The following is a 57671-nucleotide window of genomic DNA, read 5'->3' as shown; positions in this document are numbered from 1 at the left end:
CGCGCATCTGCCCGCCGCGATCGTCGCGACCATCGACGCCGACCCCGCCGGGAAGGCTCGCATCCGCTCCGTGGTCGACCAGCTCATCGCATCAGGCGCTAGCAGCACAGTTATCGGCGCGCGACTCAATGCCGTGCATGACGGGCTGGAGACCGCACGGAACCTGCCCGCTTTCATCGCCTACAAGATCAACCCACCCGCCAGCGCAGTCGCCGCACAAGAGCACCGTGCGGCGCGTGAGCTGTTCGTCCGGGATTACACCGACCACCTCCTCGCCACCCACCTGCCCGCCGCGGTCGTGGCGACCATCGACGCCGACCCCGATAGCCGACGATCCATCGAAAATGCGGTGGACCGGCTGCACGCTGCCGGAGCCACCGACATCCCGGCCCGCTTCGCCGACGCCGACACCCGGCTCGAGAACCTCTCTCCCGGCGCCAGCTACACCGCACACCTGCTGCGCAGTCTCCGACGTCCCACCCACGCAAACGAACAGGCCGATCCGAGCCCCGCACAGATCGCCGCCCACCTACACGCCGACCCCGCCGGCAACGCGCAACTGAACGCCGCCCTGACCGCACTCGCACCCCTACCCGACCTCACCCCCGAGCCGGATCCGGCGGATCTGCCTGCACTGCCCCCGGCGCATCCCGGCGCCGACCGCAGCCTGCGCGAACACGCCCACCACGCCGTCGACAGCCACGACCGCGCCACCGCCGACCAGCTCGCTATCGACAGACCTGCCGACACCGAGCCCGAGGCGGCGCAACCAGTCGCCGCAGCGCTCACCACCGAGCAGCTGCTCGCTGCCGAAACCACCCCGGCTCTCGCTCCGGGGCTGGACCCGGCCACCCTCGCCGCGGCCGCCCGCGCCGTCGATGAGGCGACCCGCGGCCCCGATACCGAGCCGGCCACAGAACCTGCCGAGACCGCCCCCGACACCGAGGCACCCGCCGACCCGGCCGCTGCCGAACGCAAGGCCCTCGCCGCGCGCACCGTGGCCGAGTTCAAGCAGCACTCCATCCGCCGGCTCCCCGCCAGCGAACTCGACTACATCGCTCGCACCGGCGGCCGCAAACACGCCGACCGTCTCCGCGAACTGCGCCACCACACACCCCGCGAAGTCGCCGAACACGAAGCCTCCGCGCAAAGGCTCGCCCTCTACGAGCGCAGCTACGCCCGTGAGCAGCCCTACCGCGACGCCATCACCGCCCACCGCAAAGCGATCGATGCCCTCGACACCGCCCGAACAAAGCGCGACGCCGTGGCCCGCGAGCTCGCCGACACCGGACGGCTCTCACCGCGCCGCCGCGAACTCGCCCGCGAACTCGACACCCGCACAGCCGCGGTCACCGCCGCCGAGAAGGCAGCCGAAGACGCACGCCGCACCCGTTCCCAAGAACAGGCCCGCGCCGGCAAGCACCCCGTCACCGACGGCGCTCTGCAAGCCGCGCGCGAGCACACCGAAAACGCTCGCGCCGAAGCCGAGAAGGCCCAAGCCCGCCAGCAGGCCAAGATTGCCGAACTCACCGCCACCATCACCGCCCGCCAGCAAGCCGCCCTCACCGAACAAGAGCGCCGCAGCCAACTCGACCCGACCCAGCTCAAAATTGAACAGAAGCTACGCGGGGCCGCGCTCGAACACGCTCAGCAGCAGGCGCAACAGCGCAAGGACGCTGCGCGTGCCCGCGCCGGTCGGTTCGCCAACGACCCCGCCCGCCCCGTCAGTAGGGGCGTAGACGGCCCGACACGCGGTCGATAGAGGCATGGGGAACCTGCCGGTGCACCAGCCGAAGAAGTGACGCTTCCGCGGGCTCGTCCACAGCCCAAGGCCCGTCATCGTCGCGGTCTTTGAACTGGAACCGTTGCGGTTCGAGAACGCGATGCCCTACAGGCGGCTCGGCGGACCGCAGGGCGGTAGGAGTACTGCGCGCCTTCAGGCGCAGCCGAGTGAGGTCATGCCAGCTCATCCACCACCGCGTGACATCGCCGTCGGCCCGCCGGATCCGCTGGTAGTCCGCCGCCAACGCAGCCCACCGTCGACCATGCTCATCGCCCTCGCCACTGTCCCGCACCCTGTGACGCTAGCGCGTCCGCGAGGGCAGCTCCGCGCGAGACGACACGCCGAACAGCAGACACGCTGACAGAAACGCCGCGTACTTCCATCGAACGGCGGCGCGAGGACAATAAGACCCGACCTCCTACCGAGGGGCGCCGGAGACCACCTACTGGTCCAACTCTCCACGGCGCGCCCAGAATCTCAATGACGTTGTCAACCCGGGCAGGACGATCCACTTGACCTCAAGCGGCCATGACGGCGCCCTCCGGCGCGGCCCCGGTGTAAGGGCGCTCGTCGCGTAGTACCGCCCACAGGACATCAACTTGACGGCGCGCGAGCGCCAGTGTCGCCTGCGTATGCGTGCGATTCTCCGATCGTTTTCGGTCGTAATACTGGCGCGACCTACTATCGGGGTCTTTCAGGCTGGTCATGGCCGCGAGGTAGAAGACACGACGCAATCTTCGATTGTAGCGGCGCGGCCGACGCATGTTCCCCGATATTCGGCCTGAATCGCGCGGGACCGGCACCAAACCAGCGTAAGAGGCGAGTTTGCCGGCGTTGGCAAAGTTCCGGATATCACCGTTGAGACAGACCAATAGCTCGGCGCCGAGTTGCGGTCCGAGTCCTGGAATCGACTCAATCAGGGCAGCATGGCGATGCTGTCGGAACAACTCAGCGATCTGCTTGTCGAGCAGCTTCCGTTCATCGAGAAGCAACAGCAGCCGGGAGGCCAATCGCATTGTAAGAGCTGCGATATCACTCTCTCCAGCTCCACGAACGGATTGATGCCTGGCCGACTCCATCGCGGCCGCGGCTAGGCGTGCAGCGGAGTTCCGGTAGACCCCGGCGGTCAGCAAAGCCTCGTGGACGCCCTTTTCGCCGGCCTCGATCACGGCGGTGGGCGTGCAGAACATCGAGACGAGGATCAGCGGGAATTTGGTCGACAGGTCAAGCTGCTGTTCCAGACCAGGAAAGATACTGGTCAGGATTGCGCGGAGCCTGTTGATGTTGGCGACCCACTCTGCGGCTAGGTCAGATCGATAGGAAGTCAGCGTTGTCAATGCCGCTGTCGCATCATCACGCAGAGACACTGTCCTCAGAGATCGTCGTAGGCGACCGAGCTCCGCGATAACCTTCGCGTCTCTGGCGTCGGTTTTACCCTCACCGACAAAGGATTTCGACATCGCCGATACGGCCGCGCCCGGTACATACCGCACCACATGGGCAACCTCACGTGCGGCGAGGATCGCCAGCAACAGCGCCGAGATCTCCGAGACAACGTCGATCACCCAAACCGCTGCACCTTCAGCTTGCCGTTCGACTTCGGCGGCGATCGCGTTCAAGTCGCTCTCGCTGTTGAGCACCTGCCTGCTCAGCAGAACGCTTCCCGTAGCGTCGATGACGCACGCGTGGTGAAACCGCTTTCCGATGTCGACGCCGACGTAAATCGGTTGCACTATTCGCTCTCCGCTCATTGGTCGAGGGCGGCCCGAGGTTCACCGGGCCTTACCCCCTGTTCTTGGACACGTGTAATCCAGCACATGGCTGGGGGAAGTGAGAATCCAAGGATGGCCAGGAAGAGTTACACCGATGAGTTCCGGTGCCGGGCGGTGGACTTGTATGAGTCGACGCCGGGTGCGACGTTGCAGGGGATCGCGGCGGATTTGGGTGTGTCCCGGGGATCGTTGAAGGGGTGGGTCGACAAGCTCGGCTCCGGGACGAGGACCGCGTCGGCTGCGGCGGGGGTGTCAGTGGGGCGGCGGGAGTCGCAGGCGGCGAGGATCACGAGGCTGGAGGCCGAGAATGGGGTGTTGCGGGTCGAGCAGGCAAAGCTTGCTGAGGAACGCGACATTCTCCGTCAGGCGGCGAAGTATTTCGCCGGGGAGACGAGTTGGTGAACCGCTTCCAGTTCGTTGAGGACCACAAGGACGCCTACGGCGTGAAGCGGTTGTGCCAGGTGATTGGGATCGCGCGGTCGTCGTTCTACGCGTGGCTCGCTGCAGCGCAGGGGCGGGCCGCGCGGACGGCGGCTGACTCGGTGCTGGCGGGCCGGATCCGGGTGCTGCAAGACCCGAAACAGGGCGGGGATCGTGCTTACGGAGCGCCTCGGATCACCGCTGACCTCAACGCCGGCGCAGCCGAGAGTGAGCGGGTCAACCACAAGCGCGTGGCGCGCGTGATGCGTGAGCACGGCCTGGCCGGAATCCGGCTCCGCAAGCGTGTGAAGACAACCGTCCCGGATCAGTCCGGTCGACGCTTCCCAGATCTGATCGGCAGGAACTTCAGCACCGGCGGTCCTGGTCGCCGCTACGTCGGCGACATCACCTACCTGCCCATCGCCGACGGCAGCAACCTCTACCTCGCGTCGGTCATCGACCTGGGCTCACGCAAGCTGGCAGGCTGGTCGATGGCCACTCACATGCGCACCGAGCTCGTCGAAAACGCACTACGGGCCGCGCAGCGCGAACGCGGCACCCTGGCTGGGGCGATCTTTCACTCCGACCACGGGTCGGTCTACACCTCGAAGGCCTACACCGCCCTCTGCGAGCACTTCGGCGTGACCCAGTCGATGGGAGCGATCGGCTCGTCCGCGGACAACGCCCTCGCTGAGAGCTTCAACGCGACCCTCAAACGCGAACTCCTCCAAGGCCGACCAGCGTTCGGCGACCAGGCCACGGCCTACCGGGCCGTGTTCCGGTGGGCCAACCGCTACAACACCCGCCGCCGGCACTCCGCGATCGGCAACATCACACCAAACACCTACGAAACCGCCTACCGCGCTACGCTCACGCAAGCGGCATAACCGAAATGACATCGTGTCCAAGATCCAGGGGCAAGGCCCACCCAGCCGCAGCATTTCCCTAAGCAGCGGATCATCTTCGCAGCGGATCTCAATTAGCGGTCAAGGTGACCACAGGCGGGTGGGCGAACCGTTCTGGGCAAGCCGTAACTGTGGCAGAAGGAGGTAAGTCAATCCCACCCACCTGGGCCGTCCGGGAGTAGATCCCGGACAAGACCAACTTAGGGGAAGGAGGTGATGTGGATGTCCGAACAGGACAATGGGCCGCAGAAACGACAAAGCCCGACCACCTGGACAGTGATCTCACTCCTCGTCCAGGCGGCCAGGCTCGTCGTTGACCTGGTCCGACTGATTCGCGACTCGGTGATCTAACGATCACCGATCCACATCGGCCGGGCGTCCTGTAAACGGCAGGGCGTCCGGCCCTCAGCCTCGCGTCAATTCGCGTACCACCAGTGTACGCACATCTTCGCGCCGGGCGGAAGCGCCCGTGCGGGCCTCATTTCTGCGCTCGAAACCGGACAACCCGCAGATCAGGGCGGCCCTGCTGGGCCTTCACGCATGCGGCTCCACCAGTCCTGGCTCTCTCTGCACTGCTCGGCCGTCACCTGCTCGACCGGAATCAGCACGTCGTTCCACCACAGGTCCACCAGTGGAGAATCCGGCAGCTCGTTGACCTCAACAGCTGTCGATTCATGATCGAAGAGCGTCCCTTGCTCGACTGAGACCCGCCACAGGTCCTCCGATCTGCCGGCACGGTGCCAGATGAGTATGCAAGTCGGCTCGTCGCATTCGCGATGATGCGCCACAGCCCAGTTCTCGACTCCGAGAGTGAGTCCCGATGGGAACCGGACCCACATCAGCTGCGAGGGGAAGATCCCGAGCCGTGGGCCTACCTTGCGGCGAAACCCTGTGACGAGGTCGACTCTGCGCATCTGCGGCGAGATGCCCGGCACACACAAAGGCCCAGGTGAAGAATGTAGGTGGTCATCATGGCGATCCCACAGTGCGATGATCTTCGTCCACGGCTCTTCCGGTGATACGGCGCAGTGGTCAAACGGGGTATGGCCGATCGCTTCTGCCACCCACCGCTCCACACTGGCCCCATCGGTGAACCCCGATCCAGGCGAGAATGCCTTCACCGCTTACCCCTCCCGTCGACGGTCCTATACATGTCAAATGGCCGAGCAGAATTCGTCGGTTCTTCGCGCACTACGAGACCGGGGCCGAGGGTGCGGTTCGAGGGACCCTGTTTTCGTCGGCGATTTTCAGTTCGGTCGCTGAACGTAAGGCAGGTAGGAGGGCCCACAGTTCGTCGCCGGGGCACTCTGTGGGGCCGGCGATCTTGCTCCAGTCGCGGTGGCCGCTGACCGCCCACTGAGTGGCTCGAACGGCGTTGTTAGGATTTGCGTATTGCACCGCGGCTTGCGGGTTTAGTTGAAGCTGTTGACAGAGTGCGCTGAGGACCTGTGTGAGCGCGGCGCGGGCGGCCGGGGTCGGTTGTGAGCCGGTGAAGTCTCCGATGACGCAAATACCGATGTTGCCGCTGTTGGCTTGGTATACGTGTCCGGCAGTGACGACGGATGTTCGCGGTTTCAGGGACGTCGTGCCGGGGGTGAAGATGGGTGCTTCGGTACCGGTGTCGCGTCCGGCGTAGATGACTCCGTTGGGGTCGATGATGAGGTGGTAGCCGATGTCGCCCCAGCCTCGGCCGCCCTCTGCCTCCGGAAGGGCATGGAATCGGTAGATCGAGCGGATCGCATCGCGGTAGTCGATGAATTCATCGCCGCGAGGCTGTGCTGTGTGATGCACCGTGATCAATTGGGCGGGGGTGTATTCCGGTTCCCCCCATGTTTGCAGGGCTGGGTCTGCTCCCCAACCTGATCTGGTCACCACGGGAAATCCCCAGCCGTAGTGCGTAGCGACCGGTGCCTGGAAGTTGGGTGCGGTTGCGATCCGGTAGCGGGTCGGCGAGATCGATATGCCGGCGTCGGTGATGACTTCCAGGTCGATTGTGTCCGGAGGAAGCGCGATCAGTTCCGACGTGTTCGGTAGTGGCCTGTCATCTCGTCCGTGTGTGGTTCGACGGACAGCGATCTCGACGCTTTTGCCTCCGGGAAGACCGATCCTGAGGGCTACTCGTTGCCCTTGTGTTCCGGTGAGGTCAACCGACACGTATCCGGCCGGGCCTAGCTGCGTCGGCACTGGTGCCCCGACAGCACGTTGCCCGCCACCGGCGATCGCAGCGGTAAAGGTAGCTCCCGCTATCAACGCAGTTCGTCGCGAAACACTCCGCGAAATACCCATTGCGTGGACTCTCCGTTCTCTATGGTGAACCATCAGGTCTCGATCTGAGCAAATCCTCCCGCAGAGCGTTGTAAACCTCGCGGGCGATGAACCGCTTCAAGCAGCGCAGCACGTCCTTCTTCGAGAGCCCCTGGGCCTGTCTGCGCTCCATGTAGGCAATGGTTCTCGAGTCGTAGCGTAGGCGGACGACGGCGATCATGTACAGCGCCCGGTTTGCCTGACGGTCGCCGCCACGGTGCAGCCGCATGCGGTGGGTCTTGCCCGACGCCACGGGAATCGGAGCTGCGCCACAGAGTCGGGCGAACGCTGCATCGGTGTGCAGGCGGCCGATGTTCTCGCCTGGGCCTTGCCCCTGGATCTTGGACACGATGTCATTTCGGTTATGCCGCTTGCGTGAGCGTAGCGCGGTAGGCGGTTTCGTAGGTGTTTGGTGTGATGTTGCCGATCGCGGAGTGCCGGCGGCGGGTGTTGTAGCGGTTGGCCCACCGGAACACGGCCCGGTAGGCCGTGGCCTGGTCGCCGAACGCTGGTCGGCCTTGGAGGAGTTCGCGTTTGAGGGTCGCGTTGAAGCTCTCAGCGAGGGCGTTGTCCGCGGACGAGCCGATCGCTCCCATCGACTGGGTCACGCCGAAGTGCTCGCAGAGGGCGGTGTAGGCCTTCGAGGTGTAGACCGACCCGTGGTCGGAGTGAAAGATCGCCCCAGCCAGGGTGCCGCGTTCGCGCTGCGCGGCCCGTAGTGCGTTTTCGACGAGCTCGGTGCGCATGTGAGTGGCCATCGACCAGCCTGCCAGCTTGCGTGAGCCCAGGTCGATGACCGACGCGAGGTAGAGGTTGCTGCCGTCGGCGATGGGCAGGTAGGTGATGTCGCCGACGTAGCGGCGACCAGGACCGCCGGTGCTGAAGTTCCTGCCGATCAGATCTGGGAAGCGTCGACCGGACTGATCCGGGACGGTTGTCTTCACACGCTTGCGGAGCCGGATTCCGGCCAGGCCGTGCTCACGCATCACGCGCGCCACGCGCTTGTGGTTGACCCGCTCACTCTCGGCTGCGCCGGCGTTGAGGTCAGCGGTGATCCGAGGCGCTCCGTAAGCACGATCCCCGCCCTGTTTCGGGTCTTGCAGCACCCGGATCCGGCCCGCCAGCACCGAGTCAGCCGCCGTCCGCGCGGCCCGCCCCTGCGCTGCAGCGAGCCACGCGTAGAACGACGACCGCGCGATCCCAATCACCTGGCACAACCGCTTCACGCCGTAGGCGTCCTTGTGGTCCTCAACGAACTGGAAGCGGTTCACCAACTCGTCTCCCCGGCGAAATACTTCGCCGCCTGACGGAGAATGTCGCGTTCCTCAGCAAGCTTTGCCTGCTCGACCCGCAACACCCCATTCTCGGCCTCCAGCCTCGTGATCCTCGCCGCCTGCGACTCCCGCCGCCCCACTGACACCCCCGCCGCAGCCGACGCGGTCCTCGTCCCGGAGCCGAGCTTGTCGACCCACCCCTTCAACGATCCCCGGGACACACCCAAATCCGCCGCGATCCCCTGCAACGTCGCACCCGGCGTCGACTCATACAAGTCCACCGCCCGGCACCGGAACTCATCGGTGTAACTCTTCCTGGCCATCCTTGGATTCTCACTTCCCCCAGCCATGTGCTGGATTACACGTGTCCAAGAACAGGGGGTAAGGCCCCCTGCACTGATGAGGAACTGTGCCGCGTGCCCGGTGCCGATTCCGAGCTTGGAGACCAGCGTGGGAGTGGTCGCGGCGACGAGCTGCCCAAGTTCGCGGTCAAGAGTAGCGATCTCGTCGTCCAGGCTCTCCACACGCTGCGCGAGGCTGCGCAAGGTCAGTTTCGCGGCCTGAGCCGGCTCGTTGAGCCTCGAAATATTAGGACGCAGACGACTACATGCCGCGACGCGAGCCTTCGGTCCGGAGACATCGCTGTTGATCTGCTCGCGCAGCGTGTGCGGAGCGGTGATGAGCACGTTCTGCAACTGGGTCTGCGCAGTCGATCGGGCCTTAACCGCGGAATTTCTGGCCAAGGTGAGCATCCGGATCGACTCCACCGCACCTGTGGTGTCCTTCGGCACCACAGGCGCCTCACCGGCTAGAACCTTACGCGCCGCGGCCTCGGCGTCGATCGCATCAGTCTTACCGCGCCGAGCAGCGGTATGCGCGTGCGGGCGGTTGACCTCACGCACATCGTGGCCCTCCGCCAGAAGGTGACGAAGGAGGCCGGCGCCGTAGGAGCCGGTGCACTCGATACCGAATGCAGCCACCGTGCCGACAGTCGCAGTCCAGGTCAGCAGCTGCGAGTATCCGAGAGCCGTGGCTGGAAACTTCCTGTCGGCGAGGAATTTTCCTCGCGCGCTCAGGATCGCAGCGTGGTGTGTCTCTTTGTGGGTGTCAATGCCGACAATGATCGGCTCTTGCCCGACGGCCGGTGCTGCTGTCATGGTGAAGAAGTCTCCTTCTCGCTTCTCACGGGAGCGGTGTTGGATGACCGACGCCGGCCGGGCGGACGGACAAATCAGTGACCGGGCACTTCCGAACGCAAGGTCCTATCAAGTCACATCCCGCCCGGCACGGCCATAACCACCGCCAGGTGGTGAGCTACCCGGCCAAGGCCGACACGTCGAAAGAAGGACACCCCCGCGAGGCAAGGGATCAGATTATTGGGAAGTCAGACCCCGGCCGAGCAGCTCGCCACTAGTCTTCACTGATTGTTGGGGTGCCGGGATTGACTTGTAGGCGGCGTTGTTCGCCCTGGTCCCGGTTGAGTCCGGGGATGCGGTCGCCCGGCGGGCAGGCTGCATCACGATACTGCACACGTGCGATTTCTACACTGTCCCAGCCGTTCTCGTACTTCCTGCGCAAGCCTCGGTTTCGCGCGACAGCGAGCGGCCGGTATTCGCCCGGGCCGATCCCGCCGGGCATCAACCCCGCGAGCCCGACCCGGATCGTGGTGGCCACGTCCCCGGGATAGCTGTCCAGCTCGGCGTGGGTCAACGGATCATCCACCGGTGTCACACGCAAGGCGAACGTCACCAGCAGCGCCGCTCCGATCCCCGCCGCCAGAGCCACAGTCCCGATCACTCCCACCAGGCCGAGCGCCGGGTCGAAGCCGCTCACGACTTGGGCGTACGTCACAGCCAGAAGGCCGAACAGGAGCAGGAACACCCCCGGGTACGCGACCGCAGCCCGCAACTGAGTATTCCGCGCATACCGTGTGGCATCGCGCGGTGACAGCAGAATCAGATCCGATCCCGTCTCGAGGTTCAGTCTCCTGTGGGACTCACGGCGGCGTCGTGCCACTCCCCTTACCTCCCTCCTGCGCATCGTCCGTCCAGCGTTAACGTCCACGGCTTTGGCTCCGTCCTCGTGCTGGCTCGTGCCCGGGCGGTGTGTTCGGTATCCACCGGCTGCTTGCCCGCACGGTGACTTGCCGCGGTGTCGCCGTCGCCGCCCGGTCCTGGGCGGCGACGGCCTGCGCGAGGTGATCGGCACGCCGGCCTTGTGCTGCTACGGCGCGGTTGCCGTCGTGGGCCTGTTCTGCCGCCAGGTCTGGTCGTCGCCGGTGTAGGCGTTGGTCGTCATCGCGTGGTCGAAGTTGACCTCGGCGCGCGCAGTCTGCTCTATCGCCCCATCGTGCTCTGCCGCAGAGCGCAGCCCGTCCGCCGAACGGGCGGCGGCCGCGTCGATGCTCTGCTCGGAGACCGATATCGTCCGCTCAGAGTCGCCGGCTCGCACACCGCGATCGGCCTCCGCGCCACGGCTTGGGCCCGTCGGGGGCTCGTTGGCCACCGGCACAGCCCTGGCGGCATTGCGGCCGCCGACACGTTCTTTGGTCGCATCCCATCCGGTGGTCGTTGTGCCCTGTGCTCGCCACCCTCCTACGGTCTCGTCGCCGCGCGTGAGATGTGCGAACTCCCAGGAGCCTTCACTGACCTGCACGCCCTGCTGCCGTAGGAACTCCGCAGCCGGGATCCCGGACGGCAGCAGGCCCGAGACTGCGTCGACGACGTTGCCCTGGGCATCGCGCACGCTCAGGGTGTACTCGTTGTCGGTCAGCTCCACCTCGACCACCTGCGGACGTTGCGGCTCGTGCTCGTGCTCGCGCGCCGGGTGCAGGTCGCGAGCCTCGCTCGCCTGCGGGTCAGTCATCGAGGTTCTCGAACTGCTCGCTGGCGACCGGTGCGCCACCGGTGCTGGGCTCCGGGGCTTCGGTGGCGAACTTCATCTCGATCACCAGGTGCACCCGATGCCCGTCGGGGGCGATCGCCGCGCGCAGTGGTTCGCGCGGCTCCCCGATCCCCATCGGCCCGAATCGCGAGGTCAGAACTGCCCAGGTCGGATCGAACCGGTAGAGCCACCACCCGGTCATCGACTCCTCCTGAGCACGGGCAAGCTCGTAATCGCGCCACAGATGCTCCAGCCGCTCGACCACCTCCGGGTAGTCGAACCATGTCGGTAGCCAGAAGTACTCGCCACTATCGCGGGTGATCAGCTTGATAATGACCCCATCGACGAACTCGGCGATCGTGGTGAACTCCTGCTCAACCTTCTTCCCATCACCGCTGTTGTGCCCTGCTGTGGTGCCGTACTCGTCCTCGTCGTCGAGGGCGAAGTCGAAACTGTCCAGGTCGCTCATGCTGCTTTCCTCTCGCCTTCGGTGTTGTCTTCGAGGTCGTTGGCGCGCACTCGGTGGGAGGCGTCGTATTCCTTCTTCGCGGCGTCGATTTCGCCGGCACGCTTGGATTGGTAGGCCATGGACGGGGCGATGACGACCGGCCGGCAGCCGGAGGCGAGGAGGATCCCGCGGCCCTTGGGTAGCTCGCCCACCAGCTCGGGCGGCATGATCGGCTCGCGGCTGGTGTTCTCGCTGTAGTTGGTGCTCCCGGAGCTGTAGGACTTGTTCTCCCGGGTCTTGTCCTGGTCGCCGATGCGGGCGGAGATTTCCCGTTCGAGCTCGTCGTCACGGTTACCGCCCAGGTAGGCGACCGCGTTCGCCGAGTTCCATGCCGCGGTGAACTCATCGCCCCAGATGTTCTCCCCTTGGGTCTTGCTCTGCAGGATCGGCGCGAGGACCACGCCGATCGATCCGCAGTAGCTCATCATGTTCGGCAGGCCTTTGAGCCGGCAGATGTTGGCGACCTCGTCGAGGATCGCGATGATCGGCCGCTTGAGGCGACCGCCCTGCTCCCGGTTTGCCACGGTGCGGGCGGTCTCGATCACGATGCCGACCAGTGCGGTTACCAGTGGTGCGGGTGAGCCTTCGCCGTGCTGCGACAGCGCGTACAGCGTGTCCGTGGAGCGCACGAACTCTGCGGCCTTGAACACTGGCCGCGAATCCTTCACGTCCTTGACGATGTGCTTGCCCGTCTCTGGATGCCGGGCGATGACCCCGCGCTCTTCGGGCACGACCCAGCGGGCGAACTTCGGGTTCACCACGGCCTCGATGAACATGCGAGCCGGGTCGAAGAAGCCTTCCTGCTGCCGTGGATCGAGCTGATTACGTGCCTTGACCTGCGAACCGAGATCGGAGAACCCGTACTCGATGAGGATCTCCGCAGCCAACGTTTCGCGCGGTTTGTCCAACCACCGCGCTACGTGCAGCAGATCCCCACCGATCAGCGATGCGGCGAGCATGTACGCGGCGAGAATCCGCACGCCCGCGTTGTCGAAGTAGCTGTGCGCCGTGGCGCCCTTCTTCTGCACCGACGACACGAAATGCCCCGCCGCCTGCATCGCCGTCTCCAAGTCGGTGATCATCTCAAACGGATCAAACCGGATCTCCGGTGCACCAGATCCGGTCAGATCCTGCAGATCGAACAGCCACTCCCGGTGCCCGGCACGCCGGCGCAACACACTCGTTTCCCGGTACACGTCGATCTTGTTCGAGGTCACGATCACCGCACCTGGCCCGTCCAACGTCCAGGGGATCGCGAACGCCTGGCTCTTGCCTCGCCGCATGCCGGCGACGACGAAGATGCACGATTCGAAGTCGAGCATCAGCGCATGCCGCGTAGGAACCAGCGTCCCCAAATCCAGGCCCCACGTCGCCGGATTCTTCGGATCGAACCCGTCGCGACTCAGCCGCAACGCGGTCTTTTTCACCGCTTTCGCGGTGAACTGCTCGACCTCACGGTGCGAGGGCATGTATTGCGCGCAGTCGTCGATCTTGCAGGTTACCGGCGATGACGCACCCCCGCCGGCGCTGCTGCGCTGCATCCGCACCACCGCCACCAGCCCGCCCACCAGGACGAGGACACCGCCGAGCAGCATCAGCACCGCCGGGCCCTTGCCGCTCGAGATGATCGAGGGCACCACCAGCACCGCGAACGCGGCCACCGCGAGCAGCCCGGAGACGATCACCGGTCCGCGTGTCGCCCTATCCATGAGCGCCCTCCGACCTGGCGCCGGCACGAGCAGCACTGAACCTCTCCATCGCCGCAAGCAGCGCCGGCCCCGGCGTCACCAAGCTTCCGGTGAGCCAGTCCTGCCACGTCCGTGCAGTCTCGCTCTCGTCGAACTCGATCCCGTCGACGTGATGCCAGTACGGCGAGCCGTGAGCCATCATCGTCGCCGCGACCGCGCCGGTCGGGATCGCATCACACCACGCGAGCGTGTCGTCAGCGGCGATCCATGCCCGGCCTACCGGCTCACCGTCGGCATCTGCGACCACGCCGACCCACGCCTGCTCGTCGAGCGTGAGCAGCCACCACCGCCGCTGCCCCGACGCATCGAAGCCGGTCTCCGACGTGGAAAACCCCTCGGCCAGAAGGTGCCCCACGACCTCCGGAATGACGTTCTCCTCCTGCATGTTCAGTTCCTCTCGGTCCGCTACCTCGGTCACTGGCCCTGCTCGCCTTCGATGACGAAGTCCCGCGGCGCCAGATCCTTCCAATGCCGCTCCCCCACCTCGGTCTCGCACACCTCGACCGCCGGGTTGTCGGCCTCCTCGTGGTGCTCGACCGTCAGCGACACCGAATCCTTGAGCGCCATCGACACCAGCCGGTCGGTGTCGATGTTCGGGTTCGAGATCACCAGCTGCGCGCGAATGACCCCGGCCTCGCCGCCCAGATACCCGACGGCATCGGCGAGCAGCGCGACCGCCTTGTACGCGGCGACCATGTCCGCACTGTTCGGATCCTCCGGGTCGTAGCTCTTCTGCTTATCCGGATTGATCTCGCCGTACGCGCGCGAGGACTGATCGGCCTGCGCGTTGCAGATCGCCCACGAAGCGACCGTCTCACCGTCTGGGGTCTCACCGACGAACCCGGCGGTGCACACCCGCAGTAGCGGCGCAACCCTGGCCGCCTCGGCTACCTGCGCTCGGTGCTCGGCCTGCTCCTTGGCCCACAGCTCGGCGGAGTTCACGCCCACGCCCTTGTTCAGCTCGCGCAGAAACAGCTTCCACACGAACTGCGGCTCGGTATCCACCGTCGCTACCCAGGCGTCGAACCACTCCCGGATCGCCGTCGTCGAATCCAGCCGGGCGAGCTCACCACGGTTGTCGACGATCGCCTTCCGCACCAGCTTCTCGTTGATCTCCGCGTACGACGGACCCTTCTTGGTGCTCTGCTTCGTTCCCATGGTTACTCTCACTCTCTTTCAGTTTGATATTCGTTGTCTACGAATCGGTTTGCCGCCTACGCGGTGCCGCCCATCCACACCGTCGCGAAACACTCCGTCCCGTGCACTGCCACTGGTGCGTTGGTTTCCTGCCGGCCATGACCGTCGTGCCCGTCGTCCAGGTGGGCCTGAATCTGCGCGGTCTGTTCCTCGGTCAGCTGCGGCCCGAAGCACACCAGGTCATTGGCCCACAGCACGCGCTTCATGCTCGTCGGGATCGGCGAATAGTCCCCGGGGCCAAGTACATCGAGTCCCCAGATCGCCTTGGCGCCTTCCCCGCACATTCGCGCCATGGCGGTGGCCTGCGTCAAAGCGCGGATCTCGTCCCGGCTTTGCTGCCCGAAGAGCGCGACTCCGTCTGCCGCCGCCGCGTCAAACCACGCCAACAGATCGCAGTCAGTCCACAGCCGGATACTGCCGATACCCGGCGTGCGGTCCCACCCCGGGCGGGGCGGCCACATCCGGACACTGCTGGCGAAGACCACCTGCTCCCGCACTAACGCTGGCGCGGCCAGCATGTCCAGAACCTCCCGCAGATGCGCCGCGACGGCCTCGCCGCCGTTATCCGGTGATCGCTCATTCAATCCCTGCATTGCTGCCATGTCCTCTCTCAACCGTCTCGTTCCGTTGACTTGTCTTGTGCCTGGCACGCCTACAGCACGCTCCGCATCGCAGCCGCAAGCCCGACAGCAATCAGCGCTCCCGCAGTGGCACATAGGCCGTCAAGGGTGAACCCGCGTAGCTGCCGGATGCGACTGGCAGCCACGCTCATCTCCCGAGGGCTCATACCGGTCCCGTCGCGCCCCAGGCGAGCCTGCGCCCGCCGCACCTGCACGAGGATCGCCACAGTCACCAGCAGGGCGACCGCCGCCGCGATCACACCGGCGATCATGAGCACCGTCAGATACCGCACGAGGCTGCCGTCCTGAACTGCATTGCAGATCGCCCACGACGCAGGCGTATACGTGCGTACACACTCCGCGGCCACCTCAGTCGGCGGGGTCATCGCACCACCCTCTGGGTGCGCGCATCGCCTGTCCTACCGACAGTCACCCCCTGCTCCCGCACCAGCCGCGGGGCAGCCAGCAGATCGAGCATTACCCGTACATGCTTCTCGACCGCCGCACTCTCTGTCATAGGCCGCCGCGTCGTGGCCTTCTGATCCGTTGCCATATGTTCTCCCATTGTCCTTTTCAATCGAATCGGTCACGTGCCGTTACACGCGCGTCCTACAGCAATGACCGCGCCAGCGCGCACGAACCGGCCACGGCCACGCAGAACCCGAAGCTCACCAGGGCGTGCGCCCTGATCACTCGAAGCTGTCGGATCGCGTTGACAGCGGTGCTGCGCTCCTGATCGGTCATCGCGACCCCGGCACCGACTAGGCGCCGCCTGGAGCGCCGAACCTGAACCATGCTCACCACAGCCACCAGCAGCGCGCCCGCCGCCGTCAACACGGAGGCAGCCAGCGCGTATGTCAGGCACTCGCCAAGTGATGGGGAAGGTGGGGGTGGGTAGTTAAGTGGCATCGTCATCGCACGCCTCCGCGGATACGGCTACCTGTAGTGCTCTGGATTGCCATCAGTTCCTCTTCTCTTCCGGCGGTGACCGTCACATCCACACGAGGCAGAGTGTGAGTAGCCCGCTGAGCAGGAGGGACCCCACCGCCGCATACGTGCAGTGCGTGGAGGTCAGGCGAAGCAGACGAATCCGCTCACTCGCCTGGTCCCGCTCGGCGCGGCTGAGCTGATGACGGCGCCGAACCAGCCGACCAGCCAGAACCGGCCTCAGCGTCGCGCTCGCCCATCCCACGACCACAGCCAGCGCCGCAGTCAAGGCCAGCAGTGCGCTCGCCGGTGCAAACAACCAGTCCGCGAGTACCCCCGACGGCACTCCCACATCTGGTAGTGGTGGCTCTGGCGGTGCGATTGGCGTTTTCATCGCAATACCCCGCGGATGTGTTGTGGCACCAGCAGCGATGACCCGGCGGCAGTGACCACGATGCCGGCGAGGGCGAGCACGATCACCTGGGCGATGTTGGTTGGCCACATCCGGGCCTGCTGCACGGGTAGGTGACATCTGATCTGTGGTGCCGAGGGGTGCCGCTGGAAGGATGTGCACTGTGCCTAAGCCGTATCCGAAGGAGTTCCGCGACGATGTGGTCCGTGTCGCGCGTAATCGTGAGCCGGGAGTCCGTCTCAAGCAGATCGCTGCCGACTTCGGCATTAGCGAGTCGTGCCTGATGAACTGGGTGAAGACCGCCGATGTCGAGGCCGGCTCCAAGTCCGGGAGCAGTGCGGCGCAGTCGGCGACCGAGAGGCAAATGCGTAAGCGGATTCGGCTCCTTGAGCAGGAGAATGAGGTCCTGCGTCGTGCGGCTGCGTATCTGTCGCAGGCGAACCTGCCGGGAAAATGATGTACCCGCTCGTGAAAGAGCTCGCCGACGACGGTGTTCCCGTCACGGTGTCGTGCCGGGTTTTGAAGCTCTCCCGTCAGCCTTACTACCGTTGGCTCGCCGCCCCGGTCCCCGCGACGGAGCTGGTCGAGGCGTATCGCGCGAACGCCCTGTTCGACGCCAGCGTTGATGATCCGGAGTTCGGTCACCGGTTACTCGCAGACGAGGCCCGCGCTGCCGGTGAGCCTATGGCGGACCGCACTGCGTGGCGGATCTGCCGCGACAACCGGTGGTGGAGCGTCTTCGGAAAGAAACGCTCGAGCAAGGGCGGCAAACCCGGGCCCGCGGTCCACGACGATCTATGCACCGTCACCGACGAGCACGGCAGGACTCGTCACCGGTTCACCGCAGATGCACCGAATCGGTTGTGGCTCACAGATATCACTGAACACAGGGCTCGGGAAGGGAAGCTGTATCTGTGTGCGATCAAAGATGCCTACTCCGGGCGGATCGTCGGCTACTCCGTCGACTCGAGGATGAAGGCCCGGCTCGCCGTCAACGCCCTCAACAACGCTGTCGCGATGCGCGGTGATGTCACCGGATGCATAGTTCATAGTGACAGAGGATCGCAATTCCGGAGCCGAAAATTCCGACGTGCCTTGGAATATCACGGACTACGCGGATCAATGGGCCGAGTCGCCTCCTGCGGCGACAATGCCGCGATGGAGTCGTTCTTCAGCCTGCTGCAGAACAACGTCCTCGACCGCCACTGCTGGGCCACCCGGCAGGAACTGCGGACCGCGATCATCACCTGGATCGAACGGACCTACCACCGCCGGCGCCGACAACGCCGCCTTGGACGATTGACACCCATCGCATTCGAGTCCACCATGAACCCGGCCGCGCCACACGCGGCCTGACCAACTTGTCACCTACCCGTGCAGCAGGCCCTCAGGTGTTCGCGGTGAGGTAGCTGGCGGGCAGGTGGATGCGGCCGCCGTCTTCGATGTGGCGGGCGGTCAGCGAGCCATCGGAGTGGATCTTCTCGACGTTCCATAGGTCACCGTTGAGAACGCGACTGTTGGCGCGTTTGCCGCCGATCTGGCGGTAGTCGGAGTCGTTGTCGCGGGTGACGATCCGGTCTCCGACACCGGCGGCGAGACCGTCGGAGAGGTCCACGGTTCGCCCGGCTTGGGCTCTGCCGCCGCTGCGGTGGTGGGCCTGGATTTGGGCGTTGATCGCCGCGACTTCCTCACGGGTGGACGCCAGGACGATGGAATTGCGCCCCGAGGCGGTGTCGGCGAGGTGCGCGGCGACCATCTCGTCGATCGCCTCACCGGCGGTGTTGTGGTGGTGGGTCCAGCCGCGCTGTTCGTAGAGGTCGAGTGCGGCCTCGTCACCGGCGCGCAGGGCGAGCGAATTCTCGGCTTGCTGCGTGTCTGTGCCGAACCGGACGACGTCGGTCAGTTCGGGGGCGTCGGTGGCTCTCGCGAGCATGGCGAACGCGCCGCCGGTGGTGACGGCGTCGAGCTGGTACGGGTCGCCCAGGAACCGGACGACGCCGCCGGTCTGCTCGGCGATATCGACCATGATCGCAAGGTTGCGGGTCGATGCCATACCGGCCTCGTCGACCAGGTACATCGCACCGGTCGGGCACCTTTTCAGGGCATCGCGAGCATCGCGGCGGGCGAGGAAGCCGGCGTCGGGGTCAGCGAGAACCTGGTGCGCGGTGAGGTAGGTTTCGCGGCCGCCCATGGCGGTCCACCAGTAGGTGAAAGAGTCGATGGTGTTGCCCGTCAGCTCGATCTCATCACCGAGCTTCGTGGCCGCAACCGCGGACGGTGCGAGGGGGATGACCTGACGGTTCACGGCGGCGCCGGGTAGCCGGTTGGCGTCGGCGGTCCAGGCAGCGACGGTGGCCTTCATCGACGTTGTTTTGCCAGTGCCGGCAGGGCCGACACCGGCGGCAACGAGGGCTCCGGAGCCGCAGAAGTGCCGCACCAGTTCGGCTTGGCCGGCATTGAGCGGGAACGGCTCGTTCTCCTCAACGGAGGCAATGCCGGCGTCGATGACCGCGTTGGTGGCGACGTGCGCGGTGGGGGTGGCGGCAGCGTCGAGGATCGTGTTTTCGGCGTCGACGATGCGGCTGCTCGTCAGCAGCGGGCCGCCGGGGTTGGTGAGGACGTGTTCACCGTTGTCACGGCGAAGACGTTCGGGGATCTCTCCGGTGGTGGTGTCGAGGAGTTCGTGGCCGGGGCCGACGATCATCGACTCAGCAAGAGCCCGTTCGACGACGGTGTCCACGAGCTCGCGGCGATCGGATCCTGAGGGGAGGAGCTTGGCGGCGATGATGGCCTCGGCGGCGGTGCGCAGGTGCGTTTCGCGCCAGACGGATCGCTGCTCGCAGACCTTGTGGAGAACCTCCTCGGCCGCGGCGGCGGGGCCGTGCCAGGCCCGATCGGGTGCGGCATCCGGATCGTTGGAAATCGCGGCGAGCGCTTCGCGCCCTGCAATGCGGCACTGGGCGAGCAGTTGCTCGCCTTGGGCCTGCTCGGGGGCAAGAGCGCGGGCCTTGGATTGCCATGCAGTGAGCTGTTTTCCGAGGCTCCCGGAACCTTCGGGGCCGACGTCTTTGCCCTCGCGGGTTTCGAGGGTGGCCTGCTGGAACAGGGCGTACTCGGCGTGCTTGCCGGGGGTGTGGCCGTGGTCGGCGATGTACTGCGCGAGCAGCTGTTCGTGCCGCGCGCGGACCTGTGCACGACGGGTGGAAAACCCGTCGAGCAGGGCCGTGTCGATGCCCGCGATCTCCATGATCGGCTGCTTACCCCGCCCGACCTGCCGCGCCACGAACTCCACCCCCAGCTCGGCACGGAGGGTCTCGGCCAGGACCGCGTTGTACCGCTGCGACGCGGCGACGGCGTTGTTGAAGAACGGCAGGCTGTTGATCGCGCCCCACCGGCCGTCGGAGCCTAAGACTTTGTTGGAGACGGCGCAGTGGGTGTGCAGGTTCGGATCCCCTGCGCGGGTGTCGTAGTGGTCGAACTGCGCCACCGTCAGACCGGCGGTGCTGAGCTGCTGTTCACCGCGCGCGCCACGCTTGGTGAACACCGCATTGTCTTCGAGCCACGACAGGGCATCGCCCACGGCGGCCTGGTGCGCGGTCTCGATCTTGGCCCTGGTTTCGGGGTCGGCGAGCGCCCACATCACCGACACACTCTTGACTGGGGTGAAGGTCAGGTCGTAGCCCGCGACGGGCTGGCGGACCTTGCCCTTCTCCTTCGCGGCCCAGGCCAGGACACGCTTGTCGTCTGCGCCTGGTTCGTTGGGGTTGGCACGCTCGAATTCGGTGCGGGCGACCTGCTTCCACAGCGCGTCGCGGACCTCCTTCGATGGCGCAGCGCCGTGCTCACGCTCGTGCTCCTTGACGGCGGTGTTGAACGCGACGAGCACCGGGATCTCATTGGCGAAGACCGGGAACTTGTTGCCTAGCTTGACGTCTTTGACGCTCGCGCCAGCCTTCATCATGGCGTCCGCGTCCGGGTGCAGGCCCTCGCCGAACAGTGCCTTCATCTGCGCCTCGGTGACCTGCCCAGCGACCGGCCCTGTGGCGTGTTCGGAGGCGGGGGAGTGGGCTGCCAGGGCGGCCAGGCCGCGGCCGTGCCAACGGCCCGGCGGGGTGCCGCCTTCGAGGTAATAGGCGGAGAGCTGATCGCGGCCTTCCCGGACCCGGTCACCGGAGGCGGTGTTGCGGGTGAGGTAGGTGTAGCCGTCGCCTGCGTGCAGGACGTGGATGGTCATCACAGGGCGTTCACCGCGCCCCAACATTCTCGCCGCCGATCGCGGCGGATTTGCGCACGTCAGCGCCACACGAGGGCGCTGAGGCGGCAAGAAGCATAGGTACAAAATACATCGAAACCCCAGAAGTCTGCAGAGCAGGGAGAGGTGTATGTCTTGAAGGGCGTAGATCCGAGTGTGCGAGGGTCGGAGCATGATGCGGCCGGAGGCGACATCAAACGAGGTAGCGAAGCGGTCGAGTGGTCGCAGCAGGGCGGTCGGGCCGTCAGAGCGCAGCGGTGGGCCAGGCAGGGGCGGTAGCGCCGCGCGGATGCCGTAGGGGTCGGGTCACCGGCCCCTACCGGTTCCAGGGGCGGCGAGTTCGGGGCGTGACGGTGGATGCGGAATCGGGGGAGTGATGGACCAGTGCACGGGTGAGGTGTTCGTGGACGAGCTGGGCGGCTGTGGCGGCCCGCCTGCCGGGGTGCCCTGCCCTTCCGCTCCGCCCTCCCGCCGCGCGAAGCGCGGTGGGAGGAAGCGGGGATGTGTCAGTGTCAGTGTCAGTGTCAGCGTTCGCGGAATGCGCTGGGGGAGACGGCCCGGCGGGGTGTGCGATACCCTCGGTAGTGAGCGATCTTCCGGCGGCGCCAGGTGGTGCGCCCAACCGGCACGGGGTTTGTGTCAGGTTCGAGGCCGGTTCGATTCCGTGCTCATGGCGCCGTGGTGAGGCCCTCCGATAACGATGCAGCAATGCGCGAAGGAGAATCACCGAAGATGTCCACCACCACAAGCCGGCTCACCGCCCGCCAGCGTGCCCGTGCACGCGTTGAAGCAAGTCGCGCGGATCAGGTTGCGCGCGAGCAGCGGCAGATCGCCGCAGTCGCGACGTACTTCGACGAGGAAGACAAGCTCGCTCGGCTGATCGAGCGCGGCGAGATTAAGCACCGCACCGCGCAGCGTGACGCGCTCGCGGTGCTCGTCGACACCGACGGCATGAGCGCGGCCGCGATCGCGAAGCTGATCGGGGTTAAGGCAGCTGAGGTTCGCGCTGTCCTGGACTACACGCCCAACACCGAGCACGAAGGTACCGGCGGCAGCGTGACGGAATCGGAGCAGGGCGACGGGCCGGACGCTGACGGGGCAGCCGATTCCGGCACAGGCGTGCAGGGGCTAGAGCAGTGAGGTCGGCAGCTGTTCCGGTGATCGAGGTCGGATCGCTGGGGCGGTGCTGCGCACCATCGCTGCCGGATTTTTTGGCGAGCGTGCTCCCGCCCGTGCAGAGCCCTGTCACGCTGGCGCTGGACTGATATGCGAGTGCGAGCGCGAGGGAAGTGGCTTAGGATGCGTCGAGGTATTCCAGGGCCTGTCTTGCGTGAAGTGCACAGCGTTTTCGACGCGCTACCGAAGGATGTCCGGCGGCTGTTCTGCGACGGCTTATATCGCCAGTGGCCAGACCGCCTGGCAGAGTTGCTGCAAACACGGCCACTATCGCCGGAGGAGCTGGGCGATCTACTGCCTCTGCTGTGGATGTACAAGATCGAGGGCACAGACCAGGCGCTGAGCCTGGACGCCTGGCGGACTGCGTTTCTGGACGCCCGGTTCCAGTTTCCCGCCCGCACGTGGCGATACGGGCGAGCGTTGCGACTGTTTCGAGGGGCGGCGGCCGCGAATCGAGACGGCCTGTCGTGGACACCGATCTATGGCTGCGCAGAGCACTTCGCGCAGACCCGACAAGGTCCGCGCCGAGCGCCAGGGCAGGTATGGGTGGCAACAGTTCCCCGGTCGCGAATTATTCTGGATCTGAGCCGGTGCCACGACCTCGAACGAGAGTATGTCGTTGATGCTCGCGGCCTCCACATCCGGGCAGCGCATCTCCGAGCACAGCGCACGTGATCACGGCGATGCGGTGCGGCTGCTAGTGACGAACCCGCGAATGGGAGAAGACGAGCACTCGCCATGGCTGAATGGGAAGAGCCCACGCTACCGGGAATGCCTGCGCCCCCGGCGAGGTCGTCAGGCCGCCCCGCAGCGGCGGGGCCTGCGCCGCGGCGCGCTTTCACCACCGCGCCGCCCCCGCGGGCGATCACCGCATTCACAGCCAAGCTGGTGCCGATCGAAACCGGATGCGTGATCTTCACCGGCGCGATCTCCACCCCCGACGGCTACGGCCGCGTCACCATCACCCTGCCCGGGACAAGCAAACCCGTCACCGTCTCCGCGCACCGGTTCGCGTTCTGGACACATCACGGCGCACTCCCCGACGAAGGCGTGCTCGAACACCACTGCAACGAACCGCTGTGCGTGCGGATCGCGACCGACCACGTCCACGCCTCAACCCAATCAGCGAACCTGATCCACGCGATCAACTCCGGCCGGCACCACAACAGCGAAACCGTCGTCGACTCCGCCCGCCGTGCAGATCACTCCCGCGCCGTCCGGGCACTCGTCATCGACGGATTCGACGCCGGCGAGTACCGCAAGATCCGCACCAACCACGCTACCGCCGCGGTCACGCTGCCGTTGTTTTAGAACGGGCGGCTTGCGCGCCGGCGCCGCGAGTAGGCGCCCAGCTCGCGCGAGGCCCAGAAGGTGTAGATGATGTTCGCCTGCAACCGCGGATTGTTCAGCGGCAGCAGGAACAGCACGAGCAGCACCGGAAACAGAACGATGAAGTACGCACGCTCGAAGACACGCGCCACCCGCAGCACCGCGACCGCCGGGCCACTGCCGCGGCGAGCGAGCGCGTAAAGGATCGGGCGCGGGAGGACCCACCACACCAGCATCACCACGCCACCGAAGATCAGGGCATAAAGCCAACACGTCAGCAGCGTCCCGAAGACGTTCAGGAAAGTGGCCATGCAATCAACCTTTCGCATAGTCGGTGGCAGCGCTTACTACGCTGCGAAGGAGCTGGCGCCCGCTCACCAGAGCCGCGTCATCGAAGCGATCGAGAACGTGTTGTATGCGGCGTGTAAGGCGGCCGCGGGCCAGATCGACCGGGTGACGACTGCGACGACTGCGCAGGCGAGTCCCATCACGCCGGCAGCGGCCACGTTGTACCAGCTGAACTCGACGTGTGCGAGCCCAAACAGAACAGACGTCACCGCCACCACGGCGGCGACCACAGCGACGCACACGCGCGGCACCTGACGCCAACGCAGAGGCCCGTCACCGAAAGCCCACACAGCCGCGGCGACGACCGGGCATCGAAATATCAGTTCCTCGCCCGCGGCGTGAGTCCAGACCATCCACGCCGGGGCGGCCAGCTGGAGATCTCGGAGATCATCGGCCGCCCTCTGCGCATCGCTCTGGATCTTGATGCTGGGCCACAGATCTCCAATGGCGGGAACGAGCTCCATGCGGATCACGATCCCCAGGCCGATAGCGACCAGGATCCATGCCCAGCGCCATCCCGCGCGGCCCCGCGGACGCGTGAACCCGAGCCGCCGCCGCACCTCGCGCACGGACGCGCCAAACATGATCGTGATGCCCACGACAAGGGCCACCACGATCAAGCCCAGGATGAGGAACCCTATGACCGCCGGGGCAGATGCCTGACCGACTTGGTAGTCGTCCTGAGGAGCCATCAGGTACGCCGAAAACGCGACCACCCAGAGCATGCCAGCGAAGGCAAGCCCGACCAGGCTGTTCGCCTCGTAAAGCTGCCACCAGGGCCGACGCCGTGGCCGTTCGTCTGCCGCGTTACCGCCCGCGGGACTGGTGCTGTCGTCGGTCACCGGTCTCAAGTCCTCCTGCGCTCGTTTGAATGCTGCCCGCCGCTACGCCGACAGTCGGCGATTGCCGAGTTCGACGGCCTGGGCGTAGGCGGCGTGGAAAGCGGCGCTGCTGTCATGCCAGGTGAGCAGGCCAGCCGACCATTCCTCGAGCTCGAGGATCTGCCTCCCCTCTCCGAGAGTGAAGAAGTACCTGTACGAACCAGATCCGCGCCAGTAGTCGCCCGACGGAACCGCAATAATCGAGGCGCCTGTATTGAGGTTGAGCCACTGTGCCGCGAACTCGCGGCCACGATCATCAGAGCGGGCCCACGCCTTGAGGAGTGTCTCGAAACCGCCGGCGACCTTGCCTTCCTCGATCAAGCTGCGCTGCGCATCTTCCGGGCTCCCGCCGCGATGCTTGTCGACGAAACCTGCGGGCGTGAGGGGCCATGGCAGGTAGTTCGAGGCGTTGCTGGTGACGAGCGTCCAAGGCCCGCCTGCGTCCGCCGGTGCAGGCGCGTCAGCAGGGACAATCCGGGCAGCGGGCCTGCCGTTGACGGTGATGGTCGTCGTCGAGCCCCGTTCGGCCGACTTCACCAAACCGGATAGGTCGGCCTTGGCTTGTGTGACTGTGAGCATGTCCATACCCTCAGGATAGCACCGAATTAAGTGCCGCACAGACCTACACGATACTGATCAGTACCGTATCCGGTACGTATCCGTTGCGACCGAGGGAGTCGCCCCCCATTGCCCTAAGCCGTCTAGTCGGAACCAGGCTCGTAGCCCACTACTGATCGTCTACTGATGTCGTAGCTGAGACAAGCAACAAGACCTAAGTGGTTGCGCCAACTGGCGTCGACAGGGGCCAGCAGGGCTATTAAGCCTGCATACCGATCAGCGGCTACGCCCACTACTTACAGAGCGCGAAAGTTGCTGTTGCGCTAGGGCAGCCAGCGTGAGAGCCTGGAGCGAGATCATTCGTTCTGCTCACTACATCACTGATTGGGGACTACCGTGAACCAGATCCGTCGACGAATTGCGGGAGTAGGGGCCGCGGCAGCGATCGTTCTCTCGGGCGGCTTCCTCGCCGCACCCATCGCGAGCGCTGACCACGTCTCCGACTGTTACGCCCTGTATGACAGCACAGTGGACTACTGCAACGGCATCGCGGCGTCCGGCAGGGATGCGGCGCCGTGCTTCTACGCTGCTCGTGAGAATCTGCGGCAGTGCCTGAGCTAGTGAACGACATATCTGAGCAGGGGGCTCCTCAGGGGAGTAGTCCGATTGCCGAGAAGTCGATTGAGACCTCTGGCGGTGTTGCCACTCTGAGGATTTGGGCTCCAGTGCTGGACTCAGCGACGTGGTCCTGCCGTTTCACGATAAGCAGGCCAGGCGAAGAAACCATCGCCGCGACCGCTCGTGGACGAGACTCGTTCGAAGCACTGATGTTTGCAGCCGCGGACGGTTCTGCCGGGATCAAGTCGGTCGACGGCGATGTGCCCGGATCGACGGGCTTGTTGGTGACACGTAAGTCAGCCAACGGCGATCTTGTCTCTTCGTTTGTCCACCGCGCTTCGTAGTCGACCAGCAGTTGGAGGGGGCTAGGTGGTGCTGTCAAGATCCATTGCACCGGAGGACTGTTGTATTGACTCCCGCGGCTACTTCTTCTACGAACTTCCTCTGTACTTGCGCGGTGGCCGTGATGGGGACGTGAGCGCGAATCGGTTTTCGATTCCATGCAGTGATGAATGGACATCGGTGCTGGTCAACGGCTGGATGAACTATGTTCCGCCGGATGCTCGTCTTCCTGATCAGGGGTGGAAGATTCACGTCAGTACGGTTCCGAGTCAGGCTGCTCAGGTGCTTGCACGGGTGGCCGATGTCTGTCTTCGCCGCGGCTTACCTTTCAAGCACCTTCCTGACATGGCCGCAGTCGTCCGGAGCAACGCCAAGTACGCGGATCGTGGCGGATCAGGGAAATTTATTACCATATACCCTCGCCAAGAAGATGTGGAGCTTGAATCGCTGCTGGTCGAACTTGAGGATCAGTTGGCGAGCTTTGTGGGGCCATACATACTATCCGATATTCGCTGGCGCGATAGTCCTGTGTTTCTGCGATATGGGGGATTCCGTTCGCGAACGGCCGTTATTGATGGGGAGTCGGTGGCGGTTATCCGCGATGACGAGTCGCGCGATGTGCCCGATCATCGTGTCCCGTATTTCATGCCACCGTCGCGCTCTAAAATCCCTGAATTTTTGCGGGATATTGTGGATTCCCGCGTTGGTGGTGTCTCTCTGATTACAGGGCATGACTTTCCGTACGAAGTCATCTCGGCGATGCATTTCGCAAACTCCGGCGGCGTTTACTTGGCGAGACACAGGGACGCGCCGGATACCAATGTTGTGCTGAAGGAAGGTCGTCCGCACGTTGCGGTTGATCCGGCGACTGGCAATGATGCCGCAGATCGTCTACTGGTGGAGTACAATGCACTTGTCGCGCTTCGGTCTGTGCCCGGAATCGTCGATGCGCAAAGGACGTTTCAGGCAGGTGGGCATCGGTTTGTTCAGATCGACTTCGTTGACGGGAACACTCTCTACGACTGGGTGGCACGGAATTTTCCGTATCCTACGACTGCCTCTGTCGACGATTACGTGTGCGAGGCATTGAGTATCGCCAACCAAGTCAGTGAGGCGGTTCGCGAAGCCCACCGTAGGGGGTATGCGCTTGTAGATGTACAGCCGCGCAATATTTTCGTTGACTATGATCCTGAGCTACCGAACGCCTCCTTGCGTGTCACGCTCATAGATCTTGAGCTCGCACATTCGATTTTCAACGATACTGGGTCGCCGCCGCCAGCTCGATTTATCGGCACGCCGGGTTTCGTATCTGGGATCGACGACGAGTTCAGCGCGCAGCAACGGGACGGGTATGCCGTTGTCAGGTCGATCGTTCATATGTTCCACCCCGTGACTCCGCTATCCTCAGTAAGCGATACGCTTTGGGACGGGCAGAAGAAATACATTCGTGACGTATTCGGCACACAGAGCGTTGAGGCGATCGAACGTATTGACGCTATTTTCGGCTCGCCACTCCAGCGATCTGTTGCGCGTGCGCGGGCGGCGGCTGTGCGTTCGGCGTGGCTGCCGTCGTGCTCCAACTCTAAGGAGGTTCGCGCAGACCTTGTCACGGGCATTCTTCGATCCCGCACCGCGAGTCGAGACGATTGTGTCTACCCGGGGTCGCCGGCGATGTACGGCACCGCACTCGGACTTGCGTCTGTTGGACATGGCGCTGCCGGTGTGATGCTTATGCTCAACCGACAGGCTCCGTGCGTGCGGCAGCGTCGCGTGTTCGTAGCGGAGCTCGATCAGTTCCAGGCGCTGTACCAGTCTTCGGAAGATTTTTCATTGCTGACGGGCCGAACCGGAATGGCCTGCGCGCTGTGGGAGCTCGGCGCACCACGGGAGTCTGTGAGCGCGCTCGTATCGGGGTGCGCCGGCGCGGCCCGACGCTCCGGACGCTACGGGCTGGCCGACGGTGCGGGCGGAATAGCGGCCGCAGTGGCCTCGATCTGCCAGAGCGGCGGCGACAGTTCCATCGCGTCCGAAATCGCGGAACTAGCGGATACTCTGACTGCCGGCCCTGCTGTGGAGCGAGCATTGAATGGCTCCCCAGGGTTGTTCGATGGGATGGCCGGGCTGGCGGTGGGCCTGTTGTTGCTGTCTCTGTGCCCTGGGGTGGATGCGGCCGCGCTGCGCTCGTCCGGCCGGACGCTTGTCGATGCGGCGGTCGATACTCTGGTTGAGGCTCCGGACGGCTCGCTGCACGTGCGGTCGCGTGGTGCCCTGTATCCGTATCTGGGCAGCGGGTCGGCGGGGGTGGGTGTTGCTGTCGCTGTCATGCATCAGTTGACGGGCGAACCGTTGACCGCGGACCATGTGCATGTTCTGCATCGGGTTCGGCGAGCCTGTCACGTTCGGTCTTGCCTGTACCCAGGCCTGCTCAAAGGCATGTCCGGCTTACTCGTCGCAGAACGGATGTTCACCGAGCTACTGGGCCCGCCGCGAACAGCTATGAATCCGCTTGAATTGCTGGCACCTTTCCTGTTTCACAGCCCCAGCGGTCTTTTGTCCTCCGGCGACGGAGGACGGCGTCTGGCGGTGGACTACGCACACGGTGCTGCTGGTCTGCTGCCCGCGCTAGCTGACTCGTCGCATCTATTGGATTGGCTTCCTGTAGCGAATCCACATCGTCTGTTGTCGCCTAGAACAAGCCAACCGATCACCATCAACTAGTTACACACAACCTGGAGGTTCATATGACGCACATCCTAGATCTGCAGAAGCTCGACTACGCCGAGAGCGACACCTCGCGCAGCAGTTGGTCAACGTGGAGTTCGGGGTGCCACCAAAGCTGGAGCACATCGAGCGCTGGCTGCTTCTGAAGTCCGTGACCTACCAAGTCTCCCCCAATGTGCAATCAAGTGGTGCTGCCGTATTGCAGATCTGCGGGTTGACCTACGCTGCCGGCCATCCGTCGTCAACGATCGTCAAGGACGTGAACCTTACTGTCAGGGCAGGGGAGTCAGTTGCGGTCATGGGCCGGTCTGGCTCCGGCAAGAGTTCGCTGCTCAAGCTTGGTGGTGGGCTCCTGCAGCCGACGGCGGGATCGGTTTCTGTGGCTGGCACCCGCATAGACGACCTAGGGGAGAAGGGGCGGGCACTGGTCCGCCGTGGACCCGTGGGTTTCATATTCCAGGGCTTGAACCTTATCGAGAATCTCAGTGTCGCCGACAATCTCGATGTTGCCGGGCGCATCCGCGGGCGGCGCTACACGTCCGCCGAGAAGACCGCTGCGCTAGAGACGGTAGGACTGGCGGCGATGGGGTCGCGTCTGGTCGAAGACCTTTCGGGCGGCGAGGCGCAGCGTGTCGCCATCGCCCGCTCCTTGATGAGCAAGCCCACGATAGTGTTCGCGGACGAGCCGACGGGTGCACTGGATTCGACGAACGCAGCGAATGTCACCTCACTGTTTAAGGACGTTGTTGCAGCCGGCAGTGCGATGGTTGTAGCTACCCACGATCCCATCGTTGCTGCGAACACCAGCCGGGTGGTCTTTCTCTCCGACGGCAGGATCGTTGGAGAGTTGTCCTCGCCCTCCGCGGAGGAGATCGCCCGGCGTGTTATCGCCCTGTAGCCGCAATTAGGAGGCATACGTGCTTTTTTGGATACGAGTTGCTTTCCGCGGCAACGCCTCCACCTACCGCTGGGTGTGCATAGCTAGCGGTGTGTGCGCCCTCGCAGGCGCGAATGCTGTGACCATCTTCTTGGCCGCGAGTGACACATCGTCGGTTCCCGAAGCCCCGGACATCAACAGGTACGCCAAGGATCTCGTCGCAGCGGACGGACTCACATCGTTCGCGGCTGTCATGGCGGTCGTGTCTTTGGTATCTGCGGCGATGGTGATTCACGCGTTGGTCGGGTCAGTGGCAAACGCGCGGCGCGATGCCCTGGCGGTGTACCGCATCCTCGGAGCGACCCCGCGGCGTGCAGGGATGATTTTTCTTCTCGAATGCGCAGTGTTCACCGCGATCGGCGCAGCGGTCGGCGCCGGCATTGGGACACTGCTCGCGCCGCCTACCCGCGTGATGCTGGCCTACTACGACCTCGCCCCGCAAACTATTGCCGTCGGGCCGAGGACCTCCGCTGTTGCGCTGGTCTTCGTGCTAGTGACGATTGCGGCCATGGTCGGTTCCCGGTCGGGGTACCGCGATGTGATGACGCACGCCGACGAGAAAACGCAGCAGCGGGCCCGGCGGCGTCGCAGCATACGGCCTGTGCCTTTCGCTTTGGCAGTAGTGTTTCTAGCAGGGGCAGCGGCGTTGGCGGCGCTTGTTCCGCCAACGGAAAGTGCGATCAACAGCGTCCCATTCGGGGGCGCCCTGCTCGGTGTGATCGGGGCGGCACTGCTGACGCCAGCTGTGACCTATACGTTCGCCGCGATCACAACCGCGATCTCCCATGGCGCGATGGTTCCCGACCGGCTCAGTAGCTACTTACGGATCGGTGGCCGTTGGTCGGCGACAGGAGCAAGCCGCTCGGCACGAATCGCCATCCCCATCACGCTCGCGATTACCGTGGTCGCAGTAATCTTTTCACTCGCTCAGACCGGTCGCAGCGCCAGCGAGTACGACAAGCTCAAATCTGTTGCAGCCGAGTCCGTGCTGGATACATCTGCACACCCGGACCGTGGCTGGAACGTCTCGGCCACCGCCGACCCCCACAGTGTCGGCGTGCGCGGAGACTCGCGCTGGACCGTGCCAGGACAGCGGCCGACCGTCATATCACTGTTTCGCATCACGCACCCCGAGAACCTGGCCACGATCTTCCCCGGCATCAGCCCTGCCGCTCCGCTAGCACTGATAACCGCAAGCGAGCAAGACCGAAGCTCCCTTCGCGTGCTATCAGGAGACCCCAACGACACTGTCGGCGACACACACCGTTGGGTCTCACCCGACAGGCAGGAAGTAACAGTTCGCGTAGTCGGCAAGGTCTCGGAAAACCGGTACCTCCGCTACCGGTACCTCGTTGTTGACGCCACCTTTCCTGATTCGCCCGACACTCCCGGTTTCGTCTTCTACCCCACCCCTGCTGATGGCCCGGCAGTAACTACTCGGCAATGGGTCGAGGACCAAATCAAGGAGAACCAGCGCAGCCAAGCAGCGGGCATCACCGCTATAGTTGCCGTACCGATATTACTGTGCGCGATCGCGCTTCTCGGTGTGGTCATGAATATTCGCCGAGAACTGCTACCAGGTCGCCTCACATTACAGCAGATCGGGCTCACCCGGTCCGACACAGCGGCCGTGTTCGCTGTCATCGCTGCGACTTCAATTGCAGGCGCGCTGATCACCGCCGCCGTCCCACTGATCCTGACCATCTACTCCGAACAGCGGATAGTGCACGGTATCGGATACGGCATACCGATAGCACTGCCCATCGCTCCAGTGGCGGCAACGGCACTTTCTATCTCACTAATAACGCTGGCAAGCATGGTAATCGGGTGGCGAGCACCCAAGGGGCGCACTCATCACACGCAAATCCCGATGTCTGTAGTCGCTGACTAAGCTCCCGAGCTGCCACCCCTCGGACAGCTAAGTAGAACCGGACATCTGTCCGAATCAGAGTACGCACGGTGACCGGTATCACCGCAGATCAGGACGTGTCTTAAGCAGTGCGTCCGTTTTGCCGATAATCCACGTGATGACATCGTCTCTGTGTTATCGCGCACCTATTCGGTCTGCCAACCGGACGAAACGCGCCACGATCTGGCACCCACAAATCCTCGCCACGGCATTCGTCTGCGACGGTCACAACTAACCGAGCCAGCGCCCATCAATGATATGCATATATACGCATGTGTCGGTAAGGTTGGGGTATGAGCATCACCGCACTCCTCGCTACCGCCAAAGACAAGCTCCAGGCCAACCCGCAGCTCATCGACAAAGCCGCCGCCGCAGTCAATGACCGCACCGGCGGCCGGTTCGCCAGCCAGATCAGCACCGCCACCACGGCCGCCAACCGGTGGGCCACCCGACGCCCACACCCTCAGCAGTAGTAGCCAGATCAACAGAGAGAACAGAGAGAGGCGTGTTATGGGACACCACAAAGGCCACCGACGCAGCGGATTCGGCGGAGGGCTCCTCGGCCTGCTCGCAGGTTTTCTTCTCGGCCGCCGACGCCGATAAACTCACCGCCCCCGCCCCCCGCCACCGCAGGCGGGGTGGGGCGGGGCGGTGGGGTAGGCGGGGCTCGAACCCGCGACCAGCGGATTATGAGTCCGCGGCTCTAACCAACTGAGCTACTACCCCTCGACACCAAAACCACATGTCCCGCAGGGTCTTTCGACGATCGTCTGGCTACCGTTCGTGCGTCGCGGCGATCGCACCCGCCAGCGTCCCCGGGAAATCATCCGGCGTGTACAACAGCGCCGTCCGCGGCTCGATCCCCATCAACTCCGCGACCCGCTCAATCTCGGCATTGAGAAGCTGATCGACCACCGCCGACTGGACCTCGATCCCACGGAACCGGGCCGCAGCCTGCACCTGCTCCGCCAGCTGCGCGAACCGCTCCGTATGCCGCGTAATCGCCATAGCGACCAGACTATCGAAGCGCCACCGCGCTTATGCTCACCGTAGAAGAAATAAGGGGATCGCGTCATGGGGCACCACAAAGTCCGGCGTCGAGGCGGACTCGGCGGAGGACTCCTCGGCCTGCTGGCAGGCTTTCTTCTCGGCCGCCGCCGATAAAACCAGCCGCCACATAGCGCGGATGCTCCTCAGCGGGTGGCTGCCGCTGCCTCTGTTGGTGTGGTTAAGGCGATGGTGTCCGTACTGGTGTGGGGATATCGCCCTACCTGAAATGCCGCGCCACCAGCTGTGGCGTCGTTTACGCCTTGCTGTTGTAGGCGTCGATGATCTCCTGCGGAATGCGCCCGCGGGAGCTGACTTCGTACCCGTTGGCGTTGGCCCACGCTCGGATCGCCTTACTCTGCTCCCGATCGATCGATGCCCGCGAACCCGGCTTAGCACCTCGTTTGGCGCGGCCACCCACCCGCCGGCCCGCTTCGATGTAGGTGCCTAGCGCTGCGCGGAGCTTGTCCGCGTTCACCGACGCGAGATCGATCTCGTATTCCACGCCATCGAGGGCGAACACTACCGTTTCGTCGGCTTCGTATTCGGGTTCGATATCGTCGGTCAAAGTTACTGTCACTGTGCGAGCCATGCAGCAACCTTATCAAGCCGCCGCTGAATATTGTGACAACTGGCTCCAGCGAATTTCCTTTCTAGGCTCACTGGCGTATCGGGCGTCTATGGGATTCTGTCGTGGGATCGTCGGGGTAGCCGCGCATGGCCGTGCCTGGAAGGTTGGCGGTGGCGTAGTCCGCTAGGTGCCTGTTAGCGGCAATAAGGATTCCGCGAACTGTGACGGCTCCTATCTGGCGTGTTCACACAGTATGTATGAATGCCTACCGAGGTCGGTAGATGTGTGCACGGTGATCGATGTCGATGATGAGCACCCTTCGAGTGCTGTTATCGACGCGTAGCAGGACGCGGTAGTCGCCGCGGCGGGCGCTGCGGTAGCCGTCGTATTCGTTGCGCAGCGGTTTGCTGAGCCGGTGCGGATTGTCCGCGAGTGGGCCGGTGATGAACTCTACGATCGCTGCGGCGACCTTGGTCGGTAGTCGGCGTAGGGCGCGACGGGCTGCCGGGCCGGCAGCTATCTCATAGAGATGCGCGCTAGCCGATTGGTCCTCGGTCACCGCGGCGTTAGGCCGAACTCGGCCCGCAGGTCGTTTCCGGAGCTGGCGGTGCCGGCAGCGGCGTCGTGTTCGGCTTCGGCGATCGCGGCGGCTGTGCCGGGGCGCGAGAGCCAGAAGATCGTCTCCTGCATCGACTCCAGATCATCGGCGGACATCAGCACCGCGGCCGCGCGGCCGTGTCGGGTGATGGTGATGATGTCATGGGTCGATTCCGCACTGTCGACCAGCGCGGACAGGCGGTCCTTGGCTTCGCCGAGCGGCACGGTCGTCATAGACTCATGATAGCCCAACAACCGGCCTCAAACTAGCCACACTATTAGCCGATAATAATTATTATGTCAATTAAACCATGTCAGGTCGCAGAAAGTGCGGAAGCCCCCTCCATGCCGACGCCACAGCCTTCATCACCGCCAGCAGCATGTCTCAACGACTACCGAGCACGCGACACCCATCCGGACACGGGTTCTAAGATACCTACCACCAGGGGAAACGGGTCAGCGTTCAGGGTGTCCTATAGACGATCCTTACCGAACCTTTTCTTACGAGCCGTAAGCATCCAAAAACCTAAGATTATGACGATCACCCCTACCGAAATTTCGAACGTCCGGTGTGGTCGATTGTTTATGAGGGCCATTAAGATAAACGTGACGCCCAATACGCAGGTCAACAATCCGCCACCCATGGAGCCGATCACAGCAACACGCGAGTTACGCGAGTACGTCGATCCCAGCCGATCACGCACTACAGCCCACACCAAAATCCAACATAGGGCAGAGACCGCTAAGACCAGGTTCAATAATTCCCAATTCACTGTTTCATCTCCGCACCACTCAAGAAAGAGTGGTTAATTAGCTAGACGTTGAGGTAGGCGATATCCCCGACGGTTATTTCCCGACTCAATCTTTGCGCCTACGTCGGCAGCGACGACTGCTGACACCCAAAAAATCGGAAGTACTGACTTTCACACTGTCTCCGTAGGTTCATGAACTAAATCCATAGCTTCGTGAGGGACTCGGAAGAAAAAGATGAAACGATTCGAAGTCGTAAACTGCTACTGGTCATCGAGTACTGGAGAACGCGAAAATATTCGGGCGCGAGCAGCTTCCAACCAGTTAGCTAAATCGGCTTCAGTCTTTTCCACTGCCGCGGCGCGCTCTTCTGGGGTCATTGCCATCCAATTCACAGCTCCAACTTGAAGAACGACTCCTGCTTCCCCTGGTGTCAGCGGCGTTCTTTCACGACTGCCCTCGTCGAGTTGGGGATGAATTTCTGACGCGTCCTGCCCCTGTTCACGGTCTACACAGCTTCGTTGATTGCGCGGATCAACCTCGTCCATTGCCATATTGACACCACTCCCATCCTGAAATAGAGACACCACTAGAATATCAGATATAAGCCGTCGGCCATTCGCCGACAGAGTCCTTAACTTCAGCGAGCCACGGGTGAATATCTGCTACCTCGGCAGTGCCGATATCGACGGAGTCCTCATCATGAATCACAGACGGGTTGAAGTGATATACCTGATCGAAATCAAGCTTCCCGCACTGCGCTAGGACCCGGGTGAACACACCGTCAGGAAACCCCAACGGTTTAAAGTCATATCTCGACGGACTGCCCATCGCGAATATCGACTGGAGGCTCAGATCATTCGGGCGGGATAGTCCTGTACAAACTGCCGTAGCATTAACCGGAGCAACGACTAGCGATTTCCCGAATCCGGGCGTCCAAAACCATACTTCGCCGAAGGCGGTGCGCAGGATGGGGATGTAGGTGGCGTCGGTGCCGAGGGGGCGGTGTGTGATGCCGGCGGTGATGAGGGTGGTGGTTGCTTGCCACTCGAGAGGATCGGTGAGCCAGACGATGCCGTCGCCGAAGCCGGAGAAGCCGTATTCCTGCCAGTAGGACAGCAAGGGGTTAGGCAGTACACCGCGGTAGGTGTCGAGATGCTGCTGCGTGCAGGCCGGCCCAGCAGTGGTGAGCGGAACATCACGGAGGAAAAGCTCGAAGTGCTCGTCAGTCATCAGTACCGCCAGGTGATGTAGTGGAGGGAGTCTCCGGATCGTCGGGTTCAACGAAGTCGAAACGGACAATCCGCCACTATCAGTATGGGAGAGTTAGATGTAGAAGGTCGACCAGTCGCCAACTTCTGTTTTCACTGCCGCGAGCCATTCGTGAATATTTGCAACTTGAGCAGTGCTGATGTCGACCGGATCATCATCACTGACTATCGACGGAGTGAAGTGATACACCTGATCAACGGTGAGCGGCCCGCACCGCGTCAACACCTGCTCGAACAACCCGCCAGGAAAACCTTTCGGATCAAAATCATACCTTTCACGATCTCCTGTCGCGAATGTTGCTTGAAGGCTAAGGTCGCGCGGGGCTGATTGAATGATGCAGCTCGCCGTTCCGACGGCTGGGGTAATTGTCAGGGATCGACCGAATCCGGGCGTCCAGAACCATATCTTACCGAAGGCGGTGCGGAGGATGGGGATGTAGGTGGCGTCGGTGCCGAGGGGGCGGTGTGTGATGCCGGCGGTGATGAGGGTGGTGGTTGCTTGCCACTCGAGAGGATCGGTGAGCCAGACGATGCCGTCGCCGAAGCCGGAGAAGCCGTATTCCTGCCAGTAGGACAGCAAGGGGTTAGGCAGTACACCGCGGTAGGTGTCGAGATGCTGCTGCGTGCAGGCCGGCCCAGCAGTGGTGAGCGGAACATCGCGGAGGAAAAGCTCGAAGTGGTCGTCAGTCATCAGTACCGCCGGGTGGTGTAGTTGAGGGAGTCTCCGGATCGTCGGGTTCAACGAAGTCGAATCGGACGATCGCGTCGGGATTTTTCTTCATTTGCACTTCCAGCCAGGCTAGATACGCCGCCGCCCCACGCTGGTTAGCGTTCCCGATCGAGCTGTTCGTCCGCGAATCACCGAACGTCACCATCTTATCAGACCGCCCGCCAACAATCCTATCCGGATTATGGGTAACCACCAACTTCTTCATCAACTGTTCAGCGATTGATTTCGATAGCGAATCTGCGGCATCTGGCCGATATCCCATCTCTAGGAGAGCTTCATATCCGCTCGTTCGCAGCTGATCACGGAAGTCCTTTCTTGCTTGCTCAGCTTCAGCACTGGAGTACGTTCGGTTCTTTGCTTGGTCGTATGCCTCTTGAACGGTTTGGCTGTTGTGCCATGTGATTTGGGTGAGGAGTTCTCGGATGCGTTCGTAGGGTGAGTGTGTGGGGTTGGTGGGCGCGGCTGACATGGGGAATAGGTACATGTCGTCGGTTTTGGGAAGGTTTGCGACGGGTACGCCGAGTTTTGCTGCGATGTCTTCGAGGTGCTGTTGAGCGGCGGCAAGTTCCTGCTTGTCCCGGGCGGCGAGCATGGAAGCGACAATGTTGACCATTGCATCTACAGCGGGCGCTTGATTCCCTTGTTCGATGAGGCGTTTCTGCGCAGCTTGAACATCGCTGACCGTTGGGCCTGTTGCTTCTTTTTGTAGCGCTGCGACTACGGCTTCGAGTTCCGGGCCGTACACCTCGGACGTGGCGAGCTTGGCGAGGGTGTCGACCGGGTATCCAGCCGTGGGGGTGCTGGCAGGGGGCTCGTGGGTGCTCGACGAGCCGTTGCTGCCTGGCCCCTCTCCGTTGCTTGTAGCAGGGGTGCTGGGGGTCGTAGCGCCGGTGTTGCCAGAGTTGGCGGCGCTGTCACCGCCACCATCACCGCTATCGCCGCCGTCACCCTTGCTGCTGTTGTTGTTGGTGCCGGTTCCGGTGGTGGTGCCGCCGGGATGCTCCGGGGTGGAGGGTTCGGGAATAGCAGGTTTGGGCTTGGGGAAGAAGAATCCGAGGATGTTTTCGGCGAGGCCGAGGATCGGGTTCTTCGGGGCGGTCGGCTCCGGTTTGATCTCGACTGGTGTGGCTTTGTCCGGCTTGTTCGGGTCGAGGTGATGGTCAGGGTCGAGCGGCGTCGTTGTTCCCGGGGTGCCGTTGTTGGGTTCGGGCGGGTTCGTTCCCGGGGTGGTGGGCAGGCCGGGGGTTTCGATGCTTGCTCCGCCGAGGCCGGCGCCGATGATGCCGCCAGCGGGGTAGCTCTGGTGGTCGGTGTCCTTGTCCGGGTTCTTGTCCGGACCGTCATCGTCGTCGTTGTTGGGGTCGTCCTGGCCACCGCCGGGGGCGGGTGTGCTGATACCAGGATTGCCGGCAGGCACGGCCGGTATCTGCGTGCCGGGGCGGGTGGGAGTGCCAACAGTGCCGGCCCCGGTGCCATTCCCACCGGGGGTGGTAAACGGGGCCGCAGGAAGGTCCGGGGTTACAGGCGAGACCGGGTTGCTCGGTACCGGATTCGGCGTTGTGTGCGGAGGCTCGGTGGCGCCCTGCGCGGGGGGCTTGACCTCGCCGCCGATGGTAGGGGTTTTCGCCTCAGGTTCCGCCGGATTCAGCAGGTCGTGGATACGGTCGCGCGCGTTGTTCCACCACTGGTTAAGAGGCTCGGTGCCACGACGGATCAAGTCCTGCCGCTGCTGCGGGGGAAGCGTTGCGAAGTAGATCGCCCCAAACAGCAAAATGAACGCGGCCGCACCAACAACAACCTGCGCAAATGGCTGCGGTGTCGTGCCGGGAATAGCAGGCTTTCCATCATCTTTCGGCTTCGGGCTCACAATCCCATCGATGGCCTTACCCACGCCGTCGATCGCTTTACCCACGCCACCTGCGATGTTCCCGACGGTATCCCACAGGTTGAACTTGATCCCGAGCACCGAAGTGTTACCGCTGAACGGGTTGATCGAGAAAAGCCCAAACAACGAAAACGCATACTCGCCCTTTGCCGGAGCAGGCACGGAGTAGTCGAACTTCGGCACATCCCAGTCATACGATCCGGGGGCTTGACGGGGACCGGACCCGTTGTCGATCTTCGCGCCACCAAACCCAGGCGTTGACGCTCCGCCGGGATTGTGGCTGAGGTCGTAGTCGCGGGAAAACCCTGGATCGGTCGACGTGCCATCATCCGGAGGCGCTGCCCCGCCGCCGCCGTTTCCGCTACCACCGCTGCCGCTGCCGCGACTTGAACCCGACGACCCCGACGACCCCGCCCCGGAGCCTGAACCTGAGCCCGTTCCGGACCAACCGCCACCTGTGCTCCCTCCACTGCTGGGTTGCGGAGAGGGCTGCAACGGCCCCGCCGGAGGAGCCTCCGGCAACGGCTCAGGATGCCCAGGCAAACTACTCGGATCAGCCAACAACGGGTACCGGGCATCGACGTCGGGGCGGATGTGCTGCGTCAGAGTCCCTGGACTGTTCTCATCAATGGTGTACCAGGTCGAGTGCTGACGGCCCTGCGCATCAACCGCCCACGGCACACCAATGGTTTGCACCACCGCACCAGAGAGATCAACCACATCCACCGACCCATCAGAACGGGCAACCAGCTTCTGCCCCACCCCGACATCAACCGGGAACTGATAATCCAACGGCGACGACGCCGACGGCACGAACACGAACGTATTCGACCCCGCCCCCACCCCTGGTGGCGACTGCACGCCGAGCCCGAGTTGTGCCGCAGCCGCAGAACCCGCTACCGCATCAGCAACCACCGAACCCGGCAACCGGAACACCAAGTACCCATCCGGACCCGGCCGAAAATCAAAACTCACACCCGCCGGCACCACCACCGGAACCACCGCCGACCGCCCCGCCGCACCAGACAACGACGCACCCACAGCAGACACCAAAGACGACGCCGCCGAAGACGTAGACGAAGAGAAAGAAGGCGTCGAAGAAGGTGATGCCGGCGACGAGGAAGACGACGCCCCCGCAGCCGGTGCCGGTGCCGGTGACTGGGAATCCTGCGTCCTCGGGCGATCTACGACAACACCCGGCGCAACCGCCGACGACGACGTGCCCCCCGACGACGAAGCCGCCGCAGAGCCGGTGGATGTGGAGCCGTGTGATGCAGAGGCGGTTGGTGCTGCCGAATCGCCCCCCGACTCCCCGGCATCCCCCGACTTCCCCGTCGAAGCCCCCGACGCCCCACCGCTAGTAGAACGATCAGGGTTCTCGCTCGGCGTCGAACCCGACGAAGAACCAACAGACGAAGATGAACCAGGTGAAGCCGAACCAGAAGAGGTACCCGACGAATCAGACCCCGACGAACCGGACTCGGAAGGCGCTGACGAAGACGCATCCGACCCAGAGCCCGGCGATGCCGACGACCGAGATTCCGACGGCTTGGATTCCGATGATGCCGAACCCGACGATCCAGACGATCCAGATGATGCGGATTCGGACGATGTGGACGAGGTGTCGCCATCAGGGACCGCCGCAGACGCCGACGGAGACGACGGCAACAACGCAGCCGCTACCAACGCCCCGCCGAAAACCACCACACCAACAACACCCCGCGCAACACCCACGACGAGCGGATGCACACCACGACCACTCCCCCGACCACCCACACCGTCAATACGAGCCCGTGGAGCTTGCCCCGGTTTAGCACCAGATGCAGTCCGGCGGCGGAGCAGGGAGCCGAACACAGCCCTATCGCGGAGCCAAACCCGCCCCACCACAACACAACACACCACAGCCAACACGACCGAATACACGGCAGGAACCGTCATCAGCTCTTATCCTCCGTCAGAGCCACCCACCAGCGAGCACCGGCAGTTCCATAGCTTCGCTCAGAAGTATCGCCCACCACTGCCGCCCCGTCCACAGCAAGCTTCAACCACTCCTCGCCGCAATCACCACCAAAAAAGGCGTCAGCGACCTAGCTGTTCTGGGAAAAGTTCAATATTATGACATGCGTTCTTTCTCACGTTGTATCTGCTGCTGCTCCGAACCTCGTCGGCTGCCGTGGATTCGCCGGTCGTCCCCGCTGATCGGCAGGTCTTTGATGCTGGCTTCGCGGCGGGACATGAGCCCTTGTTCGGTGAATTCCCACAGCTCGTTTCCGTAGCTGCGCCACCACTGCCCGCTCTCGTCGTGCCACTCGTACTCGAACCGCACCGCGATCCGGTTGCCGGTGTCGGACCAGAGGTTCTTGCGCAGGGCGTATCCCTGCTCGGGGCCTGCTGCACGGGTAGGTGACATCTGATCTGTGGTGCCGAGGGGTGCCGCTGGAAGGATGTGCACTGTGCCTAAGCCGTATCCGAAGGAGTTCCGCGACGATGTGGTCCGTGTCGCGCGTAATCGTGAGCCGGGAGTCCGTCTCAAGCAGATCGCTGCCGACTTCGGCATTAGCGAGTCGTGCCTGATGAACTGGGTGAAGACCGCCGATGTCGAGGCCGGCTCCAAGTCCGGGAGCAGTGCGGCGCAGTCGGCGACCGAGAGGCAAATGCGTAAGCGGATTCGGCTCCTTGAGCAGGAGAATGAGGTCCTGCGTCGTGCGGCTGCGTATCTGTCGCAGGCGAACCTGCCGGGAAAATGATGTACCCGCTCGTGAAAGAGCTCGCCGACGACGGTGTTCCCGTCACGGTGTCGTGCCGGGTTTTGAAGCTCTCCCGTCAGCCTTACTACCGTTGGCTCGCCGCCCCGGTCCCCGCGACGGAGCTGGTCTAGGCGTATCGCGCGAACGCCCTGTTCGACGCCAGCGTTGATGATCCGGAGTTCGGTCACCGGTTACTCGCAGACGAGGCCCGCGCTGCCGGTGAGCCTATGGCGGACCGCACTGCGTGGCGGATCTGCCGCGACAACCGGTGGTGGAGCGTCTTCGGAAAGAAACGCTCGAGCAAGGGCGGCAAACCCGGGCCCGCGGTCCACGACGATCTATGCACCGTCACCGACGAGCACGGCAGGACTCGTCACCGGTTCACCGCAGATGCACCGAATCGGTTGTGGCTCACAGATATCACTGAACACAGGGCTCGGGAAGGGAAGCTGTATCTGTGTGCGATCAAAGATGCCTACTCCGGGCGGATCGTCGGCTACTCCGTCGACTCGAGGATGAAGGCCCGGCTCGCCGTCAACGCCCTCAACAACGCTGTCGCGATGCGCGGTGATGTCACCGGATGCATAGTTCATAGTGACAGAGGATCGCAATTCCGGAGCCGAAAATTCCGACGTGCCTTGGAATATCACGGACTACGCGGATCAATGGGCCGAGTCGCCTCCTGCGGCGACAATGCCGCGATGGAGTCGTTCTTCAGCCTGCTGCAGAACAACGTCCTCGACCGCCACTGCTGGGCCACCCGGCAGGAACTGCGGACCGCGATCATCACCTGGATCGAACGGACCTACCACCGCCGGCGCCGACAACGCCGCCTTGGACGATTGACACCCATCGCATTCGAGTCCACCATGAACCCGGCCGCGCCACACGCGGCCTGACCAACTTGTCACCTACCCGTGCAGCAGGCCCGTGTGTATCAGAGCCTGGTACAGCAGCATTGGCAGCAGAGCGGCCGCCCAGGGTCGGCGCCACGGATCAATCCGATCTGTGTGCCCGCAAATATCCCGAAGGTCTAACCGAGTCTCGTCCTGCATCTGCACGCGCCGGGAAGACCGGGAAGAGAGGAACCAAAAGAAATGACCGACGAGCAGAAGTCCTCGTGCTGCGGAACCACTGCCAACGCCCCCCGCACGAGCGCTGGTGATGTGGGCGGTGGTCGGCACGCTGCTGCCCCGGACGAGACCGTAGCGGCCCAGGCACGCCGAAGTGTGGTGCCGACTCCGGCAGCGGCGCAGACCGCCCACGCGGTGCACGATAGTCGGCAGGTCAGTATCGGCCCTAAACCGTTTTTGATGGGCGATTTCACCGGGGCGGGAATCGCCGCGGACGAGGAGGGGCCCGCGCACCCGGTGGGTGTGAGCGCATACAGCATCGACGCGACAACGGTCACCAACGCGCAGTTCGCCCGGTTCGTCGATGCCACCGGATACCGCACCACCGCGCAGCAGCGAGGCTCGTCGACGGTCTTCTACTCACAGGTCGCCCCCTCCGCCACAGTGCTCGACGTGCCAGACCCGCAGGCGTGGTGGTGGCGAACCGTCGAAGACGCGTACTGGCGCAACCCCTTCGGTGCGGGAAGCACCGCCGAGAACCGCCCCGACCACCCCGTCGTACACATCTCCTACTTCGACGCCCTCGCCTACTGCGCCTGGGCCAACCGAACGTTGCCGACCGAAGCACAGTGGGAATGCGCTGCACGCGGAACAATTCTCGGCGAAACCTACCCGTGGGGCGGTCAACCCCCCATCGACGGCGAACCACTGAAAGTCAACATCTTCCGCGGCGCCTTCCCCGACCAGCCGACCACACCAGTAGGCACGATGCCCGTGACATCCCTACCGCCCAACGACATCGGCATCTACCACAGCGTAGGCAACGTCTGGGAATGGACCGCCGACGCCTACGTACCAGGCCTGTACGCCCAACGAGCCGCCACCACCCTCGGGCCCGCCGGGACCGCCGTCGACCCCCGCTCCCCCGGCGACACCGACCGCGACGACTTCATGCTCCGCGGCGGCAGCTACCTCTGCCACGACAGCTACTGCAACCGCTACCGCAACAGCGCCCGCACCCACGCCACCCCACATACCAGCACCAGCCACATCGGATTCCGCACCACAGCCCCCATGTAGAGAACCGTAAGGCACTCCGCCGCAGCACGTGACCGCATACAGCGGCGGGTAACTACTTCTATCTAGATTGTAGTTACCAATGAGTTGTTATGGTGCTATGCTGCTGGGCATGGACCGAGAGACGGTGACAGCGACGGAGTTCAATCGCCGCCCAAGTGAGATCCTCGCGCGGGCGGTAGACGGCGCTCTGGTTGAAGTCGTGCGGCAGGGACGGCCTGTTGCGTGGGTCGGTCCACTGGATCTGCTCGAAGGCTTACTGGCACGGGAAAGTGAGATTGAGATGACTGATGATCAGTTCGAAGCGTTGATGACAGGCGTCAATGGGGTACGTACTGCAATCCTCGAACTCGCAGAGGCCACGGATAAGGCGTCGAAGCGGCTCGCAACAGCGGCGGATCAGAGTGACTCCGTGCGTGCCGCCACGACCTCCCGTGCAACCAACGCGATCGAAGATCTGGTCGCTTCGTTGAACCGGCGCGCATAGAGCCAGCAGGTCTGCGACGCCGTATCTGGCGTTCATCGTTCGGGTTCCGGTCCCGGACGGCTGGCTATTCAACCCCCGACTGTCGACGGTTCCTGAACACTGACCCCCAGGGGTGCCGCGAAAGTTGATCCCCTCCCGGCAGGTTGGAGGGATGATCACTGCGGAGGATTGGGCGGAGATCCGCCGGTTGCATCAGGCCGAGGGCATGCCGATCAAGTTGATTGCCAGGCAGCTGGGGGTGGCCCGAAATACGGTGCGGCCTGGGAAGGGCTCGGTGGTCGATCCGTATGAGCCTCAGATTGGTGGACATAGCCAGTTGAACCGCTCGGCGGCATCCAGTAGCCGAATTTGTCAGCGCCATGAGAAAGGATTCCGTGCATGAACAGCGCCGCTACGACAATCATGCTGGCCGCCGGTAATCCGGCTGATGCGCCAATGCCGTTCTTCGAGATGTACATCCGGCCGCTGATCCTGATCGGCGTCGGCCTGTTCGTCGTGACCTGGCCGCTGTGGCTGGTGCTGGCGTTCGTCCTGGCCAAACCGCGCGGCATGGCGCGGTCGGCGATGCTGGCAGCGCGCACTCCCGAGCAGTACCGGATCGCGCGGCGGCGGCGCAATTGGCTGGTGTTCTGGCACACCCTGGCCTGCGTGCTCGGACTGGGCCCGTTCTTCGCGGTCGCGTTCGGCGCAATCAAGGGCCCGGTGATCGCCCCGCAGGCCCGCTCGTATCCGGTCCACTACCCGTACCAGTAGATGCTGCGCCAGCATGAACGCTGACCTTCTTGTGCGCGCTCGGGCCTTCTTCGCAAACCAACCGGCTGATGCTTCCTGTCTCCTCGTGCTCATCCGAGTGATCTGGGTTTCCGCTTCGATTGTCGCGCTGATGGCACCGGAAGAACTTTACGAACAAGACCTCTCGCGGGGAGTCGTGCTCGCGGCTGTCGCCGCGACCGTCGGCATAGTTGTCGTAGTTGGTGGGCATTGGCTTACTCAGTCATCGCTTCTCCCCTCCTCCCGCTGGCTAGGATTTGCTTTACCCCGCCGGTGGTGGCTGTGGCTCCCCGTAGGCGCAGCCGCTGGCTTCGGCCTCTCGCGAGGTCTAACTGCACTGCATCTTCCCCAGCTCTGGCCTGCACTGACCGATTCGACCGCGCAACAACTGGCGAACAACGAACAGCGAGAAGCTGAGGCGTTCACCTGGACTGACTGGACACACGCAGCAGGCGAGGAAGTGATCTTTCGCATGCCCGTGGTCGCCGCGGCGTGTTTCGCGCTCGGCTTTACTGGAGCCCGGATGCCCGATGCGTCTCGGGCCCGTCTCAGCATCCTGGCTGGCGTGGTGATTGCTACGGCGCTCTTGTTCGGTCTGATTCATCTTGACTACGGCTGGTACAACGTCGTTACCACCTGGGTGTTAGGCGCAGGGTGCGCAGCGATCGCGATCGCCTCCCGATCGGTCTGGCCAGCAGCGACGTTGCACGCGGCCTACAACACCGCCAACCACTTCCCAGACATCGTGTGGAGTCTTTGGTGACCAGGCCCCTCAGCCCGGCCGATAGAGTTGGCTATGTCAACTGGGAGTGGCCCCACTGGGACGGTTTGATTTGGCCCCGGGCGTAGTCTGGTTCGCGGTGGGGCGGGTTGTGTCGAGTCCTGGTTGACTGGGGGGCATGGTCGAGGATCTGTCTGCTGTGGCCCGCGAGTATGTGGAGGGGCTGAGCCCGCAGGAGAGACGGGTTGTGCTTGATGCGGTGGTGAACGCGCGGTTCGCTGCAGAGGTCGATGCTCTGACGCGGGTGCGGCAGCCGACGCTGCTACCTGTGCCTGACCGGGTGGTCGGGTTTCGTGTCCGGTTGGATCTGCATGGCGCGAAGCCTCCTGTGTGGCGGCGGCTGGAGTTGCCCGGCGATCTGACACTTTCTGCTGTGCACGAGGTGATCCAGGCGGCGATGGGCTGGTACGACTGTCACCTGCACAAGTTCAGGACAGGCAGCGATCATCGTTCTCCGGCCTTCCTGACGGCATTCGATGTCAGCGAGGGCGAGGAAGGGGTGCTGGAGCAGGATGTCCGGCTCGATCAGGTCATCGCGGGCGTGGGTGACGAGCTGTGGTACGAGTACGACTTTGGCGATGGCTGGGAGCACAAGCTCAAGGTTGAGCAGGTCCTCGACACCTGTCCGTCTGCGTCGCTGTGTGTGGCGGGGAAGAACGCGTGCCCGCCTGAGGACTGCGGTGGTCTGGGCGGGTTCCATGAAGTAGCACTGTGGGTTCGCAAGGGTAGGGACGCGGCGCACCTTCCTGACAGTTTCGGCAGCGCGGAGGAGGCGAACGACTGGCTCCCTGGGGGCTGGGACCCGGATGTCTTCGACGTCGATGACGCCAATGCCGCCATCACGCTCGCTCTTTTCGATCCTGCTTCGGTTCTGGCTCCAGGCCACGGTGAACTGGGGCAGATCGCCCATCGGCTGACGATGCAGGGCAGCTCGTTGTTGCAGGGGGTGCTCGCGCGGCCGCAGTCGCACGGCCAGGCCAGTGTGTCCGCCGCGGAAGCTGAACGGCTCACCGAGCCTTACCGTCTGCTGCTCGAAGAAGTCGGTGAGGGGGTCAAGCTCACCGCCGCGGGTTACCTCCCGCCTGTTGTGGTCGAGCGGTTCGCGCAGCGCAGTGGCATCGCGAACTGGTGGATGGGAAAGGCGAACCGGGAGGATCTCACGCCTCCGGTGGCGACGGTGCGTGAAGCGGCGCAGGCGGTGGGGCTACTCAGTGTCCGCAAGGGCAGGATCAGCCCAACCCGGGCTGCTCGTCGCATCGGCGGTGACCCCACAGCGTTGTGGGAACACATCGTGGGACGGCTTCCTTGCGGTACCAAGGATTTCGATCGTGAGGCCGGATGGCTCCTGCTTGCCGTGGTCGGGAGCGGAACACCGGTGGAGAACTGGCGAAAAGAGGTCAGTGACCTGCTCTACGCAGCAGGATGGAGAACCGGCGGCGCCAACCGCTACCCGATGATGCTGCCCGTGACGAGCCCGACCTACACGATCCTCGAGAGCATGACCGATACGCACCGCGATAGATGGCACGTGCGCGGAACAGACGACGGTATCGCTGCTACCGCCCGCGCAGTGCTCAACCAGCGATAACACCGCTGGTCAGTGCTGGCACCCGGTTACTGGTGGTGGGTGGCTGCGATCATCTCTGCCAACGTCAGCGGCAGATCCGCAGGCGTGTATAGCAGGGCTGTGCGAGGTTCGATTCCCATCAACTTGGCCACCCGCTCAATTTCGGCGTTGAGGATCTGATCGATCACCTCGTCGGTGACCGCAATCCCCCGTCGCCGGGCAGCGGCTTGCGTCTGCTCCGCCAGCAGCGCGAACCGCTCGGTGCCTCGCGTTATCGCCATACCCGCCACCGTATCGAGTGCCGTTGAAGTCAGCGAGTCATGCCCGTCTGTCAGAACTCTGCCGCCCCCTCGGTGTGTGCGAGTCGGTAGCTGTGGGTGCCGGTTTCGATGATGGTGCCGCGGTAGGTCAACCGGTCGACGATGGCGGCGCAGAGCCGGGGGTCGGTGAAGGTGTCGGTCCAGCCGGAGAAGGATTGGTTGGAGGCGATCGCGACGCTGTTCTTCTCCTCGCGTTCGGTGAGGACTTGGAAGAGCAGTTCGGCGCCGCGGCGGTCGAGTTCCATGTAGCCGAGCTCGTCAATGATGAGCAGGTCAACGCGGCCGTAGCGGTTGATGGTCTTGGCGAGCTGCTTGTCGTCAGCGGCTTCGACCAGCTCGTTCACCAGTTTCGTGGCGAGGGTGTAGCGGACTCTAAAGCCCTGCTCAGCGGCGGCGGTTCCCAATCCGATCAGCAGGTGGGATTTGCCGGTTCCGGAGTCGCCGATCAGGCAGAGCGGCAGGCCGTGGCGGATCCAGTCGCCGGTGGCGAGCTGGTGGATGGTGGCGGCCTCGATGTCGGGGTTGGCGTCGAAGTCGAAGTCCGCCAACCACTTATCCCTCGGGAACCCGGCGGCTTTCACGCGGCGAACAGTCGAGCGCCGGTCGCGGTCATCGACCTCCGCCAGGAGGAGTTCGGCGAGGAACCCCTGATACGAGAGCTGTTGCTTGGCCGCGGCGGCGAGGTGCTGGTCGATCATCGACCGCACCGTCGGTAGCCGCAGGCGTCGGCAGGCTTGGTCAACGGCAGCGATCGCGGCTTCTTCGGTGAGACCTCCGCGGCGCCGCAGTGATGGCGCCAGCGTGGTGGCCTGGGACTTCGAGGTGGTGGTGCTCATGGGTGCCTTTCCGGAGTCGGTGGTGGTGGAGCGTCTGAGGCGGTGCGCCGACGGAGGAGCCGGTCGTAGGCGGCGACCGTCGGTAGTGGCCGTCGGTCAGGTGGGAGGCCGGCGATCACCGCGGCCGGGTCTGCGAGGCGTCGTTGGGTGAGGCTGACAACTCGTTGCTCACGCCGATCAGCGTGGCGAACGCGATGACGACCCGAGCTGGCCCCACCCGTCATGTCGCTAGTGGTCAGCAGTGCTGCGTCTGCGCGGCGGGCCTCCACCGCGACCACCTCGACGGTCACCGCCCCGACCCGCAATGCAGCGTCGATGCCGGCAGTCACCGCGTCCGCGGGCAGGCTGCGGTGCAAGAGCAGCACGTCGATCAGCTCGCTGGTGCCGTCGACGTCACCGTTCACTCTTCGGGCTGCGGCCCAGAACGCGTCGTGGCTGGCGGTGAACACCCCCGCTGCGCGGGCTTGAGCCAACGCTGTTGATCCCGGCAGGGCGCCGGGTTTGAACTTGAGAACCTCGAGGTAGTGGTCGAGGTCGACCTTCGCGATACCGCGGCCGGCGACGCGCTGGTGCCGCGCGACTAGGGCGCGGCCGTCGTAGACCAGCAGCTGAGAGGCCTGCAGGGAGACGCGGACTCGGCGGCCGATCAGATGCGCCGGCACCGAGTAGCGGACCATCCGAACGGTGATCATCGCCGAGCGGTCCACCCGCGGTGTGAGGACCAGACCAGGGTCGAAATCCTCCACCGGCAACGGAGCCAGCGCAGCCCGGTCGTGCTGGTAGTCCTGGCCGACGGTCCGCAGTCGGCCGTCGATACGCCGGCCCTCATCGCGCGCTTCCCAAGTTTTGATCTGCTCGTTGAGCTCATCAAGGGACTCCACCTGCGGCATCGGGGTCAAACGGTTGCGGCGAAACCAACCGACCTCGCCCTCAACGCCACCCTTCTCATGCGCCCCGGCGATACCAGGCTGGCAGTAGAACGGATCGAACCCGTAGTGCGAGTGAAACAACGTCCAGCGCGGGTTCTCCTGCCGGCGCCGGTCCCCGCCCTGCAGCACCGCGACCACCGCCGAGGTCAGGTTGTCGTAGCGGATGTGCCGGGTCGGGACCCCACCGAGCTCGCGGAACGCCTCCACGTGTCCTTCGAGGAACGCTTCCTGCCCGCCGATCGGATAGACCCGGTGAATGGCCTTGCCCGAATGCGAGAGCCGGTAGACGAACATGTGGCACTTGGTCTTGACCCCGTTCAGGATCACCCAAACCTCGCCGAAGTCGACCTCCGCCTCCGCACCCGGCGCGTGATCCTGAGCGATGAACACCTCCGTGCGCCGTCCGGCCTCCACCTCGATCTGCGCCCGCCGAACCCGCACGTAGTCCCGCACCGTCGAATACGACAACTCGACCGCGCCGTGCTCGATCGCCAAACGTTCCCGGATCCGCGTCGCCGTATGCCGCTGCTTCCGAGGAGCCTGAAGATCCGACCGCAGCATCGCATCGATCGCCGCCTTGAACGGATCCAACCGCGGCGATGACCGCTCCGGCGTCTTCCGCGGCGGCGGCTCCGCCGACGACAACGCCTGCCGCACCGTCCGACGATGCACACCATGTTTCCGGGCTAACGCCCGGATACTCATGCCCTCGACCCGGGCATCCCGCCGAATCTGCGCGAACAGCTCCACCTTCGATCCCATCATCGACCACCACCTGCTTCAGCTCGGAAACGATGTTCACGAGCAACCATCAGATGGGGCCAGATCAAACCGCCGCAACACCACCGGCGAGTCGCAAACGGGTCCAAGTCAAGCCGTCGAACCGGGGCCTACCCAAGCTGTCACAACCATAGAGTGCTCGGAGCACGGTCCAAGTCAGACGTTGGGCTGGTAAACATGCAGGTAAACAGTTGTAATTGAGGTGTCATCACAGGTTGAGGGGACTGCGCTATGAGAGTTCAGCGTGATAGCACGGCGGTTGCTCGTGCGGCCGCGGTCATGTCTGGTATGCCACTGACTCCGACCGCTGAAGCTGCGTTGCGTCGCGTGGACACCGCGCAGAGCACCACCGAGCAGGAGGTGACCGCGGCCCGTCAGCGTGCGCTTGTCCGCGCGGGCTACGAGAAACGAGGAGATGGTTCATGACTGTCACTACGACGACAGATGTAGAGGTCCCTGCGTGGTTTGCGCACTGCGCTGACCTGGTCGACGGGCTCACCACTGATCAGCGGGACCGGGTGATCCGCACCGTCCATTCGAGCTACCTCGAGGGAATGGATCCCGAGCGTGACAACGTAGAGGCGTTGGTGCGCCTGGTCCGGGGCGAACGCACCACGAATCAGGCCATCGATGAGATCAAGGCAGCCTTCGGCTTCGGGTGAGCTGCTGACGTGACTGACGACGATTGGGCCGCGGAGCAACAGCGCATCGCGGCCCAATTCTATCCGGGCACCACAGTGCTGCGCAACCACGCAGGCATCACCGACCCTGACACGTTGCACCGCTACGAGTATCAGCTTGTCGAGCGCCGGGCCATCGAGCTCGGTGATCTCAGCCGCCCGCTACTGCCGGCCACTTTCGACGCGGATCACCTGGCCGCGATCCACCGGCACCTGTTCGGTGATATCTACCCGTTCGCCGGGCAGATCCGCGATTACCCGTTGAGCAAGGACGGCGACAACTTCGCTCACTACCGCAACATCCGGGACTACCTCGACGCTGCCGCGTACGACCTGCGTAACTCCCCGGATATTCGCTCGAAGGATCCCGATCGCTTCGCCCACGCGATCGCCGACGTGTTCGCTCACATCAACACCGCCCACCCGTTCCGGGAGGGCAACGGCCGCTCGACCCGCCTGTTGATCGAGCAGGCCGCCGCCGAGTTCGCGCACTTCCGGATCGACCTTCGCACAGTGACCCGCGAGCAGTGGAACGACGCCTCGAAGGCCGCACACCCGCAGCCAGGCCGGTTCTCCCCCGACCGACACCGCTGGTGCCGATCTTCCGCGCCGCACTCGTCGACCCACACACTCAGCGCGAGCAGCCCAGCACGACCGTCGAGACGGCCAAGGGTAAGGCTGCCGACGGACTGTGGGCTCACGGCTCTCCAGCTGCCCGTCTGGCCGGCGGCGCGTTCCCCCGCGGCGCCAGCGCCGACCCGCAGAGCTCCGCGCCGACCACGCAGCCCCGACCCCGGCCACCGCACGAGCGTGGCTACGACGCCGGCCGATAGCCCTGTCCGCACCAGCCTCAGCGCGCCTGGCTTGTCACCACAGCGGCAGGGTGGGCACCGTGGCGGTGATGTCGCGCAGGTGCCGGTAGCTGTACGCGAGCCCCGTTGCACACTGTGTGCAGCGGGGCTCGGCGTGCTCCAGTTCGGCGTCAGGCGGTGGCGCGGGCGATGGCGCCCAGTGGATCGGCGTATACGCCGTCGAGCGCAGCCGCACCGGCGGCCTGCTGCTGCACGCGACCCCCGGCACCACTGACCCGGACGGCGCGGCTGGGTTCAGCCGACGTCGCCTTCAGCGCAGCGGACACATGCGGCAGGATCGCCGGGTAGTCGGTGAACGCCTGTCCGCCGAGGATCAGCCGGTCGGGGTTGAAGATGTCGGCCACCAACGCGGCCGCCTCGCCCAGCACCCGGCCGCGCTCCGCGATGATCGCCTTCGCGGTCGCATTGCCACCCTCGGCCAACTTGTGCAGGTCGGCGACGGTGCGCACGGCCAGCTTCTGCACCTGCGCCGCCTCGACCACCGCAGTGTCCGTCACCGCGTCTTCGAGCCGCCCGGTGCCACGCGGGTCGAGCAGCGTGACATTGCGGGTGGGCAGATGACCGATGGTGTGCGGGCCCGACTTGGGTGAATGCACCGCACCGTGCAAGGCGAGCGCGACGCCGACGGTCTCCCGACCGTAGAAGTACAGGGTGGAGCCCTGCGACTCCAACGACTCCGACAGGTGCAGCTCGGCGGCGGCCATCGCCTCGACGTGCGGCGCCACCGTCACGGGCAGGCCGATCGCTCCGGACAGGCGCTCACCGAGAGCAACGTCCTTCCACCCGAGGCGTGGATGATCGGCGACCACACCCCGATCGTCCACGCGCCCACCGATCGCGATACCGGCCCCCAGGATGGTGCGGCCGTCCCAGCGGGCCAGGAACCGTCGCGCGCTGGTGGCGATCACGGAGAGCACCTCGCCCGGCTCGCCGCTCTCGGGTGTCGGGATCTGGATCGCGCCGACGATCTTGCCGGACACGTCGTGCATGGTCACCGTGCTCACTCGGAAGCCGATGTGAATGCCGAGCGCGAGCGGACCGGTCGGGTCCACCTCGAGCGGCAGACGGGGCCGACCGACGACACCGCTGGCCGCTCGATCGGCGCGCTCGCGAACGAGACCCGCCTCAATGAGAGCCGTGACCTGGCGGTTCACGGTGGCAGCGGAGAGCTGGGTCTCGCGGACGATCTCGTCGCGCAGCACCAGCCCCCCACGCCGGATCACCCGGAGGACGGCGGCTGCGGGCTTCTCGGATACCCGCAACTGGGGCGGGAAGACGCGGGCCGGTGCCGCGACTCGCGGGGCGCGCTCGACCGCGGGCCTGGTCAGCGGGTTGCGGGCGCGTGCGGCCCGGGCCTGAGCGGTACGGGTCGGGGTAGCGGAATTGGCGGGGATATCAACGACGGTCATGGTTCCTCGAGGTGTACGTGCGCCACGAGCATCGGCTGAACCGAATTCGTGGCGAGATATGCAGATGTCGAATGGATCGGCGGGAAAGCCGACAAGAACGCGAGCGGAAAACGCTCAGCAGCAGCACATTCGACAGTGCACGCGAACCATGGGGAGACGGCAGCCCAGCGCGACGGTCTCATAACCGACGCGCAAATGGGCCTCAAGACTCCCGGACATGCTTCAAAAGGTAGCACCGGATACCGACACCCGCACAAGCACGACGCCGCGGGTTGGGACGTACATCACACTCGTGCGCCGGAAAATCACGTGCGGAGCGCACGCGCCGGTGCTTACACTGCTCGCATGCTGTCTTGAGATGTCCCAGCCCCGCCGCCCCGCACCGTCCGTGCCGCGCGGCTCCTCGGACCTCAAGGAGCATTCATGGCTACCTCTCTCGCCGTATCGGCACTCACTCTCCACTGGCCGGACGGCACCGTCGTCTTCGACGACCTCAGCTTCACGGTCCCCGCCGGGCACGCCGCGCTGGTCGGTGCCAACGGTGCTGGTAAGAGCACCATGCTCCGCATCCTGGCCGGCCTGATCACGCCCACATCCGGTTCGGTGAGCGGAACCGGCGTGGTGGGGTACGTGCCGCAGCACCCGCAGGCCCGCGCCGAGAACACCCTCGCCGACGCCCTGGGAATCGGCACGGCCCTCGCTGCGCTCCGGCGCATCGAGGGCGGTTCCGCCGAGCCCTCCGACTTCGATGCGGTCGGTGACGATTGGGACGTCGAAGAGCGGGCGACCGCAGCCCTCAACGGACTCGGCCTTCGGCTCGGGGCGTTGGATCGCACCGTCGGCACCCTCTCCGGCGGTGAGGCGACGCTGCTGGCCATCGCGGGGCAATTGTTGCGGCGGCCCGACACTCTGCTGCTCGACGAACCGACCAATAACCTCGATGCCCATGCCCGCGAGCTGCTCACCGATGCCCTGGACCGGTTCACCGGCACCGCGGTGGTCGTGAGCCACGACCTCGCGCTCCTGGAGCGAATGGCGACGATGATCGAGCTCTACCGCGGCGATGTCCGCGTGTTCGGCGGGCCGTACTCGCACTACCGCGAGGTGCTCGACGCCGAGCAGGCCGCGGCCGAACAGGCGGTGACCACCGCGGCGGGCGATCTGAAGGCGCAGAAGCGCGATCTGGTCGAGGCGCAGACCAAGCTCGCCAAACGCAAGCGGTACGCCGACAAGGCCGAGGCGCAGAAGCGGGTGCCGCCGATCCTGGCCGGCCTGCTCAAACAGAAGGCCGAGGTCTCGGCCGGCAAGCACCGCGTGCTGCACGAGGGCCGGGTCGATTCGGCGCAGGATGCTCTCGCGCAGGCGCAGGAGGCCGTGCGCGACGATCGGTCCGTGCGGATCGCCATGCCCGATCCCGGCCCCGGGGTGCATCGCGTGCAGCTCGACGATCCGTCACTACAGGTGATCGGGCCGGAACGGATCGCTCTGGTGGGGCCGAACGGTTCGGGTAAGACGACGGTGCTGCGCCGGGCGATCGCCTCGGCGCGGGCGGCGGAGCCCGCGACCGTGATCGGATACGTCCCGCAGAACGTGCGATTCGGGGCCGACGAGGATGCCACGCTGATCGATGCCGTGCGGACCGCACACCCGGATCTGGATGCGCAGCAGGCGTATGCCGCCTTGGCGCGGATGCTGTTCCGCGGCAAGCAGGCCGAGCGGATCGTGGGCACCCTCAGTGGCGGCGAGCGACTGCGATTGGCACTGGCAATCGCCTTGCTCGGGAACCCGGCACCGTCGCTTCTGGTACTCGACGAGCCGACCAACAACCTCGATATCGAGTCGGTCGAGTTGCTGGTCGAAGCGCTACTGGACTGGCGCGGAGCGCTGGCGGTGGTCTCGCACGATCGCGGCTTCCTGGACCGCCTCGACCTCACCCGTGAGGTCGAGGTGTCGCGATAAGCTGCGGGAATGTCAGCCGCGCGCCCGCTCCGGGACATCGCCGGCCCGCTCCGGAATCTGGTTCCCGAGCGAGCCGTGTCGTTGCACGGCGCCATCGCCAACAGCGTGTTGGAGGGGTGGGAGCCCCGACTCCAGGACATCGAGCGCTTGGCCGCCATGGCCGACGGTGCCGTCACCCTCGCGCGGTATGTGGAGGCCGCGATCGAGCGGGCGCTCGCCTCCGCCGCCGCGGTGGGCGCACCGGACTGCGTGGACGTACCGGTGGGATTCCCCGACACCGTGTATCCGGAGACCCGGGTGCTGCGGAACCGATTCGGAATCCGGGATGCGCAGGCCTTGCGGCAGTTGGAGTTCGAGGTGGGCACCGCGCAGGAGTTCGGGATCGAGACGGGGCTCACCGAGCTGGCGCAGACGTTCGACGGAGGCCATCTGGCCGCGATCCACCGTACGCTATTCGGCACCGTGTATCCATGGGCAGGCGTGTTCCGGAAGTACGATATGGCGCTGGGGCACACCACGTTCCATGCCCACTGGATCAGCCGCTATCTCGGGGATGCGGCGACGATGCTCAACCATCGGCTGCCGCATCAGCCGATCGAGCTCATGGGACCTCAGCGCGACCGCCAGCATTACGCGCGGCAAGCCGCCGAAGCGTACGCCTATCTCAACTGCGCCCACCCGTTCCGAGAGGGCAACGGTCGCTCGTCGAAGACATTGCTGCAGGTGCTCGCCGCCAAAGCGGGATACCGGTTCGACTACTCCGCGGTATCGAAGAAGCAGTGGGACACCGCGTCGCGGCGCTCGGCGCCCGACTACGGACACTATCGCCCGGATGCGCACCCGCTGTTCTCGGTGTTCACCACGATCACGGCACCGCTGACCGCCTCCGCCTAGAACCGGTAATTTTCCAATCCCAGCCAGTGGGCCATCTCGGACACCGTTTCCTCCAGCGCAGTCTCGGATGCGGCGTCGCGCCCGCCCGGCTCCCACGTGGTGGTGTGCACCAGCAGCTCGGAGGCCTTGCGGTCCGCCTTCACATCGCAGCGCGCCACGATCCGGTCGCCGAACACGAAGGGCAACACGTAATAGCCGTGCACCCGCTTCTCCTTGGGCGTGTAGATCTCGATCCGGTAGAAGAAGTCGAACAGCGCCTCGGCCCGCTCGCGCTGCCACACCACGGGGTCGAAGGGCGAGAGCAGCGCTCGTGCCGCGATGCTCCGGGGCCGCTTGGCCTCCGCGTGCAGGTACACGGTGCCGGGCCACCACTCGGCCTGCACCGGCACGAGTTCGCCTGAGGCCACGAGTTTCTCCACTGCCGGTGCGGCCTGCGCGGTGGTCAGCCGGAAGTAGTCGCGCAGGCACCGCAGCGTCCCGATGCCGTGCGCCTTCGCCGATTGCCGGATCAGCTCGACGTAGGCGTCCTCGTCGGAGACCTCGTGCTCGGCGAGCTCACCGAGCACCGTGGATGTGGGCGCGTAGAGTCGCTCGAACTGGCTGGTGCGGCCGGCACTCGTGACCTCGCCGGCGTGGAAGAGCACCTCGAGTCCCTCCTTCACCGACGACCAGTTCCAGCCCCAGTGCGTCTTCTCCACCACCTGCTCGTGCTCGAGGTGCGCCTCGAGCGCGCGGGCGGTGAGCGGCGGCAACTCGGCGAGCGCGCCGCGCAGCCGGTCCAACTGGCCGGGGTGCCGGGCGTCGTAACTCGCGAACCGCTGCGCCACCCGGTCCGCGGTCCGACGGTGCCGCAGCAGCGGCCAGGTCTGCGGCGGGACTAGCGAGGCCTCGTGCGCCCAGGCCTCGACGAGCCGCCGCGGCGCCGTGTCACGGGCGCGGTCGAGCAGTGTCGTGTCGTAGTCGCCGAGCCGTGCGAAAACCGGCAGGTACTGACTGCGGGCCACCACGTTGACGCTGTCGATCTGGATCAGTTTCAGGCGGTCGATGGTCTTCTGGACGTGCCGCATCGTGGGCGTCGAGGCACCGGCGAAGCCGGGCTCGAATCCCTGCGCGGCGAGGGCGATCCGCCGCGCCTGCGATTGGCTGATCCTCATGCGCTCGGCGCACCCGCGAGCCGTGGGAAGAGGTACTGCTCCAGCATCGGCGCGATGATCACATCGCCGTGGTCCGCGGGGTCCAGCCAGCGCGCCTCCGCTATCTCCGCAGCCGCCCGCGGCTCCACGCGCAGCGTGGTGGCGAAGACCGTCGACTCAATATCGGTGTTCGCCTCGTTCGCGGCGGGGCCGCGCCAGGACACCAGGTGAGTGAGGTCCTGCGCTGTCAGTGCGACGCTCAGCTCCTCGCTGATCTCGCGAACGGCGCAGTCGATCGCGGCCTCCCCCGGCTCCAGCTTGCCGCCGGGCAGCATGAACGCATCGGTACCGCGCTTGCGCACCGTGAGCACCCGCCCGGCCTCGTCCCGGAAACACACCGCCGCCACCGTCAGCACGTCCATGCCGCAACCCTAGCGACGCCCACCGACAGGTGTCGTCTCAGCACTCCGGCACGTTGACGGCGAGGCCGCCGAGGGAGGTCTCCTTGTACTTCGAGAGCATGTCGGCGCCGGTCTGGCGCATGGTCTCGATGGCCTGATCCAACGAGACACGATGCGTACCGTCGCCGTGCAAGGCGATGCGGGCGGCGTTCACGGCCTTCACGGAGGCGATGGCGTTGCGCTCGATGCACGGGATCTGCACGAGCCCGCCGATCGGATC

Annotated in this window: 52 protein-coding genes, 1 tRNA gene and 6 pseudogenes (2 of these 59 cut by a window edge); 23 read left to right on the top strand and 36 right to left on the bottom strand. The window is 64.7% G+C overall.

Going from position 1 to position 57671, the window contains the following annotated elements; genetic code table 11:
- Window positions 1-1762: the 3' portion of a hypothetical protein gene (locus TPAU_RS01370; protein WP_013124977.1), read on the top strand. 344 nt of this gene lie to the left of the window's left edge; only the last 1762 of its 2106 coding nucleotides appear in the window; its start codon lies off the left edge, out of view; it ends in the stop codon at window positions 1760-1762.
- Between the two features lie 539 nt (window positions 1763-2301).
- Here TPAU_RS01370 and TPAU_RS01365 read toward each other — a convergent pair.
- Window positions 2302-3534: an IS110 family RNA-guided transposase gene (locus TPAU_RS01365; RefSeq protein ID WP_049825741.1), complete on the bottom strand. Its 1233-nt coding sequence runs from the start codon at window positions 3532-3534 to the stop codon at window positions 2302-2304.
- A 93-nt stretch (window positions 3535-3627) separates the two neighbouring features.
- Here TPAU_RS01365 and TPAU_RS01355 point away from each other — a divergent pair.
- A protein-coding gene (locus TPAU_RS01355; RefSeq protein WP_086012687.1) for an IS3 family transposase occupies window positions 3628-4862 on the top strand; the annotation gives its coding sequence in 2 pieces (ribosomal slippage) (window positions 3628-3937 and window positions 3937-4862; 1236 coding nt in all).
- 530 nt (window positions 4863-5392) lie between these two features.
- On the opposite strand, the gene TPAU_RS01350 is transcribed toward TPAU_RS01355, so the two are convergent.
- The 14 genes and pseudogenes from TPAU_RS01350 to TPAU_RS23675 form a co-directional block, all read right to left on the bottom strand.
- Window positions 5393-6001 carry a hypothetical protein gene (locus TPAU_RS01350; RefSeq protein WP_147291133.1) on the bottom strand — a complete coding sequence of 203 codons (609 nt, stop codon included), beginning with the start codon at window positions 5999-6001 and terminating at the stop codon, window positions 5393-5395.
- A gap of 70 nt (window positions 6002-6071) precedes the next feature.
- Entirely contained in the window at window positions 6072-7034 is a 963-nt protein-coding gene (locus tag TPAU_RS22165) for a peptidoglycan recognition protein family protein (protein ID WP_245537826.1), read from the bottom strand.
- A gap of 151 nt (window positions 7035-7185) precedes the next feature.
- A pseudogene (locus tag TPAU_RS01340) lies at window positions 7186-7506 on the bottom strand (transposase); the annotation flags it as partial.
- Between the two features lie 40 nt (window positions 7507-7546).
- Window positions 7547-8781 (bottom strand): IS3 family transposase gene (locus tag TPAU_RS01335; RefSeq protein WP_086012687.1). Its coding sequence is split into 2 segments (ribosomal slippage): window positions 7547-8472 and window positions 8472-8781, totalling 1236 coding nucleotides; the frame shifts between segments, so codons are not numbered across the junction.
- A 369-nt stretch (window positions 8782-9150) separates the two neighbouring features.
- A pseudogene (locus TPAU_RS22160) lies at window positions 9151-9615 on the bottom strand (IS110 family transposase); the annotation flags it as partial.
- A 253-nt stretch (window positions 9616-9868) separates the two neighbouring features.
- Window positions 9869-10339 carry a hypothetical protein gene (locus TPAU_RS01320; protein ID WP_041944225.1) on the bottom strand — a complete coding sequence of 157 codons (471 nt, stop codon included), beginning with the start codon at window positions 10337-10339 and terminating at the stop codon, window positions 9869-9871.
- A gap of 342 nt (window positions 10340-10681) precedes the next feature.
- On the bottom strand, window positions 10682-11323 hold the full coding sequence (locus TPAU_RS01315; RefSeq protein WP_013124969.1) for a hypothetical protein: 642 nt from the start codon (window positions 11321-11323) through the stop codon (window positions 10682-10684).
- A complete protein-coding gene (locus TPAU_RS01310) occupies window positions 11316-11810 on the bottom strand; it encodes a DUF4913 domain-containing protein (protein ID WP_013124968.1) in 495 nt (164 codons plus the stop codon). Before TPAU_RS01310 ends, TPAU_RS01315 begins: the two co-directional genes overlap by 8 nt.
- Complete coding sequence (locus TPAU_RS01305; protein WP_013124967.1) at window positions 11807-13558, bottom strand: type IV secretory system conjugative DNA transfer family protein; 1752 nt, start codon at window positions 13556-13558, stop codon at window positions 11807-11809. The genes TPAU_RS01310 and TPAU_RS01305 overlap by 4 nt, the downstream gene beginning before the upstream one ends.
- Window positions 13551-14015 carry a hypothetical protein gene (locus TPAU_RS01300; RefSeq protein WP_013124966.1) on the bottom strand — a complete coding sequence of 155 codons (465 nt, stop codon included), beginning with the start codon at window positions 14013-14015 and terminating at the stop codon, window positions 13551-13553. Before TPAU_RS01300 ends, TPAU_RS01305 begins: the two co-directional genes overlap by 8 nt.
- Window positions 14012-14755 carry a hypothetical protein gene (locus tag TPAU_RS01295; RefSeq protein ID WP_013124965.1) on the bottom strand — a complete coding sequence of 248 codons (744 nt, stop codon included), beginning with the start codon at window positions 14753-14755 and terminating at the stop codon, window positions 14012-14014. The genes TPAU_RS01300 and TPAU_RS01295 overlap by 4 nt, the downstream gene beginning before the upstream one ends.
- Before the next feature lie 56 nt (window positions 14756-14811).
- Window positions 14812-15396: a hypothetical protein gene (locus tag TPAU_RS01290; protein WP_147291131.1), complete on the bottom strand. Its 585-nt coding sequence runs from the start codon at window positions 15394-15396 to the stop codon at window positions 14812-14814.
- A 50-nt stretch (window positions 15397-15446) separates the two neighbouring features.
- Window positions 15447-15800 (bottom strand): hypothetical protein, encoded by a 354-nt coding sequence (locus tag TPAU_RS01285; protein WP_013124963.1) that lies wholly within the window; start codon window positions 15798-15800, stop codon window positions 15447-15449.
- Window positions 15801-16023: 223 nt separating this feature from the next.
- Window positions 16024-16158 (bottom strand): hypothetical protein, encoded by a 135-nt coding sequence (locus TPAU_RS23675; protein WP_281054798.1) that lies wholly within the window; start codon window positions 16156-16158, stop codon window positions 16024-16026.
- A gap of 758 nt (window positions 16159-16916) precedes the next feature.
- Here TPAU_RS23675 and TPAU_RS01265 point away from each other — a divergent pair.
- A protein-coding gene (locus tag TPAU_RS01265; protein ID WP_245537794.1) for an IS3 family transposase occupies window positions 16917-18109 on the top strand; the annotation gives its coding sequence in 2 pieces (ribosomal slippage) (window positions 16917-17201 and window positions 17204-18109; 1191 coding nt in all).
- A gap of 31 nt (window positions 18110-18140) precedes the next feature.
- On the opposite strand, the gene mobF is transcribed toward TPAU_RS01265, so the two are convergent.
- Entirely contained in the window at window positions 18141-20987 is a 2847-nt protein-coding gene (mobF, locus tag TPAU_RS01260) for a MobF family relaxase (protein WP_049825739.1), read from the bottom strand.
- A 726-nt stretch (window positions 20988-21713) separates the two neighbouring features.
- Between mobF and TPAU_RS01255 the strand changes: the two genes are divergently transcribed.
- Complete coding sequence (locus tag TPAU_RS01255; protein WP_041944220.1) at window positions 21714-22145, top strand: hypothetical protein; 432 nt, start codon at window positions 21714-21716, stop codon at window positions 22143-22145.
- A 774-nt stretch (window positions 22146-22919) separates the two neighbouring features.
- Window positions 22920-23492 carry an HNH endonuclease family protein gene (locus TPAU_RS21680; protein ID WP_013124956.1) on the top strand — a complete coding sequence of 191 codons (573 nt, stop codon included), beginning with the start codon at window positions 22920-22922 and terminating at the stop codon, window positions 23490-23492.
- Here TPAU_RS21680 and TPAU_RS01245 read toward each other — a convergent pair.
- From TPAU_RS01245 to TPAU_RS01235, 3 genes are all read right to left on the bottom strand, one after another.
- Window positions 23489-23821: a hypothetical protein gene (locus tag TPAU_RS01245; protein ID WP_013124955.1), complete on the bottom strand. Its 333-nt coding sequence runs from the start codon at window positions 23819-23821 to the stop codon at window positions 23489-23491. The genes TPAU_RS21680 and TPAU_RS01245 overlap by 4 nt on opposite strands.
- 63 nt (window positions 23822-23884) lie before the next feature.
- A complete protein-coding gene (locus TPAU_RS01240) occupies window positions 23885-24700 on the bottom strand; it encodes a CPBP family intramembrane glutamic endopeptidase (RefSeq protein WP_013124954.1) in 816 nt (271 codons plus the stop codon).
- Window positions 24701-24742: 42 nt separating this feature from the next.
- Window positions 24743-25324: a type II toxin-antitoxin system Phd/YefM family antitoxin gene (locus tag TPAU_RS01235; protein WP_041944218.1), complete on the bottom strand. Its 582-nt coding sequence runs from the start codon at window positions 25322-25324 to the stop codon at window positions 24743-24745.
- A gap of 369 nt (window positions 25325-25693) precedes the next feature.
- On the opposite strand from TPAU_RS01235, the gene TPAU_RS01230 reads away from it, so the two are divergent.
- The 6 genes from TPAU_RS01230 (at window position 25694) to TPAU_RS01215 (ending at window position 32297) form a co-directional block, all read left to right on the top strand.
- On the top strand, window positions 25694-25918 hold the full coding sequence (locus TPAU_RS01230) for a hypothetical protein (protein WP_013124952.1): 225 nt from the start codon (window positions 25694-25696) through the stop codon (window positions 25916-25918).
- Window positions 25906-26259: a DUF6968 family protein gene (locus tag TPAU_RS23805; RefSeq protein ID WP_425358561.1), complete on the top strand. Its 354-nt coding sequence runs from the start codon at window positions 25906-25908 to the stop codon at window positions 26257-26259. The genes TPAU_RS01230 and TPAU_RS23805 overlap by 13 nt, the downstream gene beginning before the upstream one ends.
- Before the next feature lie 25 nt (window positions 26260-26284).
- Window positions 26285-28975 carry a class III lanthionine synthetase LanKC gene (lanKC, locus tag TPAU_RS22155; RefSeq protein WP_013124951.1) on the top strand — a complete coding sequence of 897 codons (2691 nt, stop codon included), beginning with the start codon at window positions 26285-26287 and terminating at the stop codon, window positions 28973-28975.
- A 94-nt stretch (window positions 28976-29069) separates the two neighbouring features.
- Window positions 29070-29876, top strand: a complete 807-nt coding sequence (locus TPAU_RS01225; RefSeq protein WP_049825737.1) for an ABC transporter ATP-binding protein — start codon at window positions 29070-29072, stop codon at window positions 29874-29876.
- 118 nt (window positions 29877-29994) lie between these two features.
- Entirely contained in the window at window positions 29995-31806 is a 1812-nt protein-coding gene (locus tag TPAU_RS01220; RefSeq protein ID WP_041944217.1) for an ABC transporter permease, read from the top strand.
- Between the two features lie 311 nt (window positions 31807-32117).
- Window positions 32118-32297: an antitoxin gene (locus TPAU_RS01215; protein WP_013124948.1), complete on the top strand. Its 180-nt coding sequence runs from the start codon at window positions 32118-32120 to the stop codon at window positions 32295-32297.
- Between the two features lie 179 nt (window positions 32298-32476).
- On the opposite strand, the gene TPAU_RS01210 is transcribed toward TPAU_RS01215, so the two are convergent.
- The 10 genes and pseudogenes from TPAU_RS01210 to TPAU_RS23355 form a co-directional block, all read right to left on the bottom strand.
- Window positions 32477-32550 (bottom strand) — tRNA-Ile (locus tag TPAU_RS01210).
- Between the two features lie 48 nt (window positions 32551-32598).
- Window positions 32599-32832, bottom strand: a complete 234-nt coding sequence (locus TPAU_RS01205; RefSeq protein WP_013124947.1) for a hypothetical protein — start codon at window positions 32830-32832, stop codon at window positions 32599-32601.
- A 295-nt stretch (window positions 32833-33127) separates the two neighbouring features.
- A complete protein-coding gene (locus TPAU_RS01200; protein ID WP_013124945.1) occupies window positions 33128-33463 on the bottom strand; it encodes a histone-like nucleoid-structuring protein Lsr2 in 336 nt (111 codons plus the stop codon).
- 244 nt (window positions 33464-33707) lie between these two features.
- Complete coding sequence (locus tag TPAU_RS01195; RefSeq protein WP_013124944.1) at window positions 33708-34001, bottom strand: type II toxin-antitoxin system RelE family toxin; 294 nt, start codon at window positions 33999-34001, stop codon at window positions 33708-33710.
- Window positions 33998-34273 (bottom strand): type II toxin-antitoxin system Phd/YefM family antitoxin, encoded by a 276-nt coding sequence (locus tag TPAU_RS01190; protein WP_013124943.1) that lies wholly within the window; start codon window positions 34271-34273, stop codon window positions 33998-34000. The genes TPAU_RS01195 and TPAU_RS01190 overlap by 4 nt, the downstream gene beginning before the upstream one ends.
- Before the next feature lie 779 nt (window positions 34274-35052).
- Window positions 35053-35337 (bottom strand): hypothetical protein, encoded by a 285-nt coding sequence (locus tag TPAU_RS22795; RefSeq protein WP_147291130.1) that lies wholly within the window; start codon window positions 35335-35337, stop codon window positions 35053-35055.
- A 49-nt stretch (window positions 35338-35386) separates the two neighbouring features.
- A complete protein-coding gene (locus tag TPAU_RS01185) occupies window positions 35387-36022 on the bottom strand; it encodes a GAD-like domain-containing protein (protein ID WP_013124942.1) in 636 nt (211 codons plus the stop codon).
- A gap of 93 nt (window positions 36023-36115) precedes the next feature.
- Complete coding sequence (locus TPAU_RS01180; protein WP_013124941.1) at window positions 36116-36751, bottom strand: GAD-like domain-containing protein; 636 nt, start codon at window positions 36749-36751, stop codon at window positions 36116-36118.
- Window positions 36744-39494 (bottom strand): polymorphic toxin type 15 domain-containing protein, encoded by a 2751-nt coding sequence (locus tag TPAU_RS22150; protein WP_086012685.1) that lies wholly within the window; start codon window positions 39492-39494, stop codon window positions 36744-36746. The genes TPAU_RS01180 and TPAU_RS22150 overlap by 8 nt, the downstream gene beginning before the upstream one ends.
- 1294 nt (window positions 39495-40788) lie before the next feature.
- Window positions 40789-41076 (bottom strand): annotated as a pseudogene (locus TPAU_RS23355) (DUF1348 family protein); the annotation flags it as partial.
- Between the two features lie 52 nt (window positions 41077-41128).
- On the opposite strand from TPAU_RS23355, the pseudogene TPAU_RS22790 reads away from it, so the two are divergent.
- From TPAU_RS22790 to TPAU_RS01130, 7 genes and pseudogenes are all read left to right on the top strand, one after another.
- Window positions 41129-42321 (top strand): annotated as a pseudogene (locus TPAU_RS22790) (IS3 family transposase).
- Window positions 42322-42651: 330 nt separating this feature from the next.
- On the top strand, window positions 42652-43575 hold the full coding sequence (locus TPAU_RS01150; RefSeq protein ID WP_425358575.1) for a formylglycine-generating enzyme family protein: 924 nt from the start codon (window positions 42652-42654) through the stop codon (window positions 43573-43575).
- Window positions 43576-43684: 109 nt separating this feature from the next.
- On the top strand, window positions 43685-44059 hold the full coding sequence (locus TPAU_RS01145) for a type II toxin-antitoxin system Phd/YefM family antitoxin (RefSeq protein ID WP_160160289.1): 375 nt from the start codon (window positions 43685-43687) through the stop codon (window positions 44057-44059).
- A gap of 151 nt (window positions 44060-44210) precedes the next feature.
- A pseudogene (locus tag TPAU_RS22140) lies at window positions 44211-44360 on the top strand (helix-turn-helix domain-containing protein); the annotation flags it as partial.
- Between the two features lie 77 nt (window positions 44361-44437).
- The gene (locus tag TPAU_RS01140) at window positions 44438-44812 is read left to right on the top strand and encodes a hypothetical protein (protein WP_013124935.1); all 375 of its coding nucleotides are present in this window, start codon (window positions 44438-44440) and stop codon (window positions 44810-44812) included.
- A 13-nt stretch (window positions 44813-44825) separates the two neighbouring features.
- Entirely contained in the window at window positions 44826-45593 is a 768-nt protein-coding gene (locus TPAU_RS23350) for a CPBP family intramembrane glutamic endopeptidase (RefSeq protein WP_013124934.1), read from the top strand.
- Between the two features lie 136 nt (window positions 45594-45729).
- Complete coding sequence (locus TPAU_RS01130; RefSeq protein ID WP_041944212.1) at window positions 45730-47199, top strand: plasmid pRiA4b ORF-3 family protein; 1470 nt, start codon at window positions 45730-45732, stop codon at window positions 47197-47199.
- Between the two features lie 26 nt (window positions 47200-47225).
- Here TPAU_RS01130 and TPAU_RS01125 read toward each other — a convergent pair whose 3' ends face one another.
- Genes TPAU_RS01125 through istA form a run of 3 tightly spaced genes read right to left on the bottom strand, consistent with a single transcriptional unit; the run spans window position 47226 to window position 50025 of the window.
- Window positions 47226-47459 (bottom strand): hypothetical protein, encoded by a 234-nt coding sequence (locus TPAU_RS01125; protein ID WP_013124932.1) that lies wholly within the window; start codon window positions 47457-47459, stop codon window positions 47226-47228.
- A 50-nt stretch (window positions 47460-47509) separates the two neighbouring features.
- The gene (gene istB / locus TPAU_RS01120) at window positions 47510-48334 is read right to left on the bottom strand and encodes an IS21-like element helper ATPase IstB (RefSeq protein ID WP_013124931.1); all 825 of its coding nucleotides are present in this window, start codon (window positions 48332-48334) and stop codon (window positions 47510-47512) included.
- Window positions 48331-50025, bottom strand: a complete 1695-nt coding sequence (gene istA, locus TPAU_RS01115) for an IS21 family transposase (protein ID WP_041944211.1) — start codon at window positions 50023-50025, stop codon at window positions 48331-48333. The genes istB and istA overlap by 4 nt, the downstream gene beginning before the upstream one ends.
- A 440-nt stretch (window positions 50026-50465) precedes the next feature.
- On the opposite strand from istA, the gene TPAU_RS22785 reads away from it, so the two are divergent.
- The 3 genes and pseudogenes from TPAU_RS22785 (at window position 50466) to TPAU_RS23340 (ending at window position 51556) form a co-directional block, all read left to right on the top strand.
- Window positions 50466-50705 carry an antitoxin VbhA family protein gene (locus tag TPAU_RS22785; protein WP_013124929.1) on the top strand — a complete coding sequence of 80 codons (240 nt, stop codon included), beginning with the start codon at window positions 50466-50468 and terminating at the stop codon, window positions 50703-50705.
- Between the two features lie 9 nt (window positions 50706-50714).
- A pseudogene (locus TPAU_RS23800) lies at window positions 50715-51134 on the top strand (Fic/DOC family protein); the annotation flags it as partial.
- Window positions 51135-51316: 182 nt separating this feature from the next.
- A complete protein-coding gene (locus tag TPAU_RS23340) occupies window positions 51317-51556 on the top strand; it encodes a hypothetical protein (RefSeq protein ID WP_041944209.1) in 240 nt (79 codons plus the stop codon).
- A gap of 149 nt (window positions 51557-51705) precedes the next feature.
- On the opposite strand, the gene TPAU_RS01100 is transcribed toward TPAU_RS23340, so the two are convergent.
- The gene (locus TPAU_RS01100; protein ID WP_013124927.1) at window positions 51706-53004 is read right to left on the bottom strand and encodes an ROK family transcriptional regulator; all 1299 of its coding nucleotides are present in this window, start codon (window positions 53002-53004) and stop codon (window positions 51706-51708) included.
- Between the two features lie 423 nt (window positions 53005-53427).
- On the opposite strand from TPAU_RS01100, the gene TPAU_RS01095 reads away from it, so the two are divergent.
- Window positions 53428-54963, top strand: coding sequence for an ABC-F family ATP-binding cassette domain-containing protein (locus TPAU_RS01095; protein WP_013124926.1), 1536 nt, complete (start codon window positions 53428-53430; stop codon window positions 54961-54963).
- 9 nt (window positions 54964-54972) lie between these two features.
- Window positions 54973-55857 (top strand): Fic family protein, encoded by an 885-nt coding sequence (locus TPAU_RS01090; protein WP_013124925.1) that lies wholly within the window; start codon window positions 54973-54975, stop codon window positions 55855-55857.
- Here the strand turns inward: TPAU_RS01090 and TPAU_RS01085 are convergent.
- The 3 genes in view from TPAU_RS01085 to TPAU_RS01075 are tightly spaced (at most 37 nt apart) and all read right to left on the bottom strand, a layout consistent with a single transcriptional unit that may run on beyond the window.
- Window positions 55854-57011 (bottom strand): winged helix-turn-helix domain-containing protein, encoded by a 1158-nt coding sequence (locus TPAU_RS01085; protein ID WP_013124924.1) that lies wholly within the window; start codon window positions 57009-57011, stop codon window positions 55854-55856. The two genes, TPAU_RS01090 and TPAU_RS01085, sit on opposite strands and share 4 nt — an antisense overlap.
- Window positions 57008-57412, bottom strand: coding sequence for an NUDIX hydrolase (locus tag TPAU_RS01080; protein ID WP_013124923.1), 405 nt, complete (start codon window positions 57410-57412; stop codon window positions 57008-57010). The genes TPAU_RS01085 and TPAU_RS01080 overlap by 4 nt, the downstream gene beginning before the upstream one ends.
- A 37-nt stretch (window positions 57413-57449) precedes the next feature.
- Window positions 57450-57671: the 3' portion of an L-serine ammonia-lyase gene (locus TPAU_RS01075; protein ID WP_013124922.1), read on the bottom strand. The gene runs 1167 nt beyond the window's last position; only the last 222 of its 1389 coding nucleotides appear in the window; the start codon falls outside the window, past its right edge; its stop codon occupies window positions 57450-57452.

The organism is Tsukamurella paurometabola DSM 20162, from assembly GCF_000092225.1.
Taxonomy (GTDB): Bacteria; Actinomycetota; Actinomycetes; order Mycobacteriales; family Mycobacteriaceae; genus Tsukamurella; species Tsukamurella paurometabola.
The sequence above is the reverse complement of the archived record's forward strand: the minus strand, read 5'-3'. Positions and strand labels throughout refer to the sequence as shown.

Bases quoted from the DNA above. Each gene is read 5' to 3' on its own strand.
- TPAU_RS23350 (WP_013124934.1), top strand. From the start codon at position 44,826: ATGAACGCTGACCTTCTTGTGCGCGCTCGGGCCTTCTTCGCAAACCAA.
- TPAU_RS01295 (WP_013124965.1), bottom strand. From the start codon at position 14,755: ATGGGAACGAAGCAGAGCACCAAGAAGGGTCCGTCGTACGCGGAGATC.
- TPAU_RS01305 (WP_013124967.1), bottom strand. From the start codon at position 13,558: ATGGATAGGGCGACACGCGGACCGGTGATCGTCTCCGGGCTGCTCGCG.
- TPAU_RS01200 (WP_013124945.1), bottom strand. From the start codon at position 33,463: ATGGCTCGCACAGTGACAGTAACTTTGACCGACGATATCGAACCCGAA.
- TPAU_RS01255 (WP_041944220.1), top strand. From the start codon at position 21,714: ATGCGCGAAGGAGAATCACCGAAGATGTCCACCACCACAAGCCGGCTC.
- TPAU_RS21680 (WP_013124956.1), top strand. From the start codon at position 22,920: ATGGCTGAATGGGAAGAGCCCACGCTACCGGGAATGCCTGCGCCCCCG.
- TPAU_RS01145 (WP_160160289.1), top strand. From the start codon at position 43,685: ATGGACCGAGAGACGGTGACAGCGACGGAGTTCAATCGCCGCCCAAGT.
- TPAU_RS01215 (WP_013124948.1), top strand. From the start codon at position 32,118: ATGAGCATCACCGCACTCCTCGCTACCGCCAAAGACAAGCTCCAGGCC.
- mobF (WP_049825739.1), bottom strand. From the start codon at position 20,987: ATGACCATCCACGTCCTGCACGCAGGCGACGGCTACACCTACCTCACC.
- TPAU_RS01130 (WP_041944212.1), top strand. From the start codon at position 45,730: ATGGTCGAGGATCTGTCTGCTGTGGCCCGCGAGTATGTGGAGGGGCTG.
- TPAU_RS01235 (WP_041944218.1), bottom strand. From the start codon at position 25,324: ATGGACATGCTCACAGTCACACAAGCCAAGGCCGACCTATCCGGTTTG.
- TPAU_RS01125 (WP_013124932.1), bottom strand. From the start codon at position 47,459: ATGGCGATAACGCGAGGCACCGAGCGGTTCGCGCTGCTGGCGGAGCAG.
- TPAU_RS01310 (WP_013124968.1), bottom strand. From the start codon at position 11,810: ATGAGCGACCTGGACAGTTTCGACTTCGCCCTCGACGACGAGGACGAG.
- TPAU_RS01180 (WP_013124941.1), bottom strand. From the start codon at position 36,751: ATGACTGACGACCACTTCGAGCTTTTCCTCCGCGATGTTCCGCTCACC.
- TPAU_RS01090 (WP_013124925.1), top strand. From the start codon at position 54,973: ATGTCAGCCGCGCGCCCGCTCCGGGACATCGCCGGCCCGCTCCGGAAT.
- istA (WP_041944211.1), bottom strand. From the start codon at position 50,025: ATGGGATCGAAGGTGGAGCTGTTCGCGCAGATTCGGCGGGATGCCCGG.
- TPAU_RS01100 (WP_013124927.1), bottom strand. From the start codon at position 53,004: ATGACCGTCGTTGATATCCCCGCCAATTCCGCTACCCCGACCCGTACC.
- TPAU_RS23675 (WP_281054798.1), bottom strand. From the start codon at position 16,158: ATGACCGATCAGGAGCGCAGCACCGCTGTCAACGCGATCCGACAGCTT.
- TPAU_RS01095 (WP_013124926.1), top strand. From the start codon at position 53,428: ATGGCTACCTCTCTCGCCGTATCGGCACTCACTCTCCACTGGCCGGAC.
- TPAU_RS22785 (WP_013124929.1), top strand. From the start codon at position 50,466: ATGACTGTCACTACGACGACAGATGTAGAGGTCCCTGCGTGGTTTGCG.
- istB (WP_013124931.1), bottom strand. From the start codon at position 48,334: ATGAGCACCACCACCTCGAAGTCCCAGGCCACCACGCTGGCGCCATCA.
- TPAU_RS01205 (WP_013124947.1), bottom strand. From the start codon at position 32,832: ATGGCGATTACGCGGCATACGGAGCGGTTCGCGCAGCTGGCGGAGCAG.
- TPAU_RS01190 (WP_013124943.1), bottom strand. From the start codon at position 34,273: ATGACGACCGTGCCGCTCGGCGAAGCCAAGGACCGCCTGTCCGCGCTG.
- TPAU_RS01315 (WP_013124969.1), bottom strand. From the start codon at position 11,323: ATGACTGACCCGCAGGCGAGCGAGGCTCGCGACCTGCACCCGGCGCGC.
- TPAU_RS01080 (WP_013124923.1), bottom strand. From the start codon at position 57,412: ATGGACGTGCTGACGGTGGCGGCGGTGTGTTTCCGGGACGAGGCCGGG.
- TPAU_RS01365 (WP_049825741.1), bottom strand. From the start codon at position 3,534: ATGAGCGGAGAGCGAATAGTGCAACCGATTTACGTCGGCGTCGACATC.
- TPAU_RS01185 (WP_013124942.1), bottom strand. From the start codon at position 36,022: ATGACTGACGAGCACTTCGAGCTTTTCCTCCGTGATGTTCCGCTCACC.
- TPAU_RS01285 (WP_013124963.1), bottom strand. From the start codon at position 15,800: ATGACCCCGCCGACTGAGGTGGCCGCGGAGTGTGTACGCACGTATACG.
- TPAU_RS01140 (WP_013124935.1), top strand. From the start codon at position 44,438: ATGAACAGCGCCGCTACGACAATCATGCTGGCCGCCGGTAATCCGGCT.
- TPAU_RS22795 (WP_147291130.1), bottom strand. From the start codon at position 35,337: ATGGACGAGGTTGATCCGCGCAATCAACGAAGCTGTGTAGACCGTGAA.
- TPAU_RS01290 (WP_147291131.1), bottom strand. From the start codon at position 15,396: ATGGCAGCAATGCAGGGATTGAATGAGCGATCACCGGATAACGGCGGC.
- TPAU_RS01085 (WP_013124924.1), bottom strand. From the start codon at position 57,011: ATGAGGATCAGCCAATCGCAGGCGCGGCGGATCGCCCTCGCCGCGCAG.
- TPAU_RS01245 (WP_013124955.1), bottom strand. From the start codon at position 23,821: ATGGCCACTTTCCTGAACGTCTTCGGGACGCTGCTGACGTGTTGGCTT.